Source organism: Pantoea sp. BAV 3049, assembly GCF_009765445.1.
Lineage (GTDB): Bacteria > Pseudomonadota > Gammaproteobacteria > Enterobacterales > Enterobacteriaceae > Erwinia.
Genome location: NZ_WHOY01000031.1, coordinates 3,108,721 through 3,166,391, shown reverse-complemented (window position 1 = coordinate 3,166,391; position 57,671 = coordinate 3,108,721). Strand labels below are relative to the sequence as shown.

Sequence of the window (57,671 nt, the reverse complement as noted above, 5' to 3'; positions counted from 1 at the left end):
GTCCTGGCTTTTTCATGCAGCCACTCAATCACGCGGGCTTCCGGCAGTGAACTTTCAGCCGCTTCCATCGCAAAGCCGGTAGTGAACATCTCCGGCAGAATGATCAGATCGCGGCCGGATAGCCCGGCAATCAGCTGGTCGAAAAAGCTCAGGTTTGCTTCGCCGTCCATCCAGACCAGCGGCTGTTGTAAGACGCTGAGATTTAAATTTTGCACAGGCGCTCCGCAGCAGCAATCAACGTGGCTTCCTGTTTGGCGAAGCACAGGCGGATCAGTTTATGGGGAAAGGCATCGGCGCAGAATACCGACAGCGGAATAGCCGCCACGCCGACTTCTCTGGTCAGCCACTGGCAGAACGCCACGTCATCCAGATCGGAGATGGCGCTGTAATCGGCCAGCAGGAAATAGGTTCCCTCGCACGGCAGCACTTCCAGGCGGCTTTTCGACAACGCCTGTACAAAACGATCGCGACGGGCACGGTAGAAGTCAGGCAGCTCGCGGTAATGTTCCGGTTCGGCATTCAGCATATCAGCCAGCGCCAGCTGAGCCGGCGTGTTAACGGAGAAGGTCAGATACTGATGCACTTTTCGGACTTCTGCTGTCAGGGCCACCGGAGCTACACAGTAACCCACTTTCCAGCCGGTCATATGGTAAGTCTTGCCAAAGGAGGAGACGGCAATGGCCCGTTCACGCAACTGCGGATGAGCCAGCACGCTGGCGTGGCCTTCTTTCGTAAAGCAGATGTGCTCGTAAACCTCATCACTCAGCACATAAATTTCCTGCTCCTTCACAGCCTGCCACAGCGACTCAAAGTCGCTCTTCTGCCAGACGGTGGCTGAAGGGTTGTGCGGGGTATTGAGGATTACCAGGCGAGTGCGTGGTGAAAGCAGAGCCGCAAATTCCTGCCAGTCAACACGGAAAGCAGGCGGCTGCAGCGCGATGCGTTTCATCACGCCGCCAGCCAGCGTCACTGCCGGGGCGTAGCTGTCATAGCTTGGATCGAAGCAGATCACCTCGTCGCCCGGACGGACCAGCGCGGTCATGGCCGCATACAGTGCTTCGGTCGCCCCGGCGGTGATGGTCACTTCGCTATTGCTGTCCGGCTTGTAGCCATATAGCTCAGCAGTTTTCGCGGCAATAGCATCCCGCAGCGGCTGCACGCCGGTCATTGGTGCATACTGATTCGCCCCTTCGCTGACGTGGTGCGCGAGACGGGCTTTCAGGTAATCCGGGCCGTCAAAATCCGGGAAGCCCTGTGACAGGTTGATGGCGTTGTGCTGTGCTGCCAGTGCGCTCATTTGCGTGAAGATGGTGGTGCCCAGCGCGGGCAGTTTGCTCTCGGGAGTGATTGACGTCTGGCTCATGAATGTAACCCTTTTATCACGCGGCTTTTATGATGTGTTAACTCGTTGCCGCCACTATAACGTCGATGCTACTATTTGGCAATCGAGACGCTTAGACGTCTAAACCCGAATGTTATGCCGGTCCGGACTGGCTGAGAGCAGAAAGAAAATGAGCATCATTTCACAGTTGGATCAGCTGGTGGCGGCCTGCCACTGGATTGGGGCCAGAGGCTGGGCCCCGGCGACGGGCGGTAACATGTCTGTGCGTCAGGACAGCGAGTTTTGCCTGTTAAGCGAGTCCGGTAAGGATAAGGGCGCGCTGACCCGTAATGACTTTATTCAGGTGGAGATTGCCAGCAATAAAGTACCTTCGGGCCGTAAGCCTTCGGCTGAGACCGGGCTGCATACTATGATTTATCGTCTGTTTCCACAAGCCGGTGCGGTGCTGCATACCCACACCGTCAACTCCACGGTTCTTTCCCGTGTTGAGAAGGGGACCGCATTGGAACTGCAAGGCTATGAAATGCAGAAAACTTTAGCCGGGCAAAGCTCGCATCTGGATTCTGTACCCATTGCGCTGTTTGATAACGATCAGGATATTGACGCTCTGGCCGCGAGGATCGAGCAGTTTGCCGCTCAGACCCCGCTGCGATATGGTTTTTTGCTGCGAGGCCACGGACTGACTTGCTGGGGTAAAGACGTTAATGAGGCGAAGCGCCACCTTGAAGGGCTGGAATTCCTGTTCCAGTGTGAACTGCAACGTCGTGTGCTGGAGGCCAAATGATCCGCGCGATTGTGACCGATATTGAAGGGACGACCAGCGATATTCGCTTTGTCCACAACGTGCTGTTCCCGTTCGCGCGGGAAAACATGGCGGCCTTTATTGTCGCTTTCCAGCACCGGGAAGATGTGGCTGGGCGGCTTAGTGATCTGCGTGATGAAATTGCCCGGCCACAGGCGACGGTTGAAGATCTGATCGCCGTGCTGTTCGGCTTTATGGATGAGGATCGCAAATCAACCGCGCTGAAAGCGCTGCAGGGAATGATCTGGCGTGATGGCTACGTCAACGGCAGCTTCACCGGCCATCTTTATCCGGATGTGCTGCCCGCTTTTAAAACATGGAAGGAGCAGGGGATTGATCTGTATGTTTATTCCTCTGGCTCAGTCGCAGCGCAGAAATTGTTATTTGGCTACAGCGATGCGGGTGATATTACTCCGTTGTTCAGTGGGTATTTTGATACTCATGTCGGCGCGAAGCGTGAGACGCCGTCCTACCGTAACATTGCCGGAAAAATAGCGCTGCCAGCGGGCGAGCTGCTGTTTTTATCGGATATTCATCAGGAGCTGGATGCCGCACAGGAAGCGGGCTGGAACACCGTGCAGTTACTACGCGGCGAAGCGGATGCAGAAAGCCGTCATCGTCAGGTAAACCGTTTTGATCAGATTAACCTGGAGCTGTTTTCCTCATGAGTGCACTGACTATTTTTACCGACAGTGAAGCCACCACGCCAGTGTGGCACAGTACCGATGCTGAAGAAATCCGCCAGCAGCTGAACGCCAAAGGGGTGCGTTTCGAACGCTGGGAAGCCGATCGCGATCTGGGTGCTAACCCGGAGCCGGAAACGGTGATCAAAGCCTACCAGCATGCCATTGATAAGCTGGTGGCCGAGAAAGGCTATCAGAGCTGGGATGTGATCAGTATGCGTGCGGATAATCCGCAGAAAGAGGCGCTGCGCGGCAAATTCCTCTCTGAACATACCCACGGCGAAGACGAGGTGCGTTTCTTTGTGGAAGGGGCAGGGCTGTTCTGCCTCCACCTGGACGGGCACATTTATCAGATCCTGTGTGAGAAGAACGATCTGATCTCTGTTCCGGCAGGCACGCCGCACTGGTTCGATATGGGATCTGCTCCGCACTTCACGGCGATCCGTATTTTCGATAATCAGGAAGGCTGGATCGCTAATTTTACCGGCGACAAGATCGCAGATGCTTATCCGCGTTTACCTTAGCCGCTCGAGTGGTGAAAGTCCTGCTGAATCGGATATCTGCTGGAGGGTTATCCGGAACGTGGTTAGTGGTGAAAGTCGCTGTTTAATCGGATGTTTGCTGGAGGGGTTATCCGGAACACGGACACGCCGTGAAATCATCCCTGATGGCTTGATTCGCGCGTCCATGCGCTCAACAGTCCGCTTATCCGGATAACCCCTCCGCCATACAGCATTTAGTTGCTGTGAAGAGGAGATGCTGTCTGGTCTGGTTTCCATCTCACCAACAGCTCTGAGATTAGTAGTGGGCAGCTGGGGTTTTTGACCTGTGTGACCCTGGGCTGGCTTACAACTCAGATGTTTGTAGCGGGCCGCAGTGGCCTTTGACCTGTGTGAGCCCAGGCTAACCTGCCCCAGCTGGCGCCAGGCTCCGAACCCGGATTTGACCTTAAGCCCCAGCAGACACCAGACCGCCGAAGTACCAGAGCCGGTTTTGACCTCCCGCTTCCGACCTCAAACCCTTACGCTTGTGAAGGCTGGAAAATCCCGTTATTCACCTGGGTGGGCGTCACCACCCCGGTATCCAGCACCCAGCCGCTGATCAAGGCCGCTGGCGTCACATCAAAGGCCGGGTTGTACACCCTGGCTTCTTCCGGTGCCCACTGCACCTCGCCAAAGCTTCCCGCCACTCCCGTCACTTCACTGGCGGCACGCTGCTCAATCGGTATTGCACTGCCATCCGGACAGGCCGGATCGAGCGTGGTGTGCGGAGCCGCAACGTAAAACGGAATGTGGTGATAGTGTGCCAGCACCGCCAGACTGTAAGTGCCAATTTTATTGGCAACGTCACCATTGGCCGCAATCCGGTCAGCGCCGACCCAGATGGCATCAACCTGCTTTTGCGCCATCAGGCTGGCTGCCATGCTGTCGCAAATCAGCCGGTAGGGCACGCCAAGCTCACCCAGTTCCCAGGCCGTCAGGCGACCGCCCTGCAGCAGCGGACGGGTCTCATCGACCCAGACATTCTCCACCTTGCCTTCCTGCCAGCCACGGGTAATCACTCCCAGTGCGGTGCCGACGCCTGCAGTCGCCAGACCACCGGTATTGCAGTGCGTCAGCAAACGGCTGCCCGGTTTAATCAGCTGTACTCCTGCTGCTGCAATGTTGTCACACAGCGCTTTATCTTCCTCAACCAGACGCAGCGCCTCAAAGGTCAACGCGGTCACAAAGCGATCCTGCGCCAGCGCCAGTTTCATCCGGTCAAGATTGTTCATCAGGTTAACGGCGGTCGGACGTGAAGCCCGTAAAACTTCCAGTGCCGCGGCCAGCTCAGGTTTCGGCATGCCATTCTCCGCCAGCAATGCCAGCAGCAGGCTGGCAGAAAGCCCAATCAGCGGCGCGCCACGTACCCGCAGCGCTTTAATATGGCCGACCAGCTCCGCCACCCCGGGCGTCGGGCACCAGATCTTTTTCTGGGGAAGAGCCTGCTGATCGAGGATCCACAGCTGGTTGTCACGAACTTGTAAGCTGGTTGTGCTCAGTGTCTGCATGGAAGTTAAATCCTGGTTGCGTTATCAGGGCGTATTGTGCCAACATGCTTTGCGGATGTATAGACGTCTGAACGGCTTACTCGTAATAAAAAGCGCAATAACAGCGCGCCAAAAAACCACCGCAGCGCCTGTGGCCGCGCAGACCAGAAAGTTTTGATGAGGGTGAATTAATGTCGCAATACCGTACATTCACTGCAGCGGATGCCGTGGAATATGCACGCCAGTTTGGCGGCGTTGAAAATCCGGAAAACCTGGTCACCTCGCAGGAAGTGGGCGACGGTAACCTGAATCTGGTGTTCAAGATTTTCGACCGTGAAGGTCACAGCCGCGTTGTCGTCAAGCAGGCCCTGCCTTATGTGCGCTGCGTCGGCGAGTCCTGGCCTCTGACCCTGGATCGCGCCCGTATCGAAGCGGAAGTACTGCAAGTTCACAGTGAGTTCTGCCCTGAACATACGGTTAAAATCCTGCACTACGATCCGCAGTTGGCAGTGATGGTGATGGAAGATCTCTCCAGCCACGCTATCTGGCGCGGCGAGCAGGTTAAGGGCGTTGATTATCCGCAGGCCGCCGCGCAGCTGGGCTCCTGGCTGGCACAAACGCTGTTCCACACCTCTGATTTTTATCAGCATCCCCATCAGAAAAAAGCGGATGTTATTCGCTTCACTAACCCTGAACTCTGTGACATCACCGAAGAACTGTTCTTCAACGAGCCCTATGAAGAGCACGAACGCAATGGCTATCCACGTGCGTTAGAACCGCTGATTGCCTCACTGCGCACTGACGCTGAACTTCGCCATAAAGTGGCGGTTCTCAAGCATCGTTTCCTGTCTAATGCCGAAGCGCTGTTGCATGGCGATGTTCACAGCGGATCGATCTTCGTTGCACAAGGCAGCCTGAAGGTGATCGATGCCGAATTTGGCTTTTACGGCCCGCTGGGCTTTGACGTTGGCAGTGCGCTCGGCAATTTGCTGATCAACTACTGTGCGCTGCCAGGCTTGCTGTCTCCGCGTGAAGCAGCCGATGCCCGCGAGAAACGTCTGAATGACGTGCGGGCAACCTGGCAGAGCTTTGCCGAAGGTTTCCTCGCGCTGGCCGCAGAGAAGACCCGCGATCGCGCACTCGCTTATCCGGGGTATGCGGCTGAGTTCCTGCGGAAGGTCTGGGTCGACACGCTGGGTTATTGCGGTACCGAGCTGATCCGCCGTACCGTTGGTATGTCTCAGGTCGCCGATATCAAAACCATCGGTGATGACGCCATGCGCATTGAATGTGTTCGTCAGGCGGTAACGCTGGGCCGCACGTTAATCCTGGCTGCTGACCATATTGAAGATATCGACGCGCTGATCGCCCGCGTGCGACAGAACGGCTGACGATTAATCCGGCTGGCTGATGGGCACTATTGGCCATCAGCCAACTTGTTTTTCCCCTTTTGAGTATTCCCCCGGTTCGTATTCTAATTTTTACCCCTCAATGTGTAATTATTGCAATTGCCTGTTATTTCCTTCTGATTAATAATTTCACGGTGAGTGAAACGTGATTAATGTTTTATTTACAATAATGAAATCTTAATCTCAGGGATATTACAAAGAAAGCATTTTATTGGCTGAAGCAACCAGGCGCCGGAACAGGGGCGGCAAAGGCTGTACACAGCAAACTTACGGGATGGTCAACCTCGTTTTGAGGATGCCATTCCGTTTTTTTAAACAAAGAAAAATAGCATTCATTTTTTTAGTTATTGCCACCGTATCCTGGCAGATAAGACTACCAGTGATGCCTTTAATTTATTTATCTGAGGGGGTAAAATGCCTCGTAAACCTTTTTTTTCTGATTTTTTTCTCCATGAGAAAAAACACCGCCGATATCTTAAAAATAATTCACCAGCTAAAATGACTTACTCATTACTGGCTGTCATGCTCGTACTGACTCCAGTCCTCAGCCAGGCACAAACCCACAAACTGACACAGTCACAACCCAGCCTGACGCCAGAAATGCTGTCGCAGCAGAATGATACTGTCCTTTCGCTGTTTGCCAGCACGAGTGAAGAATCTGAAGGACAGTATGGCACCATCAAAAACGTTGCTCTGGGCAGCGACAGCTGTCTGACTTTGCAGGCAGATAACAGCAGCGTAGCCTTTGAAAGCTGCCAGGACACAGCGCGTCAGCACTGGAAATTGTCGCAAATCATGACCGGCTACCTGAAAATCACCAGTCAGGCGCTGGCCGGAGAGGCTGAAGAGTCTTGCCTGGCGGTGAATACCAGCGCCGCATCGCCAGAACCGAAAATGATTGCCTGTGTCGGCAGTGGTTACACATCTATGCGTTCCTGGAAGGCGGTGATTAATGCGACCTCCGGCGCGGCGGGCATTGTCTATACCCTGGCAAACAAATATCGCGGCGATCTGGGAAGAGCGGAGGTGCTTGGCTATAACGTCAACCGCCTGCAAATGGTGGCTGCTGCTTCGTCAGACGATGTCACCTGGCAGCTTACCGTTCCGGATATCACTCAGAAACGGGAGGTTATGGGGGCGAAGAAAATCCTGTTATTGCACACCCATTACAGCGATGCGCCCGCTAACGATCTCGCCCCCATACAGACAGCGTTATTCGGCTCCGGTACGGACTACAGCTCACTTGCGGGCGCAGTCAGGGTAGCTTCCTATGGCAAAGTGACGCTGACAGGCGATACCCTCAGCGATATCAATCTGGGGCCGCGACCGGAGGCTTGTTCAAGCAGCGTGGTGGCACAGGCGAAAGCCCTGGCCCGTGAAAAAGGCGTTGAGCCGGATAACTATGATTACACATTTATCGAAATTCCCGCCACTTCCTGCAACTGGAGTGGTCTGGCGCAAACGCCAGGGAACTGGATCATCGGTAATGCTTCCGGCTATAAACCCTGGATGTGGCAGCATGAATTCGGCCACAATCTGGGGGCGAAACATGCCACCTCGCTGGAGAACTGTACGGTGAACAGCGACGGGATTACTCAGCTTGACCAACAGTGCAAAAGCACCACCGCAAGCGATCCTTCCGATACCATGAATGGCGGGGGCAGCCGTCTCTATCCGGCTCCCTATTTGTTCTATACCGGATGGTTAACGAACCGGCAGATGCCGCTGGTCAGCCAACCGGGTAACTATACTCTGACGCCTCTGTTTACCGCCCCGAAAGACGATGAGCTGAAAGGCATTCGCATTCTGCGCCGTGACGGGACTTACCTGACGCTGGAATATCGTCAGCCGTTAAAAGGCTTCGAAACATGGGCAAGTGATGATCCCTTTGTAAATGGCGTGATTGTCAGGGTTATTTCCTTTGGTGGCACCATCCTCAATACGCTGGTGGATACCACGCCAGGCAGCGCAAATGGCATGAAAGATGCGCCGCTGATGCCGGGTAAATCCATCGATGATGTGCTGTCCGGCAAACGTATTACGCTGATCGGTGTGAATGCCGAAGGCGCGCATGTGCACATCGATAATATTCCTGGTAGCAATGAGCAATATGTTGTGCCGGAAGCAGTGATACCGGATAACTTCAGCATTGTTGCCCGCCACAGTGATACAACAGTCCGCATTCTTGACGGCAGTAAAAGTACCGGCAGTGAGTTCGTCTGGCGAAGCCTGGGCGGTGCAAAACCGTTCGGGCTGCAGGAAGCTGCCGGAGGCTCGCCAATCGCAGAGGTCAGGACCAGCGCTGCCCGCGCGACTTTCCTGGGCGGCTATACGGGGGAGGCGAAATATCAGCTAACGGTGACGGGTTCGCATGGTATGACGGACAGTAAAATCGTCACGGTCACCGTGCTTCCTGCCAAAGTAGAAATTTCCGCACCGGATACCCTCGCTCAGGGGCATGTGCATACGATTAACGCCCAGGCGAATTTTGAGGCGGCAATCTGGCACTGGAGCCTGAAAAGTGGCGAAACGGTGGTGGCAGAGAGTACCCAGCCGGCATTTGAAGTTGAAAGCCAGCGCTATGCTGTCGGCACCTATCAGATTGAGCTGGAAGCTTCCTCTGCAGACGGGAAATATCTGGCTTCGGCAACCAAACCGGTCAGCATCGCAGAGGCAGGAACACCGGAATATCCGGGCTATGTAGAGGGAACGAACTATGCGGCCGGAGACAGGGTTACCGTTGCTGGGATGAATTACAGCTGTAAACCCGCTCCGTTTACCGCCTGGTGCGCCGGTGCTGCCTGGGCCTATGCGCCGGGCACGGGTTCTCACTGGGAAGAAGCCTGGGATGTGGTTGACCGATCTGCGCTTGCGTTAACTGAGTGAGAGGTCTGGACGGTTTTCAGCAGGCCGTAATAAAAAATGCTCAGTCGGGGAAAAGCTCCCTGACTGAGCATCACTCTTTTTTAAGCCCGACGTGTTAAGCCGCTTCAATCTTCCGTGGTCGTTCGGTCGCTCTCACCGGCTGAGTTGCCAGCGCATCCGCCTCAAACTCATCAACGTTAATCGAGCGCAGGCGGCTTGCTTCGGCACGAGTCAGTACGGCCGCTTCCTCAGCAGTGATCCAGCTCTCCTGCAGACCGCGTTTTGCCAGTTCATCCAGGCGGGTGAAGGACAGATGTTTTTTCTGCTGTTTGCACAGGCGATCGTGGATCGCTTCCGCAGCCATCACGTCCTGCAGAGCTTCTTCCAGCTGGCCTGCCGGGTTATGTTCGCCTGGCGTAAGGTACTGACCACGGCCTAAACGTGTACGGGTAGCTGACGGGATCTGCAGAATACGCGCCAGCTGATGATCCAGACGATCGGAAGGAGCACGGCAGTGACGACCCAGCGGGAAGATCGTCAGGCGCAGTACGCCTGCCACCATCCGGTTCGGGAAGTTGCGCAGCAGATCGTCAATGGCGATTTCCGCCTGATTCAGCGCATCCTGCACGCCCCAGTGTACCAGCGGCAGGTCAGCTTCATTACGGCCTTCATCCTCATAGCGTTTCAGCGCCGCTGAGGCCAGATACAGCTGGCTCAGCACATCGCCCAGCCGCGCTGAAATGCGTTCGCGGCGCTTCAGGCTGCCGCCCAATACGGACATGGAAATATCCGACAGCAGCGCCAGGTTGGCACTCAGGCGGTTCAGATGCTGGTAGTAGCGGCGGGTGGCATCGCGGGCTGGCGTTTTACTGGTGCGGCCGCCGGTCAGACCCAGCCACAGGCTGCGCATCTTGTTGCTGCCAACGTGTCCGACATGGCTGAACAGCGCCCGATCAAAGGCGGCCACGTCATTATTCTGTGCCGCCGCCATCTCTGTCAGCACGTAAGGATGGCAGCGAATCGCTCCCTGACCGAAGATGATCATGCTGCGGGTCAGAATGTTCGCGCCTTCCACCGTAATGGCAATGGGTGCGCCCTGATAAGCGCGGGCGAGGAAGTTGCTGGTGCCGAGCATAATGCCTTTACCGCCTGCGATATCCATCGCATCAACAATCGCCCGCTGACCGCGATGGGTACAGTGATATTTGACGATGGCGGAGAGCACCGCCGGTTTCTCACCCATCACGATACCGTAGGTGATCAGTGACGCAGCGGCATCCATCACGTAAGCATTCCCCGCGATACGTGCCAGCGGCTCTTCAATCCCTTCCATCTTACCGATAGGCAGGCGGAACTGACGACGGATATGCGCATATGCACCAATCGCCAGCGCAATGCTTTTCAGGCTGCCTGTGGAGTTGGAAGGCAGGGTAATACCGCGTCCTACAGACAGGCACTCAACCAGCATCCGCCAGCCCTGACCGGCCATTTTAGGGCCGCCAATGATGTAATCAATCGGCACGAAAATATCTTTACCGCGAGTTGGCCCGTTCTGGAATGGTACGTTGAGCGGGAAGTGTCGTTTGCCGATTTCCACGCCTGCCGTCTGGGTCGGGATCAGCGCACAGGTAATCCCCAGCTCTTCAGTTTCACCCAGCAGGTGCTCAGGATCGGAGAGCTTGAAGGCCAGACCCAGCACGGTGGCAATAGGGGCCAGCGTGATATAGCGTTTGTTCCAGGTCAGGCGCATGCCCAGCACCTGTTTGCCCTGCCAGTCGCCCATGCACACCACGCCGGTGTCCGGAATGGCTCCGGCATCGGAACCGGCTTCCGGGCTGGTCAGCGCAAAGCAGGGGATCTCCTGGCCGCGAGCCAGGCGCGGCAGATAATGATCTTTCTGCTCAGTCGTGCCGTAATGCTGCAGCAGTTCACCCGGGCCCAGTGAGTTAGGCACGCCCACAGTGATGGCCAGAATACCCGATACACCGGCCAGTTTTTGCAGCACGCGGGCCTGCGCATAGGCTGAGAACTCCAGTCCGCCGTACTCTTTCTTGATGATCATCGCGAAGAAGCGATGCTCTTTCAGATAAGCCCAAAGCTCTGGCGGCAGATCGGCCATTTCATGCGTGATCTGGAAGTCGTTTGCCAGGCGGCAGGCTTCCTCAACCGGCCCCTCCAGGAAGGCCTGTTCATCAGCAGTCAGGCGCGGCTGCGGGTAATTGTGCAGTTTCTGCCAGTCCGGCGTACCGCGGAACAGATCGCCTTCCCACCAGGTGGTCCCGGCATCGATAGCTTCTTTTTCTGTCCGCGACATCGGCGGCATCACCTTCTGGAAGGTACGCAGCATCGGTTTTGAAAACAATGCCCGGCGCAGCGGCAGCAAATTAAAGGGCAGCAGGATAATCGCCAGCGGGATCAGCAGCCAGGGAGTCCAGACGTGCGCCATGGCCCATGCAGCCGTCCATACCAGCATAATCAGGCTGCTCAGCAGCAGATTTACGCGGTGATAAAACAGTGCGCCAATCAGCACAATTGTCGCAATGCAACTGAGAACCATCATAAACAACGCTCCGTAAGTAGTAAGAGGTCTGACCTGTTAGGTACAGGTTTAGATGAGATGCATTTTGTTAGCAACGTGTTTACATGATAATTACAACCTGAGTCACAATCCGGTCGCATCAAAAGTCAAAGTCTCCGCCAGGCGGGAAGGGCGCTTTTCGCCTAACCTGCAACTTGATAAACTGATTCAGACCTCACCTAAAAGGACTCCCCTATGTATCAGGACATCATTCGCGCCGAACTCAACGAAGCAGCAGACACGCTCAATAAATTCCTCAGCGACGAAGCCAACATCCATGCCATCCAGCGCGCAGCCGTACTGTTGGCTGACTCCTTTAAAGCCGGTGGCAAGGTGCTCTCCTGCGGCAATGGCGGATCGCATTGTGATGCGATGCATTTTGCCGAAGAGCTGACCGGTCGCTACCGTGACAACCGTCCGGGTTATCCGGGAATGGCTATTTCCGACGTCAGCCACCTTTCCTGCGTGAGCAACGACTTCGGATATGACTATGTGTTCTCCCGCTACCTTGAAGCCGTGGGTAAACCGGGCGACGTGCTGCTGGGTATCTCCACCTCTGGCAACTCGGCTAACGTGATCAAAGCCATCGAAGCTGCCCGCGCTCAGGGTATTAAAGTGATTACGCTGACCGGGAAAGATGGCGGAAAAATGGATGGCATGGCCGATGTGGAAATTCGCGTTCCGCACTTTGGCTATGCCGACCGCATTCAGGAAATTCACATCAAAGTGATCCACATCCTGATTCTGCTGATCGAAAAAGAGATGGTTAAATAATTCTTCCGGCCATGTGCGCATGGCCATCAAGCGAGGGTTTTTTATGTGTGAACTGCTCGGGATGAGCGCGAATGTCCCTACGGACATCTGTTTCAGCTTTACCGGGTTGGTGCAGCGGGGCGGAGGAACCGGCCCGCACAAAGATGGCTGGGGTATTACCTTTTACGAAGGGAAAGGCTGTCGCACATTTAAAGATCCGCAGCCCAGCTTCAACTCACCTGTTGCCCGGCTGGTGCAGGAGTACCCGATCAAATCCTGCTCGGTCGTGGCGCATATCCGCCAGGCAAACCGTGGCGAAGTGTCGCTGGAAAATACTCACCCGTTCACCCGGGAAGTCTGGGGACGTAACTGGACCTATGCGCATAACGGGCAGTTGAAGGGCTATCGTAGTCTGGAAACCGGGCCGTTTCGTCCGGTTGGCGAGACGGACAGCGAGCAGGCATTCTGCTGGCTGCTGCATAAACTGACCACGCGCTATCCGCGTACGCCGGGTAACTGGCCTGCGGTGTTTCGGTATATTGCGGAACTGGCGGCGGAGCTGCGTGAGAAGGGCGTGTTTAATATGCTGTTGTCTGACGGGCGCTATCTGATGGCGTTCTGTTCGACCAATCTGTTCTGGATCACCCGCCGTGCGCCATTTGGTAAAGCCACGCTGTTGGATCAGGACGTTGAGATTGATTTTCAGAAGCAGACCACGCCAGACGACGTGGTCACCGTGATTGCCACCCAACCTTTGACCGGCAATGAAACCTGGCACAAGATTGAGCCAGGTGACTGGGCGCTATTTTGCCTCGGAGAGCGCGAGCGCTGATCCGCTGGCAGGCGTGCTGTTCAGGACCGGACTGCCCAGCACGTAGCGACCGTCGCTGACGCTGATGGCTGGTGGCCGCTTGTTCTGGACAAACTCAGCATAGCCGGGTTGCAACTGCTGCCAGAAGCTGTAATACACCGAGTAACGGTGGCGCTGCAGGTTGCTGTCGGTCATGCGGAACGGATAAATGCTCACTTCCACTCGCGGCTGACCATTGCGCAGTGCGGCTTCCACATAGTGATAAATATCGTCAATGCCGGCATCGGTCATGGCGTAGCATCCAACAGACACGCAGTTGCCGTGGATCATCAGGTATTTACCTTCATAACCCTGCTGGCGATCGTATTCGTTGGGGAACCCGACGTTGATGGCGCGATAGAAGCGGCTGTCCGGCTTCAGCTGGGAAAGGCCCACGCTGTAAAACCCTTCCGGACTTTTAAAATCACCCTGGCGGCGTTTAGGGCCAAGGCCACCAGAAAAATTACAGATGCGGTAACTGTCGAGTAAGCGATACTCGGTGCCGATTTTGCCATATAGCTCCAGCGTGCGTTCTTCTTTAAAGATCTGAATATACACGGGAGTGCCGAGTAACTGCTTTTTTAACTCTTTGCTTACCGGTGCCAGTGGAGTGACCTGTGCGACAGGTGCGCTGGCGAAAACGACGGCTGGCAGAAAAAACATCGCAAACAGCAGTGCGATTTTGCCCATTCTGGTTCCCTTGATAGTAGGGGTGGATGCTACGTCCGGGGACGCTGTAACTTGCAATCTCGGAAAATTCCGCTATCGCAGCGTCACATTAGCATTGTCTGTTTTTTTATCAAGAGAGCGCCTCCGAAAAAACGCATAAAATATTGTGCCAGCCCGCTACCGCTGCGCTTTGCAGAGAAATTGCAGGTTGAAATCAACTTCTTTGCCTGTATACTTATCCAGTGTTTCTGGGGGGCATATGCGTAAGATCATTCACGTTGATATGGACTGCTTTTTTGCCGCAGTGGAAATGCGCGACAATCCCACTCTTCGTGATATTCCGATTGCGATTGGCGGCAGCCATCTGAAACGCGGAGTGATCAGTACCGCTAACTATCCGGCCAGGAAATTTGGTGTGCACAGTGCCATGTCCACGGCGATGGCGCTGAAGTTGTGCCCGCACCTGAAAGTGATCCCCGGCCGCTTTGAGGCTTATAAAGAAGCCAGCAGCCATATTCGCGAGATCTTCTCCCGCTATACCTCCCTGATTGAGCCGCTGTCGCTGGATGAAGCCTATCTGGACGTCACTGACAGCCAGCACTGCCACGGCTCTGCCACCCTGATCGCGCGTGAAATCCGCCAGACCATTGCCCGCGAACTGAACCTCACCGCGTCAGCGGGAATTGCGCCGATTAAATTTCTCGCCAAAATTGCTTCCGATATGAATAAGCCTGATGGCCAGTTCGTGATTACGCCTGGGGAGATGCATGGCTTTCTGCTGACTTTGCCGCTGGCGAAGATCCCCGGCGTGGGCAAGGTGACGGCAAAAAAACTGGAGGAGCTGGGGCTGCTGACCTGCGCTGACGTGCAGAAAACCGATCTGGCGGCGCTGCTTAAACGCTTTGGCAAGTTTGGCCGGGTGCTGTGGGAACGTTGCAACGGCATTGATGAGCGTGAAGTGGTGACCGAGCGGCTGAGAAAGTCGCTGGGGGTGGAGCGCACGCTGTCAGAGGATATTCACAGCTGGGAAGCCTGCCTGGAGATTATCGATCTCCTTTATGAAGAACTGGAGCGCCGGTTAACGAAAATCAAACCGGACCTGCAGATCGCCCGCCAGGGAGTGAAGCTGAAGTTTGCTGATTTTCAGCAGACTACGCAGGAGCATGTCTGGCCGGTATTAAATAAGGATGATTTTATTGCGGTGGCGAAGAAGACCTGGGAAGAGCGCCGCAGCGGGCGAGGGGTCAGGCTGGTGGGGCTGCATGTGATGCTGCTGGATCCGCAGCTGGAGCGGCAATTATTGCTTGGGTTGTAGCGCGGGGCTGATAAATCCTTCGGGTCGGATAAATTCGGCCTCTGCATTTGATTGGGTGCAGGGGCCGAATTTGTTGTGCCCGGGCCGATGGCTTGCCTGAACGGTGTTCACTGCGCCCGGACCAGTGAGATGCCCGGACGTAAGCACTTATTTCGCCGGAATTGCCTTCAGCAGTGCGGTCAGCAGTTTCCAGTACAGGCCAACGCTTTCGATATGCACCTGCTCATCCGGCGAGTGTGGGCCGGTAATGGTCGGGCCGATCGACACCATATCCATCTGCGGATAAGGTTTCTTGAACAGGCCACATTCCAGACCAGCGTGGATCACCTGGATATTCGGCGTTTTGTTAAACAGCTTTTTGTATGTCTCGCCCACAATCGCCATTACCGGTGAAGAGGCATCCGGCTGCCAGCCTGGATAGCTGCCTTTTGCTACGGTTTTGGCTCCGGCCAGCTCGCCCAGCGCGGTCAGCGACTCCACCAGATAGTCTTTGCCGCTGTCGAGCAGCGAGCGGACCAGGCAGTTAATCTTCGCTTCTTCCTGCGTCATTGCCACCACGCCAACGTTCAGCGAGGTTTCAACCACGCCTTTCATCACGTCAGAGTTGCGGATCACGCCGTTTGGCATGCTGTTCAGCAGCGCAATAAAAGCATCACGGCTCTTCGCGGTCAGGGCTTGCTGGCCCGCAGCCACGTTTTCCACCACCACGTTGATGTTCTTCTCTTTCAGGCCCAGCTCGTTTTGCAGTGTTTCCAGATAGCTCAGCGCCAGGCTTTTCAGTTCATCGACTTTAGCGGCAGGAACGGCCAGCGTGGCAATGGCTTCACGCGGGATGGCATTGCGCAGCGTGCCGCCGGTGAAGTCCACCAGGCGCAGATCCAACGCTTTAGCATGGGCAAACAGGAAGCGTGCCAGCAGTTTGTTGGCATTGCCCAGACCGACATGAATATCCGCGCCGGAGTGGCCGCCTTTCAGGCCTTTCAGGATCAGCTGCAGATGCTCAAAACCGGCCGGAACGGCTTCACGGCTCAGAGGCAGCGTGGAGGTGAAATCAATCCCACCCGCGCAACCCATGTAAATCTCACCCTCTTCTTCAGAGTCGGTGTTGATCAGAATATCTGCCTGCAGCCAGTCAGGTTGCAGACCAAAAGCGCCCACCATGCCGGTTTCTTCGGTCATGGTCAGCAGCACTTCCAGCGGGCCGTGTTGCACGGTCTTATCCGCCAGTACGGCCAGCGCAGAGGCCATGCCGATGCCGTTATCCGCACCCAGTGTGGTGCCACGAGCTTTCACCCATTCGCCATCAACCCACGGCTGAATAGGATCTTTAGTAAAATCATGTGCGGTGTCGTTGTTTTTCTGCGGCACCATATCAAGGTGCGCCTGCAGGGCAACCGGCTTGAGATTTTCCAGACCTGGCGTGGCAGGTTTACGGATCAGGATATTGCCCACTTCATCGCGGTCGGTTGAAAAGCCCTGCTCTGCAGCCCAGGAGAGAATGTACTGTGCCAGTTCTTCTTCATGATAAGAGGGATGCGGAATAGAGCAGATTTTGGCAAAAATGTCCCACAGCGGCTGTGGTGACAGTTGAGACAATTCAGACACGATAAATCTCCTGTGTCGGCACCATCGCGCCAGCTGTGGCGGTGGATGGTGAACATTTGCGAGTAAGTTGGCTCCCGTCAGAACACCTGACGTGATAGGGAAAGAATATCACCGTTTACTGGGCGATGCTTACTTCGCAGGAGGAAAAAAGGCTTCCACAGGCCACCTGGTGCTGGTTTTTAGCGGCTCAGATCTCTATAATTCCGCGCAACCCATCCCATTGTACATTTTTAAGCCAGAAAGCCTGGCCGGGACACCTTTATGAGCGAAAAATACGTCGTCACCTGGGACATGTTGCAGATCCATGCCCGTAAACTGGCTCAGCGCCTGCTTCCTGTTGAACAGTGGAAAGGTATCATTGCAGTCAGTCGCGGGGGGCTGGTTCCGGCTTCTTTGCTGGCTCGCGAACTGTGTATCCGCTATGTCGATACCGTGTGTATCTCCAGCTATGACCATGACAATCAGCGCGAAATGAAAGTGCTGAAGCGTGCAGAAGGCGATGGCGAAGGCTTTATCGTGATTGACGATTTAGTGGACACCGGCGGAACAGCGCAGGCGATCCGTGAGATGTATCCAAAGGCGCATTTCGTCACCATTTTTGCCAAGCCGGCCGGTCGCCCGCTGGTGGATGATTATGTGGTTGATATCCCGCAGAATACCTGGATCGAACAGCCGTGGGACATGGGCGTGGTGTATGTCCCGCCTATCGTCAAAGGCTGATTGATCGATATCATTGCAACGCCCGGTTCTGCCGGGCGTTGTCGTTTTTACGGTTAGCGCAGCGGAGCGCGCTACGATAGACTGGAACGATGCCCTGTGCGCCGGAGGAGTCTCACGCCATGACAGAAAAAAACCTGAGCGAGGAGCTATTTAAACCCCGCTTCAAGCACCCTGAAACCTCATCCCTGATCCGCCGTCTCCATCATCACACACCGTTGCCGATTCATTCCGCGCTGGAAGGAGAGAGTCATGCTGGCTGGTACCGCATGATTAACCGCCTGCTGTGGACCTGGCGTGGCCTGCCACCGCAGGAAATCGGTGAGGTACTGGCGCGAATAGCCTGCAGCAGCGTTGAACATACTGATGACCAGTTGCTGGACACGGTGGTGGGTTATCGGGGCGGCAACTGGGTTTATGAATGGTCAAAACAAGGCGCGCTCTGGCAGGAAAAAGCGGCCAGCGCAGAAAATAATGAGGAAGCCGGTCATTGCTGGCTGCACGCTGCCAATCTGTACAGCATCGCGGCTTATCCTCATCTGAAAGGCGACGAGCTGGCCGAGCAGGCTCAGATGATGGCCACTCGTGCCTATGAAGAAGCCACGCCGCGGCTCTCAGGCGAGCTGAAGGAGCTGGAATTCCCCATCCCCGGCGGCAGCCCGATCTCCGGCTTCCTGCATATGCCTTCTGAGGTGAGCGCGCCTTATCCCACCGTGCTGGTGTGTGGCAGCCTGGATGCGTTGCAGACCGATCACTATCGCCTGTTCCATGACTACCTGGCCCCGCTCGGCATCGCGATGCTGACCATTGATATGCCTTCCGTCGGTTTATCTTCCAAATGGAAACTGACCCAGGACACCAGCTTCCTGCATCAGCAGGTGCTGAAGCATCTGGAAAATGTTCCGTGGGTCGATCACAACCGCGTGGCGGCATTTGGCTTTCGCTTTGGTGCCAACGTGGCAGTGCGGCTGGCTTATCTGGAGTCCCATCGCCTGCGGGCGGTGGCTTGCCTGGGGCCGGTGGTGCACAGCCTGCTGAGCGACCAGTCGCTGCAGGATCGGGTGCCGGAAATGTATATGGACGTGCTGGCCAGCCGGCTGGGTATGGCAAGCGCTGCGGATTCGGCGCTGCGAGTGGAGCTGGGGCGCTATTCGCTGAAAACTCAGGGTCTGCTGGGCAGACGCTGTCCTACACCGATGCTCTCCGGCTACTGGCCGAACGATCCGTTCAGCCCGGAAGAGGAGTCCCGCATGATCGTGCAATCCTCCGCCGACGGCAAACTGCTGCCGATCACGCTCACCCCTGCATTGAGCAACTTTGATAAAGCATTACGTGATATTGTCGACTGGTTAGCGAAACGACTGACCCGCTGACTGGCGAAACTGCCGGAATTTGCTATAACCATCAGGTTTCAGGCCGCCGTTGCGCTGCCTGATTGCCTGGGGAAATAAAGGCGCAATAAAGGAGGTTTTACGATGGCATTACCGAGTGGGCTTCCCAAAAGCCGCTTAATGAAGCGTTTCGGTTCTCTGGGACCGTACATCCGCGAAGCCAAATGCGTGGACGATCGCTTTTTCTTTGACTGTCTGGCCGTTTGCGTCAATGTGAAACCTGCACCGGAGCTGCGTGAGTTCTGGGGCTGGTGGATGGAACTGGAAGCGCAGGACGACCATTTCACCTATGAATATCACTTCGGGTTGTTCGATAAAGAGGGCAACTGGAAGGCTTCTGCGGTCAAAGGAAAGGAAAACAACGAGCGGCTGGAAGAGACGCTGCGTAACTTCCATGTGCGCCTTAAAGCGCTGCTGGAAGAGAATAAACTGGGGCTGAAACCGGCCGCAGATTTCGCCGATGAACCGGTAAAACTGACAGCCTGAGTGCAATGTGGGCAATAAAAAAGGCTGGCAATTGCCAGCCTTTGTTTTAGACACATAACGAGGGGTGGAACAGGGTACAAACTTAGAACTGGTACACCAGGCCAACGGCCACAACGTCGTCGTTGTTCAGAGCGAGTTTGTTGTCGTCATCCAGCTGGTTGATTTTGTAATCAACATAGGTGTTCATGTTCTTGTTGAAGTAGTAAGTCGCGCCAACGTCAATGTATTTAACCAGGTCAACGTCGCCGATACCTTCGATGTCTTTACCTTTGGTCTGCACGTAGCCCAGAGATGGACGCAGGCCGAAGTCAAACTGATACTGTGCAACCAGTTCGATGTTCTGTGCTTTGTTGGCAGCGCCAGCAACCGAAGTGGATACGTTGTTGATCACTGCAGTGCCGCTGATTGGCGTCATGTTGCGGGTTTCAGTGTAGATAGCGGCCAGGTAAACGCTGTTCGCGTCATATTTCAGACCAGTACCCCATGAATCGGCTTTATCGCCATGGCCCCAGCCCTGTGCCTGCTGAGCATCAGTACGGTCGGAGCTGGTGTAGGCACCGCTGATGCTCACGCCGCTGTCACCCAGCGCATAGACTGCTGACATACCATAACCGTCGCCGTTACCTTTATTGGCAGAAGTACGGCCAGTATCGTCATCGTTTTTACCCTGGTATTGCAGGGCAAACTTCAGGCCGTCAACCAGACCGAAGAAGTTGGTGTTGCGGTAAGTTGCCACGCCGGTAGTACGCTGGGTCATGAAGTTATCTGAACGAGCGGTACCGTCACCTCCAAATTCAGGGAACATATCGGTCCAGGCTTCCACGTCGTACAGCACGCCATAGTTACGGCCGTAGTCTACAGAACCATAATTGCCAAATTTCAGACCGGCAAAACCGAGACGAGTTTTGTTACCAGTGTTTGAATCGCTTTCAGAGTTATTGGTATTGAACTGATATTCCCACTGGCCATAACCGGTCATCAGGTCGTTGATCTGCGTCTGACCTTTAAAGCCCATACGCATGTATGACTTGTCACCGTCGTTCCCAGCGCTGTCGCTGAAATAGTGCAGGCCTTTGATTTTACCGTACAGATCCAGCTTGTTGTCGTCCTTGTTGTAAACTTCTGCGGCCTGAGCAGCGGTGGTCAGAGCCAGTGCGGCGGTTAAAATGGCCAGTGCGCTTTTCTTCATTTTGCTATCAATCCCGAATGAGTAAGTTTTATTGTGGTCTTAGGACTTCTCTTAAGACGTGGGATGTTTTACCTTGCAAAGATTAAAAATTTATTACAATTTCACGCATTTCTTGTTATTTGCGAACTTTTGGTCTACTCCACTGCCAGGGGTTTTTCCTTCTTTTCCCGCGCCGCCTGTTGGCTTACGCAGGCACACCTGATACAAAGACTTCCTCACCATCATTTTATTGTTACGGCAGGATATAATGAGCAGCAGCCAGACCCTGGTAGTGAAACTGGGGACCAGCGTATTAACCGGCGGATCGCGTCGGCTGAACCGGGCACATATTGTCGAGTTGGTGCGCCAGTGCGCGCAGCAACATGCGGCAGGCCATCGTATTGTGATCGTCACCTCAGGCGCGATGGCTGCCGGACGTGAGCACCTTGGCTACCCGGAACTGCCGCCGACCATCGCTTCAAAGCAGCTGCTGGCTGCGGTGGGGCAGAGCCGGTTAATTCAGCTGTGGGAGCAGCTGTTCTCTATCTACGGTATTCATATCGGTCAGATGCTGCTGACCCGCGCGGACCTGGAAGATCGTGAACGCTTCCTGAACGCGCGGGACACGCTGCGGGCGCTGCTGGATAACCACATCGTGCCGGTGATCAACGAAAACGATGCGGTGGCCACGGCGGAAATTAAAGTCGGCGATAATGACAACCTGTCAGCGCTGGCGGCGATCCTGGCCGGAGCGGATAAACTGCTGCTGCTGACCGATCAGGCAGGTCTGTTTACCGCCGATCCGCGTAATAACCCGGAAGCGGAACTGATCCGTGATGTGCATGGCATCGATGACGCTCTGCGTGCACTGGCCGGAGACAGCGTCTCCGGGCTGGGAACAGGCGGAATGGCTACCAAGCTGCAGGCCGCCGACGTTGCCTGCCGGGCGGGAATTGATACCATCATTGCTGCGGGCAGCCGTGCAGGGGTGATTGGCGATGTGATTGACAGCAACCCGGTGGGAACCCGTTTCCATGCCATGCAGTCTCCGCTGGAAAACCGCAAGCGCTGGATCTTTGGTGCACCACCTGCGGGTGAAATTACCGTGGATGACGGTGCGCTTTCCGCCATTCTGGAGCGCGGCAGCTCGTTGCTGCCAAAAGGTATCCGTGAAGTGAGTGGTAACTTCTCGCGCGGTGAAGTCATTCGTATCCGCAGTTTGCTGGGGCGCGATGTGGCGCACGGCGTGAGCCGCTACAACAGCGACGCGATGCGCATGATTGCCGGGCATCACTCCCAGCAGATCAGTGACATTCTGGGCTACGAATATGGCCCGGTTGCCGTTCACCGCGACGATATGATTGTCAGTTAAGGAGCCGTGCATGAGCATGCTTGAAGAAATGGGCAAAGCCGCGAAAGCCGCGTCTTACCAGCTGTCGGTGCTCTCCACCGCGCAAAAAAATCAGGTTCTGATGACCCTTGCCGACCGTCTGGAAGCGCAGAGCGCCGACATCCTCGCGGCCAATGAGCTGGACCTGGCGGATGCCCGTAAAAATGGGTTGAGCGAAGCCTTGCTTGACCGCCTGATGCTGAACCCGGCACGGCTGAAAGGCATTGCCGATGACGTGCGTCAGGTCTGCCATCTGGCCGATCCGGTCGGCGTGGTGATTGACGGGGGTCTGCTGGACAGCGGCCTGCGTATTGAACGTCGTCGCGTGCCGCTGGGCGTTGTCGGTGTGATCTACGAAGCGCGGCCAAACGTGACCGTGGATGTGGCTTCGCTGTGTCTGAAAACCGGCAATGCGGTGATCCTGCGCGGCGGTAAAGAAACTTACCGTACCAATGGCGCGACCGTGCGCGTTATTCAGGATGCGTTAAAGCAGCACGGCCTGCCAGCCGGTGCCGTTCAGGCCATTGAAAGCCCGGAACGCGAGCTGGTCGCGCAGCTGCTGAAGCTGGATCGCTACGTTGATATGTTGATCCCACGCGGCGGTGCTGGTCTGCACAAGCTGTGCCGTGAACAGTCGACTATCCCGGTGATCACTGGCGGTATCGGCGTTTGCCATATTTTTGTCGATCGCGATATTGAGCTGGAACCGGCGATGAAGGTTATCATCAACGCCAAGAAACAGCGCCCAAGCGCCTGCAACTCACTGGAAACCCTGCTGGTGCATTCCGCCATTGCCGACACTTTCCTGCCTGCCTTGAGCAGCCGGATGAAACAGGAAGGCATTAAGCTGCATGCCGATCCCCGTTCATTGCCGCTGCTGCAAAATGGCCCGGCTGAAGTGAGCGCCGTGACGGAAGAGCAGTACCGCGACGAGTGGCTGGCGCTGGATCTCAACGTGAAGCTGGTGGACAACCTCGACGAAGGGATTGCTCATATCCGTGAATACGGTACGCAGCACTCAGATGCCATCCTCACCCGCAGCATCCATAACTCGGAGCGCTTTGTGAACGAGGTGGATTCATCGGCGGTGTATGTCAACGCCAGCACCCGCTTTACCGATGGTGCCCAGTTTGGCCTGGGGGCGGAAGTGGCGGTCAGCACGCAAAAGCTGCATGCCCGTGGCCCGATGGGGCTGGAGGCGCTGACCACCTACAAATGGGTGGCCTTCGGCAACGATACCGTGCGCCGCTGAGGGGGACAGGGGGGGCAGTGAGAATGGTCTTTGACGGACGGAAATAATAAACGGGCGCATTAAGCGCCCGCTGTTTTATCACCGGATTGTGTTACTTCAGGCAGCTTGCACACTGACCGCTGATCTGCTGGAAGAAGTCATTCCCCTTGTCATCCACCAGAATAAACGCCGGGAAATTCTCCACCTCGATTTTCCAGATCGCTTCCATCCCCAGCTCGGGGTATTCCACGCACTCCAGGCTCTTGATGCTCTGCTGCGCCAGCACCGCTGCCGGGCCGCCGATACTGCCAAGGTAGAAGCCGCCGTGTTTTTTGCAGGCGTCCGTCACCTGCTGGCTGCGGTTGCCTTTTGCCAGCATGATCATACTGCCGCCGTGGGATTGCAGCAGATCGACATAGGAGTCCATGCGTCCTGCCGTGGTCGGGCCGAGTGAGCCGGAAGCATAACCTTCCGGCGTTTTGGCCGGTCCCGCGTAGTAGATCGGATGGTCCTTGATGTACTGCGGCAGGCCTTCGCCGTTATCGATACGCTCTTTCAGCCTGGCGTGGGCAATATCACGGCCAACGATGATAGTGCCGCTCAACGACAGGCGGGTTGAGACCGGGAAGTCGGAAAGCTGGGCCAGAATCTCTTTCATCGGACGGTTAAGGTCAACCTTCACCGCTTCGCCTTCACCTGCCTGACGCTGGCTTTCCGGGATGAATTTGCCCGGGTTATCTTCCAGTTTTTCAATCCAGATGCCTTTACGGTTGATCTTCGCTTTGATATTACGGTCGGCGGAACAGGAAACGCCCATGCCCACCGGGCAGGAAGCACCGTGACGCGGCAAGCGGATCACGCGGATATCGTGGGCGAAGTATTTGCCGCCGAACTGCGCGCCAAGGCCAAGGTTCTGCGCTTCTTTCAGCAGTTCCTGCTCCAGTTGCACATCGCGGAATGCCACGCCGTGTTCGTTGCCTTCGGTTGGCAGGCCGTCATAGTAGTGCGTGGACGCCAGTTTGACCGCTTTTAGCGTCGCTTCCGCCGAGGTGCCACCGATCACAAACGCCACATGATAAGGAGGGCAGGCTGCCGTGCCGAGAGTCCGCATTTTATCGACCAGATACGCCTGCAATTTTCCCGGGGCCAGCAGCGCTTTGGTTTCCTGGTAAAGATAGGTTTTGTTGGCTGAACCGCCGCCTTTAGCCACGCAGAGGAACTTGTATTCGTCGCCATCCACGCTGTACAGGTCGATCTGGGCTGGCAGGTTGGTGCCGGTATTCACCTCTTTGTACATATCCAGCGCAGCGTTTTGAGAGTAGCGCAGGTTATTTTCGATAAAGGTGTCATAGACGCCTTTGGACAGTGCGGCCTCGTCGCCGCCCCCAGTCCACACGCGCTGGCCTTTTTTGCCCATGATGATGGCGGTACCGGTATCCTGGCAGGTTGGCAGGATGCCTTTGGCGGCAATTTCGGAGTTGCGCAGGAACTGCAGCGCAACATACTTATCGTTTTCACTCGCTTCCGGGTCATCCAGGATATCGGCAACCTGTTGCTGATGGTCCGGACGGAGCATAAAGGAGGCGTCGTGGAAGGCCTGTTTTGCCAGCAGAGTCAGCGCTTCCGGCTCCACTTTCAGCACCGGCTGGCCGTCAAATTCCGCCTCAGAGACGTGATCGGCGGTCAGCAGGTAATATTCGGTCTCATCATGCTTCAGTGGGAAAGGGTTCTGGTAATAAAACGGTTTGTTCGACATCGCTTTTTTACTCCTAAAATTTAACCGCCGGGGGGGCTCTCCCCGACGGTTGTTAATCAGAACATCATTGCCATCCACGGATAACCAATCACCAGCAGGGCGACAAGGAAAATGGCACCGAAGATTGTACCCAACCGCCAGTAATCTTTCGTCGGCAGATAACCACTCCCGTAGTATATAGGGCTTGGACCGGTCCCGTATGGGGTAATGATCCCCATAATACCCAGCGAGGTCACTGTCAGCAGACAGAACACTTCCATATTCATGCCTGGAATGGTAGAAGCGATGGTCAGAACAGCAGGCAGCAGCGCGGTGGTATGCGCGGTGGTGCTGGCAAACAGATAGTGCAGCAGGTAGAACGCCAGCAGCAGAACAATGGTTGCCACGCCCGGAGAGATACCGCCCATCAGCGCGCCGCCTTCTTTACCCAGCCAGCCGATAAAGCCGGTGGAAGAGAGGCCGTCAGCCAGCGCCACCAGTGTTGCAAACCAGGCGAAAGTGTTCCACGCCGCTTTGTTACCGGTGATGTCGTTCCACTCCAGCACGCCGGTCCACAGCATCAGCACAATCACCAGCAGGGCAGCCAGAGCCGGTTCGATAAAGCTGGCGGCGAAGATCCACATTATCAACGCACAGCAGACGAACACCAGCAGCAGGATTTCATTGCGGGACATTCTGCCCAGTTTTTCCAGCTCGCGACTGGCCCACAGCGGCACCTCGTCGTTCACTTTCACTTCCGGCGGATAGAACCAGTAGGCCAGCAGCGGCATGGTCAGGATCAGCAGTACGCCCAGCGGCAGGAAGGCAATAAACCACATGCCCCAGGAGATGTTGATGCCCACGATGCTTTTCACCAGCGCCAGCGCCAGCAGGTTCGGTGCCAGTGCGGAAAGGAACATTGAGCTGGTGATACAGGCTGCAGTAATGGCAACCCACATCAGGTAAGAACCAATTTTACGGGCGCTTGGATCGTTTGGTTTGGAACCGTACAGCGGCGGCAGGTTAGAGATAATCGGGAAAATTGTCCCGCCGCTGCGCGCGGTGTTGGATGGGGTGAACGGGGCCAGCAACAGGTCGGCGAGGGTGATGGCGTAACCCAACGTCAGGCTGCGACGGCCAAGATATTTCACCAGGATCAGCGCCAGGCGGCGGCCGAACTGGGTTTTATCGTAACCGGCGGCAAACATGAAGGCACCGAAAATCAGCCACACGGTGGAGTTACCGAAGCCGCTGACCGCCCATTTAAACGACTGACCTGCCAGTTTGAATTTCGGATCGGCCAGCTGTTCCGGGCTGAATAACAGCCACTGACTGCCCAGCGCGATAACCACCACCCCGGTCAGGCCAACCACGGCCCCCGGCAGCGGCTCGAAAATCAGGCCAACGATAACGCCAACGAAGATCGCGAAGAAGTGCCACGCATAAGGCGGAAGCCCATCCGGAACCGGCACTAACAGCAACAGCAAAGCCACGATAACGGGCAGCGCCATCATTACCAGACGGTTTTTCTTACCCGCCTTTGCATTGCCTGCTTTATTTTGCGGTAGAGAGAGTGATTTATCAGTCATAGTACACTTCTGCTAGTAGTTTAAGATTCGTTTTCGCTATCCGGCTGGCCTTCACTTTTTTTAGTTTCAAAAGATACTTTGCTTATTTAAAGTGAAATTTGCCGTTGTATTAAATAGCCATTCATCGCTTAAACCGGCGGTGAATTAAAATAAGATGATATTTATATTCTGCGCTTTTCAGGGGGGTGACATTTGATCAGGATCAAGAAATTACGCTCATCAGACCACAATTTGTTTATTTTAAATACCTGACAGGTTTATTGGGTTAAATAGCCTCAGAGGAACATGATAAAGAGGTAAAGAATATTCTTATATCAACCTAAAGAGGTAGGGGTAGAGATCGGATCTCGCTGCAGGCTACGTCCTTAGCAGGTTGGGAGGTTTCAGTCTGGAAGTAACATAAAAGTTATCTTTATTTAATGGAATGTGAACATTTTATTTTTAAATGATTTATCCGATAGGGGTATTCCTGTTACCGAAACACTTTAATAGTTTTATAACTAACGTAAATGCTTTAGTAACTAAAAAAAGGATTATATTGATTCCATGCAAACGACAAACAATCAGAACTAAAAATAGTGTCGGCAACCTGATTTTGAATTTAAATTTTATAAAATTTGGAGTAGACAATAATGAGCAGCAAATCGCTTATGTTTAGCCCATTCACTTTACCGAATGGCACAGAACTGAAAAATCGCCTGCTGATGGCACCGATGACCACCTGTACCGGCTATTTTGACGGGACGGTAAGCAGCGAACTGGTGGAATATTACCGGGCGCGTGCAGGCAGCATTGGCACCATCGTGGTGGAATGCTGTTTTATTGATGATCTTGGGCTGGCTTTCCCTGGCGCAATCGGCATCGATAACGATGAAAAAATCGCGGGTCTGGCAAAAATTGCGGAAGCAATCAAAGCCAAAGGGTCCAAAGCGATCCTGCAGATTTACCACGGCGGTCGCATGGTCGAGCCAAAGCTGATTGGTGGCCGTACTCCGGTGGCACCGAGTGCAGTGGCAGCTCCGCGTGATGGCGCTGCCACGCCCACAGCCTTAACCACGGAAGAAGTGGTGGGCATGGTGAACAAGTTTGGTGAAGGCGTACGCCGTGCCATTCAGGCGGGCTTCGACGGTGTCGAAATTCACGGGGCCAACACCTATCTGATTCAGCAGTTCTACTCTCCTCATTCCAACCGGCGTGATGACGAATGGGGCGGCAGCCGCGATAACCGCGCAAAATTCCCTCTGGCGGTGCTGGAAATCACGCACCAGATGGTGCGCCAGCACGCTGACGACGCCTTCATCATTGGCTATCGCTTCTCGCCAGAAGAGATGGAAGTTCCCGGCATCCGCTTTGATGACACTCTGTATCTGCTGGAAAAACTGGCGGCCCGCGGTCTGGACTATCTCCATTTTTCTGTCGGCTACTCACTGCGTTCCTCCATCGTTGAGACAACTGACCCGACGCCGCTGATCGATAAATACGTCGCGATGCGTTCCGACACGCTGGCGCAAATCCCGGTGATGGGCGTGGGCGGCGTGGCCAATGCTGCCGATGTTGAACAGGCGATGGAGCACGGCTATGACCTGGTGGCCGTTGGTCGTGCCTGCATTGCCTATCCCGACTGGAGTGACCGTATCGCCAGCGGTGAAAACCTGGAACTGTTTATCGACAGCACCCAGCGGGAAGAGAAGAACATTCCGGAACCGCTGTGGCGTTTTTCGCTGGTTGAAGCGATGATCCGCGACATGAGCATGGCCGCTGCGAAATTTAAACCCGGTACCTTTATCGAGAAAGTACAGGATGAAGACAATGAGCTGGTGATTAGCGTCAGCCTGGAGACTGACCGCATTGCGGCGATTGAACTGACTGACGGGCCGGAAGACGATGTCAGCTTCGTGACCAGCTTTCAAGAGATACGTGGCCGTATTCTGGATGCCAACAGTCCGCACGTGGATGCGATTTCCGGTGCAACATCACAAAGTGAGGCGGTGAAAAAAGCGGTCTCCAAAGCGATGGTGAAATCCAGCAAGGCGCTGGTGGTGGAAGAGGGCGGCAATCCCGCTGTTCCGCAGGATTTCGATGTGGTGGTTATCGGCAGTGGTGGCGCAGGCCTGACCGCAGCCATTCAGGCTCATGATGAAGGGGCCCGCGTGCTGATCGTGGAGAAAATGCCTTCCATCGGGGGCAATACCATCAAAGCGTCCGCCGGGATGAACGCCGCCGAAACGCGCTTCCAGCGGGTGAAAGGCATCAATGACAGTAAAGAACTGTTCTATGCCGAAACGCTGAAGGGCGGCAGAAACAAAAATAACGCTGCGCTGCTGCACCGCTTTGTTGAGAATGCGCCGATGGCTATCGAATGGCTTGCCGACCGCGGCATTATGCTTAACGATATCACCACCACTGGCGGTATGAGTATTGACCGAACCCACCGTCCGAGAGATGGATCGGCCGTCGGCGGCTACCTGATCAGCGGGCTGGTGCGTAACATAGCCAAACGTGAAATCGGGGTGATGCTGGACACTTCCGTGACCGGGATTTTGATGGAGCAGGGTGAAGTTTGCGGCGTCAGCGTGCTGAATGATGAAAACGAACAGCAGACTATCCGCACCAAAAGCATTATCGTGGCGACCGGCGGCTTCAGCGCCAACAGCCAGATGGTGGTGAAATATCGTCCCGACCTGGCAGGCTTTGTCACCACCAACCATAAAGGCGCAACCGGCGGCGGTATTGCGTTGCTGGAGCAGATTGGTGCGGGTACGGTGGATATGGGCGAAATCCAGATCCACCCAACGGTGGAGCAGAAGACCTCCTACCTGATTTCTGAATCCATTCGTGGCGGTGGCGCTATTCTGGTGAATCAGCAGGGCAACCGCTTCTACAATGAGATGGAAACCCGCGATAAAGTGTCGGCGCAGATTATCGCGTTGCCGGAGAAATACGCTTACATCGTGTTCGATGAAAATGTGCGGACGAAAAATAAAGCTGCCGATGAGTACATCGCCAAAGGCTTTGTGGTCAGTGCGGCTTCGCCTCGCGAACTGGCGGATAAGCTGGGAATGGATCGTCATCACTTCCTGGCGACGCTGGAGCGCTACAATGGTTTTGTTGAGCAGCAGCACGACGAAGAGTTTGGCCGTAAGACTGCTATGCGCAACCCGGTAAAAGAAGGCCCGTTTTACGCGATCCAAATCGCACCGGGCGTTCACCACACCATGGGCGGCGTGACTGTGAATACCGAAACAGCCGTGCTGGATAACCAGCGCCAGATCATCCCGGGTGCTTACGCCGCTGGCGAAGTGGTTGGTGGTATCCACGGCGGTAACCGTATTGGCGGAAATGCCGTAGCCGATATTATTATCTTTGGCACCCTTGCGGGCCATCAGGCGGCCAGCCGCGCAAAACGTTAAGTCCTCAACGCCCCGGACTCATCTTGCCGGGGCGTCAATTCAAAGGAGCCCGTTATGTCTTCCGGCAGTCATGTTTATGGGTATTCCGCCGTCTTAATGGGTTCGCCCATCCTGTTGAAATTGTTCGATAACAATCAGGCGCTTGCCTCTCAGGTATTCCGTTTAATCAAACAGTATGAAGATCTGCTGACCGTCAACCGCGCTCAGTCCGAAGTGATGAATATTAATCACGCGGCGGGCCGTGCGCCGGTTACGGTGAGTGCGCCAGTTTTTGAATTGATCCGCTGTGCGCTGGCAGCCAGCCTCGTGAAGGACAGCTGTTTCAACCTGACCATCGGGCCACTGGTGAAGCGCTGGCGGATTGGTTTTAAGGGAGACAGCGTGCCACCTGCCGGAGAGATTGCCACTTTACTGCCCCGCACCCGGCCAGAGCAGGTGATACTGGATGACGAAGCAGGAACGGTTTTTCTGACTCAGCCCGATATGGAGATCGACCTTGGCGCGATAGCCAAAGGTTTTATTGCCGACAGGGTGCGAGACTATCTTAAGTTGCAGGGCGTTGAGCAGGCGCTGATCAATCTTGGTGGCAACGTTCAGACGCTGGGTTCACCACCCGGAGGCTGGACGGTAGGGCTGAAGAAACCGTTCGGCGAGGCGGATGCGCTGGTGGGAGCTATCACCGTGGAGAACAAATCGGTGGTGACCTCGGGCGTTTATGAACGGTATTTTGAGCAGGATGGCCGACGATATCACCATATCCTCGATCCGCGAACCGGCTACCCGCTGGATAACGAGCTGGACAGCGTGACCATTATTTCCACCGACTCACTGGATGGCGATATCTGGACCACGTTGATTTACGGCATGGGCGTGGAGAAGGGCTGTGCGTTGCTCAGGCATCAGCCCGGTATTGAGGCGATTTTTGTCACTAAGCAACGCGAGGTGATCTTCTCCTCCGCCAGCCAGTTCAGCTTTACCCTGCGGGATTTTGACTACCGTTTGGTCACTGGCAGTACTGCTTAAGCAGGTCGTGGTGCTCCGCCTGCAGGCGATAATGATAGACCGGTCTTCCGGTCAGGCCATAGTGCACGCTGGTGAACAGAATGTTGATCTGCGCAAGCCAGATCAGGTACTTACGGCAGGATACCCGCGAGATATTCACCGAGTTTGCCAGCTCATCGGTTGAAAATTCCGTCGCCGGATGCGCATCAATCCACTGGCAAAGGGTGCGCAGCGTTTGCGGAGTCAGTCCTTTTGGCAGCCGACGGGCATCGGCCACCACGGGTGCGCCTCCGTGCATCAGACGATCGACATCAGCCTGTTCGTAATACTGATGCGATCCTTTCAGGTTTTTCTTCTCACGCCAGCTGGTCAGCGCCTCTTCAAAGCGGGGGAACTGGAACGGTTTGATCAGGTAATCGACCACGCCGTAATGCATCGATTTCTGCACGGTTGCGGCATCAGAGGCGGAAGAGATCACAATCACGTCAATGGTACTGGCTGCGGCCCGCAGGATCGGCAGCAGATCCAGACCGTTATCCTGTTGCAGATAGACATCCAGCAGGATCAGATCGATGCTCATCGACGGATCGTTAATCATCGTTTCAGCCTGCAGGAGAGTGGCGGCATGCCCACAGCAGCTAAAACCCGGGATCTGACTGACATAGACGCGGTTTAGCTCGGCGACCATGGCATCATCATCAACTATTAATACATTAATCACGCACTCTTCCTTTCACTGTCCCAGGGTAACTGGACAAAAAATTGGGTAAACACACCCGGCTCGGATTCCACCGCGATACTGCCGCCGAGATCCTCCGCTTGCTGCCTCGCCAGCGTCAGGCCAACGCCGTGTTCGCCGCCTTTGGTGGTAAAGCCTTTGTCAAAAATAGTCCGGATATGCTCAGGCGCAATGCCTGGCCCGTCATCGCTGACTTCGCAGCCCAGCCAGCCGTTATGATAATGCAGCAGCACACTGACTTCGCCATCAGACTGGGCCGCCATCGCCTCCAGCGCATTCTCAATCAGGTTACCCAGCACGGTGATCAGCACCGCAACCTGCTGCTCGTTGGGGTTATCGGGTACCAGGCACTCCTCGGCCAGCGTCAACAGATGACCAGTCTCCTTTGCGCGGTTCATTTTGCCCAGCAGGAAACCGGCAATCACCGGCGATCTGATTTTGTGCTGCAGCGCGCCGATCTCTTCCTGATAGTTATTGGCAGTCTGCAGGATGTAATCCTCCAGCTTGGGATAATTTTTCATGTGCAGCAGGCCAAGGATGACGTGCAGCTTATTCATAAATTCGTGAGAGCGCTCGCGCAATGCATCCACATAGCTGACCATCCCATCAAGCCGCTGCATCAGCAGGCGGATCTCAGTCTTGTCGCGGAAAGTACTGATGGCACCAATCACCTGGTTATTACTGCGGACCGGCAGGATATTGCACAAAAACAGTCGGCCATAGCTGCTGATTTCCCGATCCTGCACCGGTTTGCCGGTACGCACCACTTCACCCAGTGTGGCAACCAGCGGCCCCGGTTCCACCCGTTTTCCTGCCAGCAGGTCATCAGGGGAGAGCAGCATCTTGCGGGCAGCATGGTTTATCAGGGTCACATGCCCGTCACGATCTACCGCAATCACGCCTTCTTTCAGTGATTGCAGCATCGCCTGGCGTTGCTCAAACAGGGAGGAGATTTCATAGGGTTCAAAGCCGAACAGAATGCGCTTCAGCACCCGGACCAGCGCCCAGATGCCCAACGTGCCGACCAGTGCGCTGAAAAGCACTATCCACAGCACGTTCCAGCGGCTGCGGTTAATCTGCTCAGCCACTTTGTTCAGGGAAATGCCGACCGAGACCACGCCGATTTGCTGTTGCCGATCGTTATAGACCGGCGTGAACACGCGCATCGCCTCATCCAGCGTGCCGCGGTTAACGGAAACATTCTCTGAGCCCGCCAGCGCGGGGTTGATATCGTCGCCAATGAAATGAGCGCCGATAATACCGGAATCAGGGTGGGAGTAACGGATGCCGTCCATATTGGTCACCACCACAAACAGCAGGTTGTTACGCTGCTGTATGCGGCTGGCTACTGGCTGGATAAGATTTCTGTCGGGAGGGTAAACCAGGCCCTGCTTCACCATGGGGTCGTCGGCCAGCGTTCTGGCCACGGCGAAAGCGGCTGCCTTCACCCCATCGCGGGTGGCATGGCTGATCTGCACAAAGAACAGCGCGCAGACCACCACCAGTACCGAAACAATTACGCTGCTGACCATCAGCGTGACCGAGGTACTGAGTTTCATCGGCCGCTTGCGGGCGTGCCTGCGTTGTTGCAAGTCGCTCATTCTTTTCCCAGTGAAAAAGCAAACCGCAATTATCGCTGATGATGAAAGAAAACTTCAACGAATTGCCGATCTTTCCTCGGGAAGCCCGCAAGCCAACTTAAGTGTCAACGACCCACGCGAGCCTGTAAAGATGCCGGATAACGATCGCCGACGATTTTCACTGTTTCAAGCGCCTGGCTACCGCAAATAAGGCTATTATCCAGCCCATTGTCCACGGCGTGCCATCGCTGAGGAGGGCCAGTAACAACGAAGAGATAATGCCGCTGCCATACTGCAGCGATCCCACCAGCGCCGAAGCAGAACCGGCGACGTCTGGCGCAGCGTCAAGTGCGCAAGCCGTTGAGGTTGCAGCATTGATCCCGTTCATTGAAAAGAAAATGAACACCGGGACGATAATGAACAGCACGCCGCCGTAATTCAGTTTTGCGGCAACAGCGAGAACGACTGCGGCTGATGCTGCGGTAAGCACGGCGTATTTAAGCAATGTTTCCAGCGGATATCGCTGAACCAGACGTCTGTTGACCAGGCTCATCCCCATCAGCCCAATGATATTGAGGGCAAACAGCCAGCCGTAATATTGCGGCCCGATACCAAAATAAGTGATATAGACAAAAGGCGAACCGGTAATAAATGCGTAAGCCGCGACGTAATAAAACGCCAGACATAACGTGAAGCGTATAAATCTGGTGTGAGTCAGCAACCGGTAATAATTCCGGAAAGCACTGGATAAAGAGGCCTTTACTCGTTTGTCTTCGGGTAATGTTTCAGGTAGCCAGAACAAAGAAATAAACATCAACGTGCCGATGAGCGCCAGCAACCAGAAAATGGTATGCCACGACAGGATTTTGATTATTTGTCCGCCAATCAGCGGTCCGGCGATGGGGGCGATGGCCATTATTATTATCAGTGTCGAAAGCATTTGCGCTGCACGGGTGCGGCTAAAAAGATCGCGGATCATCGCTCGTGCCAGCATCGGGCCGGTGCATGCTCCTAAAGCCTGAAAAACACGCCAGAACACGATTTGCACGATATCGGTTGATAAGGCATACCCCACCGCGCCCACCACGAACAAAACCATGCCAATAAACAGCGGCAGGCGTCGCCCCAAGTGATCGCTGATCGGTCCCCAAATCAGTTGAGCAATGCAAAAGCCGATCAAAAAGCCGGTGATTGTCAGTTCCGCATCGCCCTGTAAATCTTTTGCCATAGCCGGCATGGCAGGCAGATAGATATCGGTAGAGAGGGAGGTGACTGCCATTAATGCGCTCAGGATGACAATAAAAGGCAGTCCTGAGGTTTTCGCTGACCGGAGAGGGATATTGAGCATAGCTGTCCGTAAAAATCGAAGTGACAGGGCGAATTTTATCGGTTTACTCGCTACTGATAATGATCATAAACAGGATAGGCTTGATGAATCATGTTCATAAATCTAAGTAATGATTTTGATTAGCAGGTTAATAATAACAAGAGCAATTAATGTTAAGAATTATCTCAGGGTATCCGGCACTATTGTTTTCGCCCCCTTCAAGAGCTAAGCCAATGAGAGTGCCGGAGATAAGCGCCGGGTGGGGACAGTATTTTAAGAGGCCGCCTTCGGGCGGCCTCGAACTTTTCGGCTGCACCCATTACTCCCGAATTTCTTCACCCGTTCAATATTGAAAATAGTTATGTTATAACGTAACATTAAATTTCAATCTGTACAGGAGGATCTTATTTTGTCTGGTCATTATGGAAAGTGGGTATTGGCGTTGGGGATGGTGATGGTTAGCGGGCAAGCGCTCGCCCATGGGCATCACTCTCATGGTCAACCCCTGACGGAAACAGAACAGAAGGCCGCTGATGGGGAATTTGCCGATCGGCAAGTTAAAGACAGGAGCCTGACTGATTGGGATGGGATGTGGGAGTCGGTGTATCCTCTACTCATAAACGGCGATCTTGACCCCGTTTTCAAAAAGAAAGCGAAAATGGATAAGAGCAAAACGTTTGAAGAAATCAAAGAGTATTACCGCAAAGGGTATAAGACAGAGATTAATGCCATTGGTATCGAAAACGGCGTGATGGAATTTTACGTAGGGAATCGCATCAGTTCCTGTAAATATAAGTACGCCGGACGCAAAATTCTTACCTACCTGTCTGGTAAAAAAGGGGTTCGATACCTTTTTGAATGTCAGGATCCTGGCAGTAAAGCGCCTAAATATGTCCAGTTCAGCGATCACACCATTGCCCCACGCAAATCTGCTCACTTCCATCTCTTTATGGGAAACAGCTCTCAGGAAGACTTGCTAAAGGAAATGGATAACTGGCCGACCTGGTACCCTTATCAGTTAACGAAAGCTCAGGTTGTCGATGAAATGCTGCATCATTAACTGAGGTAGATAAGCAGGGAATACGGCTTCCCGGTTCTCCATTTTAAAAAGGGAAAAAAGGGACGCCAGTGCGTCCCTGTTCAAAACTCACAACCCATTTATTGCAAAGAAATGCGGGCAATACTGTCCGGGCCTTTGGTTGAGTTGTCCTTGTTGAAGTCCTGCTTCACGGTGACATACAGCGTCTGGCCGTCGTCTGACACCAGCAGGCTGTTCGGGTGACTGTCGAAGGACCAGCTGTTTTTCACCGCGTAGGTGGTGGCGTCCAGCTGCAAGACTTTCTTTGACTCACGCTGGCTGATGTACAGCTCGTGGCGTCTGGCGTTGAACTTGATGCCCAGCGCGTCACCCGGCAGGCGTTTGACCACTTTGCCGCTGCGTTCATCGAAGACCAGCGTGGTTTTCGCTTTAGAATCATCGGTCACGAACAAACGGCCGGTTTCCGGGTCTTCCGCCAGATTCAGGAACAGGTAAGCTTTGCCATCATCCGGGGTCCAGCGCTTCTCAATACGGTGACTGCGCGGATTGATAGCCAGAATTTCTCCGCCGCCATTGGCCGCATAAATACGGTCAGTCACCTGAGAATAAATGATCCCCGTTACCCACTTTCCGGCGTTTTTAATGGTCTTTTTCAATTTCAGGGTTTTCGCATCCACCACCCAGATAATCGCCGGGTCGCCCACGCCGCCGATATACAGCTGGCCCTGATGCAGGAAGATTTCACGTGCGCCTAACGGATCGCCATCTTTGCCTTTCTCTGTGAACATCAGGCGCTGCAGCACCTTGCCGCTTTTAGCATCCACTTTCGAGATGCCGCCATCGAGTGTGTTGGTAGTGTAAAACACGCTGCCATCCGGATCGGTTGCCATCGCGAAGTTTTTCAGGTCGGTATGCGTTTCGCCCAGAGTCTCCAGCGTGGTGGGATTGAGGCGATAAAGCATACCGCCATTTACGTCTTTGAACCCCTGTGCGCTGGCAACATACAGCGCTTTGGCTTCGGGTGAATAGGCCATCTCATACAGCCCGTCACCTAACTCCCGTTGGGAAACCTGAGTTTCAACCGGCTTCTGAACAGCGGCAGGAGCCTGCGCTTTTGTCGCCGGAGCCTGACACGCCGTCAGGCTGAAGGCCGCCACTACCGCGAGAGCAACCGCGGCTTTGCGCGGACTGAAAGATTTCATTCTGTACCCCATCAATAATTAAACGTGTAAACACAGGTTGTTACATATGTATTGCAGAATCTTTTGGAGTTATTAAAAAGCAAATGAGTATTATTAACATTCTCATTCAATAAAAACAATGATTCTTCAGGGGAAGTGTTAATGCCTTCTTATCGCAGGGAAAATGGCGCGGTTAATTGTGCGTCATGGGGCCAGAAAACGTTTACTGTTTCCGTGCTGGCGTGGGTGATTCATGTTGCTGTTACTCCTTTTCCCGCGCTGGCTGCGGAAGCCAGTTCTGACAGCAAAACGCCGACGTTACAGCAGGAGCTGGTGGTCGATGCCACGACTGATGATGCCTTCACGACGCAGCAGGATTACGCCGTCAAAATAACCCGTGCTGGCACGAAAATGTTGATGACACCTCGTGATGTTCCGCAATCGCTGAGCGTGGTCACCAAACAGCGAATGCAGGATCAAAACCTGCAATCGGTAGGAGACGTGCTGGATAACACCACCGGGATCGGAACCGAGCTTGTTGACAGCGAACGCTCCTCGTATTTCGCCAGGGGTTTCCAGATCAGCAGTTTCACCTATGACGACATTCCCAGTTCGGTCAGCGATACCTGGAACTACGGTGATGCCGCAGAGGACACGGCGATTTACGACCGCATTGAAGTGGTGCGTGGCGCGACCGGCCTGATGACCGGTGCAGGCAGCCCGGCAGCTTCGGTGAATATGGTGCGCAAACATGCCGACAGCCGTGAGTTCACCGGCAACGTCAGTGCGGAATATGGCAGCTGGAACCATCAACGCTATATGGCTGATGTCTCCGGACCGCTGAATGAATCTGGCACCGTGCGCGGCAGGGTGGTGGCTGGTTATCAGGATCAGGATGGTTCGCTGGATCGTTACCACAAAACCAAAAAATTCCTTTACGGCGTGCTGGATGCCGACGTGACGGATAACACCACGCTGTCGCTGGGCTATGACTATCAGGATAACCAGACCAGCAACCCGACGTGGGGCGGCTTACCCACCTGGTACAGTAACGGCCTTCGCACTCACTATGGGCGCGGTACCAACGAATCGGCAGACTGGACCCGTTACAGCACCAATTCACGAAAAGTGTTTGCCAACATCACGCATAACTTCACTAACGGCTGGGTATTCCGCATGAATGGCACTCATGCGGAGGAGACTTTTAATGACAAGCTTCTTTATCTGGAAGGTTTTCCGGATGTTGTCACCGGAGAAGGCATCACCGGCATTGGCAGTCTGGACCGGGGTAAACGGAAGCTGGATTCGATTGATAGCTACGCCAGCGGTCCGTTTGAACTCTTTGGACGCCAGCACGAGCTGATGGCCGGGGTCAGTTACAGCCGCCAGCATAACGCCACTTACAGTTCCGATGGGGCTTATAACGACGATGAGACATTGAGTTTCAACGACTGGAAGGGGGATGTGGCAGAGCCTGGCTGGGGGGACTGGTATCTGAACGCGGATGATGTGGTGCGGCAGAAATCTGCCTACACGGCAGCACGTCTGTCGTTGGCCGATCCGCTGTCGCTGATTTTGGGTGCCCGTTATACGCAGTGGAGCACTATTGGCAGCAGCGGTGATATGGCCAAAAATAACATCACCCCTTATGGCGGGTTAGTGTATGACATCAATGAAGCCTGGTCTGCCTACGCCAGTTACACCTCCATCTTCCAACCGCAAACTGAACGCGATCGTAACGGAGGCTATCTTGCGCCGATCACCGGGAAAAACTACGAAAGCGGCCTGAAGTCGGACTGGATGGATGGACGGCTGACGGCAACCTTTGCCGTGTTCCGTATTGAGCAGGATAACGTCGGGCAGGAGGATGGCGATAACTTTGTTAACGGCTCCAGTGAACAGGCTTATTACGCGGCAAAAGGCGCAGTCAGCAGAGGGGCTGAGTTTGAGCTGAACGGCGCGGTTACCGATAACTGGCAGATGACATTCGGTGCAACACGCTATGTGGCGAAGGATTCCACTGGCCGCTTCAACAGCAACATGCCGCAAACCTCACTGAAATTCTTCACCCGCTATCAACTACCGATGCTGCCACAACTGACGCTGGGCGGTGGCGTGAACTGGCAGAACCGGACCTTCCAGGATGCAATCGGGCCGGATGGCGAAACGCATCGCGTTTATCAGGGTAGCTACCCGATGGCAAACCTGTTTGGTCGTTATCAGGTGACGAAACAGCTGGCAGTGCAGGCTAATATTAACAACCTGTTTGACCGCGACTATTACGCTTATGCCAGCGACTATGTCGTTTATGGCGAACCCCGTAATTACTCGGTCAACGTTTCGTACCAGTTCTGAATCCTCCCATAACCCCGGCTTTCTGCCGGGGTTTACTCCAGACCAACAGGCCTTAGCCCCTCCTCGCGAAGGCACTGAGACCTGACTTTACTGAGTGTTCGGCAGGGCGTAAGCCAGTACGTAATCGCCCGGAGGCGTTTCCATAAAGTGATGTCCGGCTGCGACAATCACCAGATACTCCCGTCCATTCTGGGTGTAGATCATTGGGTTAGCCTGGCCGCCAGCGGGTAACGGTGTGCTCCATACCGTTTTACCGGTTTTGATATCAATCGCCCGGATCAGATCATCCGTGGCGGCTGCCACAAAGATCAGCCCGCCTGAAGTGACCACCGATCCGCCGTTGTTCGGTGTGCCAATATTGATCGGCAGGCCGGTCGGGATACCGAAAGGCCCGTTGCGACGAGCGGTCCCCAAAGGACGATCCCACAGCGTCCGGCCATCCCGTACATCAATAGCGCGGATACCACCGTAAGGCGGTTCCTTACACAGCATGCCGGTGTATTTCAGTCGCCAGCCCGCATTCACGTTAACGGCATAAGGGACACCGAATTGAGGATCGCCAGCCCCTTCAGCATGGCCGGTATCGTGCGGGTTGTAGGGGATCAGATCGCGCGGCTTCCAGCCCATGGCGTCCGCTTTGGCGCGGGGAACCAGGATGTTGTAGTTGGGCATATCATTGTAGTTAGCAATAATGATTCCCCGGGTTGGATCGAATGACACGCTGCCCCAGTCGGAGCCGCCGTTATAGCCCGGATATTCAATGGTATGCCGTTCAGCCAGCGGTGGCGTGTATTGCCCCTTGTAGCTCGCCTTCTGGAACTGAATGCGACAGACCAACTGGTCGATTGGCGTCAGGCCCCACATATCCTTCGGCGTCAGATCGGGCTTGCTGAGGTGGTGGAAGGCTGAATAAGGTTGGGTAGGTGAACGGGACTCTGGCTCCATGCCACCGCCCGGTACTGGTCTCTCTTCCACACCAAACAGGGATTTGCCGGTACGGCGATCCAGGATGTAAATTTCCCCCTGCTTGGTCGGCACGATCATTGCGGGCGTTTTGCTGCCGTCTTTATCCGGATAATCGAACAGAGTAGGCTGCGAGCCCTGATCGTAATCCCAGACATCCTTATGCGCTGTCTGGAATGACCATGCAGGCAAACCGGTTTCGATATTTAGCGCGGTCAGCGTCACGGCGTATTTATTTTCCGCATCGGTACGGGTTCTGCTCCAGTAATCCCCGGAGGCGTTACCGAACGGCAGGTACACCAGACCCAGCTTGTCGTCTCCGGTGAAAGAGGTCCAGACGTCAGGAGAGCCTTTTTTCCAGGCATCCGGACCTTTCTTCGGCGCGCTGGTGTCCGGTGACGCTGCATCCCAGGCCCATTTCAGCTGGCCGGTGCGGACATCGTAAGCTTTGATCACCCCTGGCGGCCCAAAAGCACGCTGGCCGTCAATCACCTGATGGGCAACCACCAGCGTATCGCGAATAACCACTGGTGCGGAGTTAATCGCCACATAGCCCTCGTAAACTTCGCCCATATCATCGGTGATTTTAACCGTGCCCCGATCGCCAAAGTTCTGGCAGATTTCCCCGGTTTTGGCATTCAGTTCAATCACGCGACCATCCAGTGTGCCCAAGATAATCCGCTGGTTGCAGTCAGCATTATTGTCCTGTGAACGGCTGGTCGCCACGACATTGCTGTTGTCCTGTCCGGTTGAGACGTGGCTGTTGGTCTGCGCATCAAACCAGGTCAGCCCGCGGCAGGCAGCGGTATAGGGAATGGATTTGTCGCTGACTTTCGGATCAAAATGCCACTTCTCTTTGCCGGTGGCGGCATCGAGGGCAAAAACCTGGTTATGCGGGGTACAGGTATAAAGCGTATCGCCAATTTTGATGGGGGTATTCTCGCCGCCCCAGCGCGCTTTCGGGATATCTCCCGTGCGGAATTGCCAGGCGAGTTTCAGATCTTTTACGTTCTCTGGCGTAATCTGTGAGGCCTGAGCAAAGCGCTGTGAAGCCAGCGATCCTCCGTAGGTATACCAGTCGCCTCGATCGGGCGTGGAGGCTTTACCACTGCCGGTGTCTGTGGCAAATGTGGCTTCGCCTGCGGCGGGCACATTGTTTGCTGGCGTAACGTTGAGCGGGGCAAACGGTAGCGCGGCAGCGACGATAAAGGCCAGGATAAATACGCTGCCCAGCAAGCGGGAAGCTTTGCGGCTTGTGCCCGGACGCAGAGTTGGTAGCTGGAAGGCAAACACCACACCCAGCAGCAGCATCACGTCGAAGCGGGGAACCCAGCGCCAGTAATCAAGGCCGGATTCCTGAATTGTCCAGATCAGGGTGCCAATAAACACCAGCGCAAACCAGTAAACGCCGCTGGTGCGCTTCATCAGGATCAGCGCACCGGCAATCAGGCAGCCTGCTCCGGCGAGCACGTAATATCAGTTTCCTCCCAGTGCGGCCAGCCAGCCGCCGCCAATTGCCATCGCCAGCCCGAACAGCAGCAATGCTAAGGCAAAGAGGATGTTCCAGATCGAAAGTCTGGTGATCTTCTTCAGATTATCCAAAATAGTTTTCCTTCAGCCATAAGTGAACAAATTGTCCGTTTAAAATGTAGCAACAAAAGTGCAATTACCGGATATTAGAGCTGAAACAAAGGCACTGAAGAATAATTTTTTATACTGATGTCTCAGTTTTGACATTAATAACTTAATGGTTATCGTCAGTTTACGATTATTAACTCTCTTTTGTTGTTGATAATATTTGCTGGCGATCGCAAGCTGCAGCGATCAACTTATTCTGCCAGGCAATCAGGAGGCTAAATGGCATCGGAGTATTTTATACGGCGTCAGTTGGATGCACTGATGGAAGAACCCACTAATCGTGACGACGGGTTATGGGTCAGGACAGAACAGGATCCGGTGAAGAAACTTGAGCAGCTCACCCGTCATCATAATGGCCGGATCCGCCAGCGTGCAGTGCTTTGTCTGGGGCTGATGCATGAAGTCAGCACCTTGCCTTCTTTTTTTAACACAAGCAGAAAACCGGGACGCGCTGTTTACTGGCTTAAATTCACATAATAAGCATGTGGCTAAAATCACGCTTCAGGTACTGCAGGAACAACAGCTTTACACGCCAGAAATTATCTGGCATCAGGTGAAAATCAGCAAAATGCGGCGATCAGATTTTTAGCGGCAGAGGCGATAATTACCCATACAGAGGGGATCAGCCAGGATATCCTGACCGAATTATTCAGAGAGAGCTATGCACCCGTTAAGCAATTAGCTTTGCAGTATATTATTGACCATAAACGCGCTGTCCCGCCGCAGTTAATTGTGCCGTTACTGACCGACAAAAACGAACTGGTGCGAATACGGGCTGCCAGGTTGCTTCTGGCTGACGGGATTTCGCCAACCGGGTACTTTCTCACCGTTTTCAACAATCCTTCCTGCAGGATTGCAGAAAGGTGCACCGCATTGCAGGTGGTTGTCCGCAATTTGCAGGAAGGATCCCGTGAATATCTGATGGGCGCGCTGACCAACCCGTCATATTCCATTGCGAGACTGGCGTGCAGACAGATAGTGAAGTTAAAACTTTACCTTACGCAGAACAATTTACAGCACTGTATTGCGGTCTTACCTTCTGTACCACACAGCATGATTTATTTTTCTCTGGCCCAACGTTTGAGCCTCTGGGATTGCCTTATATTCCTGCTGACTAATGTGGCCGTGGATAATGGGAGGTTTACACAGGAGGGGCTGATTCGCTGTAATGCCAGAGTTAATCGTTATTATGAAACGCCGTCAGAGTCGCAACATGTACAGTTGGCTGGCTGGCTGGCTGGCTGGCTGGCTGGATGAAAAAGGAAAAACCTTGTTGAAGCATCAGGAAATACTGACGCAGCGGCTGGGCGAATATTTTGATCTCGCATAATCATGGTCTGAATGGCTGCTCCATATTGAGAAAGACCGCCTCAGCCGGGTGCCGGGCGCTATCAGACCGGATGTGGCGAGCTTCCCTCATCACACTGTAGAAACTCTTTCACCAGTAAATTTGTTTTAATCGTGTTTGCGTCATTAATTTCTGCAATCCACAGGAGAAAATGAAGATGAAGCACAACGCGACACGACGTAAAACAGTGCTGGTCACTGGAGCAAATGGCTATATTGGCAACGCAGTGGCAAACGCTTTTAACCGGGCCGGATGGAAAACTTACGGGCTGTGCCGTCGGGAAGCTGATGCTGCCGGGCTGGCGCGTAATGAAATCCATCCGCTGATCGGTTCACCGGAAGAGCTCTCTTTTCTGAAGCAGACTGAGGAAGCCGTTTTCGATGTGGTTGTGTCTAACACAGAAGACTTCACCGCGATGGCGTCACACCTCAGTAAGGTTAAGCAGATGATGGCAGCTATCGGGGAGCACGGCGCAAAAGCAGGTATCCGGCCGCTGCTGATGTTTACCAGCGGCTGCAAAGATTACGGTGGGATGGATCTGAAAGATGGCGATGCAGGGCTGGCACCTCATACCGAAAGCAGCCCGATGAAAGCGCCTGACCTGCTGTTGCCGCGCGAGCAGTTCGGTTCTGCGCTGCTGGTGGCGGAGGGGGCACCTTACGATGCGACGGTGCTGCGCCCGACCATCGTTTATGGCCTCTCTTCCAGTCACTATGGCCCGCTGTTCGATCTTGCTTCAGGCAGTGAGGGCGTGCTGGAGCTGCTGGCTGATCCTGCCGCCATCATGCACTCGCTGCACGTGGATGACTGTGCAGAGGCGTATGTCATGCTGGCAGAACATCCACAGCGTCGTGAGGTGGCTCAGCAGGCATTCAACATCTCCAGTCAGCATTATGAAACGGCGCAGCAGATTGGTGAGGCCCTGGCTCACTCTTACGGCCTGCAGCTGAAGTTATCTGCACCGATCGGAACTGTGCCGATCGAGACGGTACACGGGTTGGCTAACTTCTGGCAATGGGTAGGATCTGACAAACTGCGTGCGTTGACCGGCTGGCATGAACGTCGTGCGACATTCACTACCGGGCTGGAGGAGTACCGCCTGGCTTATGAAACCAGAAGCCGTCATCAGGCCTGACTGGCTTCGGGCTAATGCGTCCCCTCAAACAGACTGTCGATAAATAAGCGGACTCTGGGAGCAAGATATTTACGGGTCGGGTAGAGCACTACAATGGGGATTCGCTCGGGCTCGTATTTCTCCATGATCCGTACCAGACGGCCTTTTTCTGCTTCCTGCTCTGCCAGAAAATCAGGGAGCTGCACGATGCCCAGTCCGGCAACGGCGGCATCCCTGAGCGCCTCACCATCATCAAAGCGCACCCGGCTGACCGGCTCCAGCCTGCTGGATTTGCCATTCTCATCACTCAGTCGCCAGGCCAGCGTGCGGCCATGCTGCACAAACAGCAGACCGGCGTGTTTTTTCAGTTCATCAGGTGTGCGGGGTATACCGTTGCGGCGAAGATAATCGGGCGAGGCGCAAATACTCAGGCGCTGTCGGTCCACCACTCGTGAAACCAGATCCTCGCTGATATTCTGAGCGCCAATGCGGATCGCCAGATCGTAGCCTTCGGTAATCAAATCAACCGTCCGGTCGCTGAAACTGACCTCCGCTTCCACCCGTGGCCAGGCCGCCAGATAGCGGGCCAGAACCGGCATCACCTGCCTGCGGCCATACGCATCCGGTATGCTCATGCGTAGCAAGCCCTGTGGCTCGTTCCCGCGTGAGGACATGGCCTGAATGGCCTCTTCCAGCTCGGCAATTGTCACAGTGCAGCGTTGACAGAGCGTGCGCCCTTCATCGGTCAGGGTGATCACTCTGGTGGTGCGGTGAAACAGACGGGTGCCGGTACGCTCTTCAAGGCGGCCAATGGCTTTTGCCACTGCCGATCTTGTCAGTCCCAGCTTGCGGGCTGCCAGTGCAAAATTACCGGCCTCAGCGGCGGCAATAAAAATCTTCAGTACGTTCAGATCGTTCATGCTGTTCCTGCGGGCAGCAGGCGGGACAAAATGGCGAGCCTGCTTCGTCAATAGATCTGAACTGAGTGTATTGGGATAATCAGAATTAGCAATTTTTCCGCGGTCACGGCGCGCAGTCTACCAGAACCATGATGACATGGCGCAGCAGTAAACAATTGTAATTGATAACAATATCAGTTCGAGGGGTTTGATCAGTGGCATAATCGTGGCTGACGGTTCTGGTTAAGTATTTATTACATCGGTCTGATTTCGGGAAACTTTAGTAAAAGGTTGAATGCGAGGATTTACTGGCCGGTAAACAGACCGGATTGTGCTATTTTTCCTCCGGCAGACTGGATTGAGGAGAGTGAAGTGTAAAGGCTGGCCCGCGCCGACTACGATCTTTATCCGGCCGGGTTACAGGAAGAGATTGATGCGCTGAACGAGGAGATCTACCCGCAGCTGAACAATGGCGTGTATCGCGCCGGGTTTGCCACCACTCAGTCGAGCTCTCCGCAGCTGAACAGCTACACATTAAGAATGCTGGACGTGCCGTGCGTAAAAGGGTGAGTATCGATCATATCAGTCAGGGCTACGACTCCATTAAGCCGTTGAACCCAAATGGTATTGTCCCACTTGGGGCGGATTTGAGCGAATCTGGGTTGCGGTAAGTGGTAACGCCATTGTTGGCAGATTAAAGGCGATCGATAAAACCGATCAATAAACTTTAATCGATCGGTGATAACCATTATTTATTCAGGGTTGTTACGCGGTATTGTTGTCATCCCACAAACAAAAGGACAATGGGATGAGGCTCGCAGGGAAATTTTGTCAGGAGTGCGGCAGGCGAAGGCGATTGATTGAGCGACTTTTTGCTGAAGATTTGGCGTTATGCGACGACTGTTTCTACCGGCTGATACAGAAACAGCGTGACCGGCGTTAACCGCTTTCGGTGTGAGAATCGTCCGCAAGCCAGCCGGGAACCTTGCCCGGTTGGGGGAAGTACGACTACAGTTCAGATTCATACCCTTTTTCCGGATTGAAGACGACAGGGAGCCGTAATTGAAAAGAGTCCTCGGCACTTTTTTACCGCTGTACACCACCACACTCCTGATGCTGCTTGGCTCCGGCCTGCTGACCACTTATGTCTCTCTGCGCCTGGCCCATGAGCAGGTAAGCGGCGGGGTGATTGGGGGGATCACCGCAGCTAACTATATTGGCCTGGTGATTGGTGGCAAGGTGGGGCATAACCTGATTGCCCGCGTGGGGCATATTCGTGCTTATGTTTCCTGTGCCGGTATTATCACTGCTTCCGTTTTGGGCCACGGTATTACGGAATATCTGCCGATGTGGATCTTCCTGCGGCTGATTATCGGCCTGTGCATGATGTGTCAGTATATGGTGCTGGAAAGCTGGCTGAATGACCAGGCGGAGGTGGGGCAGCGTGGCCTGATTTTCGGCTTCTATATGGTGGCAACCTATCTTGGCCTGTCGTCCGGCCAGATCATCCTGATGACGCAGATCGGATCCGGCAGTACCAGCCTGCTGATCGTCGCGCTGTGCTTTGCGCTTTGCCTGGTGCCGATAGCGCTGACCACGCGAACCAATGCGCATCCGATGACGCCCGCCCCGATGGAGCTGGGGTACTTCTTCCGTACCATCCCTAAGATTCTGGTGATCACGCTTGCAACGGGCATGGCCGTGGGGGCGTTCTACGGTATGGCACCGGTGTATACCAGCCTGCTTGGCTTCAGCACTCAGCAAACCGGCCTGTTTATGGGCATCACTATTTTCGCCGGGCTGATCTCCCAGTTTCCGCTGAGCTGGCTGTCGGACCGGGTTGACCGCCATCGCCTGCTTTTTTATACCGCGCTACTTTATGCGCTTGCCGCGCTGCCGCTGACGTTGCCTCTTCACTTTGGCTTTCTGTGGGTGGTGGTGGCCGCGTTTATCGCCAGCATGATGCAGTTCTCCCTTTATCCGCTGGTGGTGGCGATAGCCAATGACAGCGTGGTGCCGGAGCGCCGTGTCTCGCTGACCGCCTGCCTGCTGATGGCATTTGGCGTCGGAGCCTGTATTGGCCCACTGGTGACCGGGGCAATCATGCAGCCGCTGGGTGGCAATATGCTCTATGCATTTTTCTGTCTGTGTGGTGCCGGGGTTGCAGCGATGAGCGGATTCCGTGGCCGGACGCCGCAGGAGAGCCATGACGCTCCGGTCCCACACGTGGCGATGCCGGATAGCCTGGCCAGTTCACCACTGGCCGCTGCGCTGAACCCGACTATCACGGAAGAGGAGATCCAGGCGACCATGGTGAATACCGAAGAGGAGCAGGAAAGCCCACCGGCCGCTCCTCCGGGAAATTAATCTCAGAAATGATTCAATACAGGCCGTATTTTCAACGTTGATTGAAATACGGCCTATTTCTTTTAAGGCTGAACACGGAACAGCAATAATTTCCAGATTTTTTCAGTAAGGATAATCTGAAATTTGATCGTTGCCTGTGGTAGTTTATACTGCCACTTACGATTAACTATGATAAGGAAAGTCAATGAAATGTCGGTTGTCGACCCGGGGAAGGGTCATGATTGCAGTTCTGGTGGGATGCATGGCCTTCTGGGCGCTCATTCTGCTCTGGGGGTTTGGTTGATGGTTGACTCCCCTGGCAAGACGGATAAAAACAGAGGCCATGAAAAGAAGAATCGCTTCGAAAGGTGGCTAATTACTGAAGAACAAAGACGATTTATCGAGTATTTACTGCCTGAGAAAAAAATAAAACTGCCTGAAGCGGAAGAATAAGACTACAGCACAGAAAAAATCTTACCCTTGTACCCCATTGCTGCACCTTCATGCCACCTGCTCCTGCCATGTTATCAATCAGCGCTGAGTCTGAGCTGTCATCTTCTTTCCACGAATCTGTCATCTCGCTGTGCCAGATTAAACTAACCCCGTGTTGATTGCCGGTTTCCAGCCCGGTGAGCGGCACTCATCCAGACATCCGACATGGAGGCCAACATGCCCGTGATTGAACTGCACCAGCCAAAGCTTGCCGAAACCTTTATTGATGACAGCGTGACGCTGCGGGAAGCCGAAGTGGGGCGCTGCTGTGAAATCCTGGCGCACAGCCATATGGAATACGCCACGCTGGGGGACTACTCCTATCTTGGGCCTTACTGCACCGTAGCCGATTCGGAAATCGGCAAGTTTACGGCTATCGCTTCAAACGTGCGGCTGGGCGCGCCGAACCATCCCGTTGACCGCCCATCACAGCACCGTTTCACCTACTGCGCGGAGTATTACAGTTCGACTGCGGAGCGTGACCGGGAATTTTTTGCCGCCCGCCGTGCCGATCGTGTTGTGATTGGTCATGATGTCTGGATTGGACACGGGGTGACCGTTTTGCCCGGTGTGACAGTAGGTGATGGTGCGGTGCTGGCGGCTGGTGCGGTAGTGACCAAAGACGTGGCACCATACACCATTGTGGGTGGTGTCCCGGCACGGGTGATCAAAGAGCGGTTCGTGCGTGAGATTGCTGAGCGCATGGTGCGGATCGCCTGGTGGCACTGGCCAATGAACGAGATCATGGCGCATCTTGCTGACTTCAAATCAACGGATATGCGGGCCTTCTGTGAGCGCTGGGATCCGCAAACCCGCTGCCCTGCGAAATAACCTTCTTCGCGTCGACTCTTTAAGGCCTGGCTTTTGATAAGCTTGCAAAAAACGACGTGGCTGATTACGCTAGCGCTTCAAGGTGATGGTGCTCCACCTTTCCCAACCGCCCTGCCCGTAAGGGGCTGATGACGCCTGATACTGCCATCTTTTCATTAAGAAGAGGGTTGTGTATCAGGCGTTCCGGAACCTGCCCGATCATCAATCCTCGTAAAAATCTTTGAGGACATAATGCTTAAACCGTTACTCGCCGTCATTATTGGTGGCTCTGCTGGCTGTGTGATCCGCTGGCTGCTGGCCGTCCGGCTGAACTCGCTGTTTCCTAATCTACCGCCTGGTACGCTGGTGGTTAACCTGGTTGGCGGCTTTATTATTGGCGCGGCAATGGCATGGTTCCTGCGCAATCCCCAGCTCGATCCTGCCTGGAAACTGCTGATCACCACTGGCCTGTGTGGCGGGATGACGACTTTTTCCACGTTCTCGCTGGAAATTGTCACTCTGATGCAGGCAGGCAATTATCTCTGGGCGATGATCTCGGTGATGACCCACGTGCTGGGTTCGCTGCTGATGACCTTTGCCGGTTTCTGGCTGGTTACTCTGCTGGTGGGCTGAATACTGCCTGCTGACTCAGAACCCACAAGCGGGGAACTCTGCGTCAGCAGGACTTCAGGCGAGTTTTTCTTCAGCGTCCAGTGCCAGCGCACTGGCGCTGGCTGCATCAAACAACGACAAGCTTTCAATCTGATCCAGCATAATCACCTTGCGAAAAGCCATCGCTGATTTCGGCTCAGAGTTCAGCGTGATGTTGTGTTCTGCGTACCATTTTGCATAGTTATGTTCGATGGACAGGTTCAGGGTCTTGCCGTCACGGTAGCCGCTGAGCATCGGGATCAGCACCAGATTGGACGTTGACGTATTTTCATAAGACGCGGTGTGGATCATACCAATGTAGATGCGCCGCGATTTCAACGTCACCCATGCCAGTTCGCCTTCGTCCATACACTGGAACAGCAAGCCTTCCACGCCGTTCGCGCGGGAAAGTTTTTTGTACAACTTCTTGCGATTACTACTGTTCAGCCGTGCACTACCCGACCAGTTGGAGCGGTAGATGCAAAATACCACGGCGAAGGAGAGCATGATCACCACCGGAGCCTGTATCCCCAGAAAGCTCCAGGTCATAAATTCCATCTGCCAGTGATGATACAGGCCACCATCAACCTGCGGCAGGGCATTCATTAACGCAGAAAAGCCTAACAGCAGCAGCCAGATCAGTCCGGTCGCAATCAAGCCCTGCAGAACGAAGATGCAGCCGTAGAGCGCCACCAGAAAGTAGACGTCCCAACCAAAAGAGCGTTTGATTTTGAAGCGGGTGGTCAGGTCACGGCTGGTATACCAGTAACCGCAGACCATCAGAACCATAAATATTGCCGTTCCCATCTCAGGCCCTTTTCAGCGCATTGACGTGACGGGAGAAGTCTTCATGCACTTCGTTGCTGGAAATGTTTACGGCGGCGCTGCCATCCTCATCAATGATGATACGCTCGCCCTCTTCAATCGACTCTTCGACGTCGCTTTGGCTCATTACCTGCAACAGTGATTCCGGACTGGAAAACAGCGCGAACAGAAATTTGAACATAGACTTTCCTTTCGAATAGCAAACGGTAAGCCTGGCAGCCTTTGGCCGATCGCTCTATAAGATGATGATTAAAGAAAGAGGTAAAGGGTGCCGTCCCTGGCACGCGGTGATCCTCAGCTGCTGGTTTGCGGCGCCGGATCGTCCTGCAGGTGCTTTTTGAAGTGTTTTTCAATCTGCTCGAGCGTTTTGCCCTGGGTTTCCGGCGCAAAAATCACCGCGAAAATCCCACCTGCAACGCCAATCGCGGCGAACGCGAAGAAGGTCATCGTCAGGCCAAAGGCTTCCAGCAGGATCGGAAACATAAAGGCAATTGAGAAGTTAGTCATCTGCATGGCAAAGACCGAAATGCCGTTGGCCATGCCGCGAATGCGCATCGGGAACATTTCCGACAGCAGCAGCCAGGTGACCGGCGACAGCGCGCCCTGCTGGAAGCACAGGAACACCAGCATGCCTGCCAGCACCAGATAGCTGCGCAATACGTCGGGATGGCCGTTAACGGTCTCCGGCATCAGCCACGTCAGCAGGCCAATAGTCAGCAGCGTACAGGTACAGCCAATCTGTCCGACCAGCAGCAGCGGACGGCGGCCGAAGCGGCTGAGCAGCATGATGCCGACAAAGGTCATGATCACCGAGATCACGCCGTTGGCAATGGTCGCCAGCAGCGAGGCGTTGGTACCCAGCCCGGTAGCCTGCAGCATGGTTGGCGCGTAAAACATGATGGTGTTCACGCCAGAAAGCTGCTGCAGCATGGCGATACCGATGCCCAGCGCCACCAGACGCTTCATCCAGACCGAGATAGTTTTTTGACGGCGGGCGTTCTTCTGGCTTTTTGAGTCCATCGATTGACGGATCTCGCCCATTTCACGCTCGACTATCCGTGAGTGGCGGGTACGCTCCAGCACGTCACGCGCTTCACGGTAGCGGCCATGCATGGCGTACCAGCGCGGTGTATCCGGCAGGAACAGCATTCCTACCCATAAAATCACCGCAGGCACACAGGCGACGCCCAGCATCCAGCGCCAGGTGGTTTCACCACCCCAGATTTCGTTAATCGCTGCGTTACTGGTGTAAGCAATCAACTGGCCGGAAACGATCATCAATTCCTGCAGCGTGACAAACTGCCAGCGGCGGTTGGCGGGAACGATTTCGGCAATATAGATTGGCACGATCGCAGCTGCGCCACCCACGGCCAGGCCGAGGATAAAGCGGAAGAGGATCATAATAACCACGTTGGGTGCCATAGCGCAGCCCAGCGAGCCGATCATAAAGATTACCGCCATGACCAGGATGATTTTTTTGCGGCCAAAGCGGTCAGCCACGCGCCCGGCAAAGATGGCTCCGATGGCGGAACCGAGGATCAGGAAGCTGGTCACCATGCCGGTGGTCAGCGAAGTCAGATGCAAATCATGCTTCATGAAAAGCAGAGCGCCGGCAATCACTCCGGTGTCATAGCCAAACAGCAATCCCCCAAGTGTGGCAATAAACGCAATTACTTTTACCAGCGGTTCGGTCGACTGCGGCGAGCTTGCCGCGGTGCCGGATTGCCCGCTGTTCGATGTATCAGTCACAAGTTACTCCCTGCTATCTAATTATTGTGGTTGTGGTGTGATGCAAGTCACACTAGTAATAAATTTACTCTACGCTGGTCATTTTGGTAGGAAAACGACGAAATTAAATTTCAGGGAGAGGGGAAATGGAGAAGCTGAGGGGGAAATAACTGCCGGAGAGATCCCGGCAGTGAATCGGTTAACTTTGCGCATTTTGCCTAACGCTGTACTCGCTCAGCCAGCCAAGGTACTGCTCCATCACCAGTACCGAATTTTCGTCGGGCTGGGTAGTGCGGATATACAACTGCGCGGACAGGCGAGTGTTATCCTGGATGTAAATTTCGTACTTTTTGTTCCATGCTGGTGTGTCGGGACGTTCACGTAACACAACGTCATTGAAGCGCAGGTGCTGCCAGCGCATCAGCCGCTCATAAAAATGTGCTTTATCCATGACGGATTTACCTCTCCGTTTTTTTAGTGATTTTGAGTTTTTTAAAGTTTACCTGCGCCATTGCTGTGGGACGCTGGCTTAGTAAATCTAGCTGAAAACAGGGGCTTCGCCAGCCGGTCGACTTTTTTCAGAAAAATCTTCACAGGCTTTTACTGATGCGCCATCTAACAAGCTGAAAGTATTGAGTTATTTTTTGTAAATATTAAAAAGTCTGAATGCGTTTTACGCTATAAACTGTTTGCTCACTACCGGGCATGATGGTAATTTCAGTGACAAACATTAAGGGGCGGAATATGAAGCAATTAGTGATCGATATTTTAATGAAATTGGCAAAAATGGATGTGGATGCTAAAGAGCTGACGGCGCAAGTTGAAGCACAGTCTTTGCTGCTGGCAGCGCTGTTGCTCACCGCCGGAAAAGAGGGGCCGAATAATATTTCTGAGAACATCCAGAATGCTATCGTGGCCGCTTCCAGCAATGGTCAGACTTTCCTGCAGTCCGACATCGATTTGTTGCTGACGCACGTTAATCGTCTGCTGGCGGTCACCCGCTACGTTGATGAGAAGGCCGGTTCAGATGCGGAAGAGCAGCATTAATCAGAGGTCATAAACCGCTACTGGCTGTTCAGAATTTTCAGCATCCGGTGCTCATTTATTCCTGCCGGTCAGTTTACCTTCGTCTGCTCACTACCCTGATTACGGTAAACCTCACCGCACATCAGCACCGCATTGGGACGCCGTTCATGGATACGATCGGCGATACGCTGGCATGCCACGCGGGTGGGAAAAATATGCTCGGACACTGGCAGAGCGTCACAGGCATCATGACCACAGGCGCTGACGAGTAATACGAAGCCAATCAACATAGCTCACTCCTTTGACGTACCAGACCAGCGTTAAGTATAGGTCAGGAGCGAGGCGGATGTAGTGGCACTGGACGGGGGGATCTCGGGTTCAGTGTGCCGGCAGGATTACTGCTGCAACAGATGCTGGTCCGGCTAAACGTACAGTGACAGCGAACAGAAAAAGCAGCCCAGGGCTGCTTTTATATTGCCACTGCTTTAACTCAGAGGGTTCGTCTGGTCGGTGAAATAAATCAGTGAGCCAGGGTAGAGGTGGTGGTAGTGGTGGTGCCGGTGGAGGTTGAACCATCGCTGCCGTCGCCACCGCCGCCGCCCATGGTGGCGAGAGCAATACCCAGTACAGCGGCCACTGCGCCTACACCCACGGCATTTGAGTTGCCGTCAGACATGGCTGTCGCGGCACTGCCTGCGGCTTCACCGGTGGTTGTTGCGGCATAAACGCTGCTGCTGCCGGTGACCATTAATAACAGAAAGATCGCGGTGATTTTTTTCATTTTTATTTACCCTCTGGGCCTGTGTGTTGTAACAATAGCGAGAGGATAATTTTAAATTTCAGGCTTGGAAACAGGGCCAGAAAGGCATTATTACCTGGTATCTGATAACCTGGTAACATAAACAGATCCGTTTATATCCTGACCCAATAATATCCCTTTTCCGGTATCTGAATTGACTGGCTACAGCCAGGCGGCTGCAGAGGGACAGACAGTTCGCTCAGATACAGAATTACCTTAGCGGTACAGCTGTGGGGGCTGGAAGGATACTGACTGATGTCTGGCTGCAAATAAGCACCATTAGTTAGTAAAATGTTGCGTCATTTTTAAGAATAAACACTTGAGTTATTTTTTATCATGTTTAGTAACGCGCGGCGTTTTTTGAAGCAAAGTGGAGTGTGTGGCGATATTGTCAGCTGTTGCGGAATATGAATGAGATTAAAACCAGGATTGCGATTCGATGCGATTAATCTTAGTTTTCACTCTGTAGAGCAGGTTTTAAGAACTCATTAAGTTTCTTGTGGCCTACTGGGAGGATTCAATTTTGCCAGAGGCTACCCTATGTTGTTATCTGCATTTTCCTATATCAAAGATAAAACCGGTTATTTGCAGGAATTCCTCTCCGATCCGCGTAAAACGGGCACCATTGCGCCGTCCTCTCTGTCGCTGTGTAAGACCATGTCTGACGCGGTGGACTGGAACCGCTGCGAACGCATCGCTGAGCTGGGTGCCGGTGACGGTGTGCTGACCCGCCATCTTCTCACCCGCATGAGGCCGGATGCAGCGCTGCTGGCTTTTGAGACCAATCCCCGCTTTCATCCCAAGCTGGCAGCAATCGACGATTCGCGCCTGCGGGTGACGGGGGCCTCGGCTGAGACGCTGAGTGGTGAATATGACGCGATTTTCTCCGGTCTGCCGTTGCTGTCGCTGCCGCAGCCGGTCAGGCACGGCATTCTTGAGCGGGCAGCCTCCCTGCTCAGCCCTGAAGGGGTGTTTGTGCAGTTCCAGTACACTTCGCTGTCCGAGCCTCTGCTCTCAGGCTACTTCGCCTGGAACCGTACCCGAGTGCTGCGTAATCTGCCACCGGCCTGGGTCTACAGCTGTCACTCTCTCGATAATCTTCCTCACGCACGCACAGGCACAGCAATATGACCGCAGGATGACTTTGAGATGGCAATCTCCGCAAGGTCTGCCAGGCTTACTGTTTACCCACAACAGGAGGAGAGAATGAGCACTGACACTGAGTTACCGATCTCAAATGAGGACGAAGTTTGTAACATCATTGGCAAAGCGGTGGTTGACCTGAGTATCACGGGACAGCCTGTTAATAAAGCCACGCTGGCGCTCAAGCTGTTAGCGATGGCAGATCAGGACTACGATGAAGAGAGAATTCTGCTTTACTGGATTGCCCGGAAAGCAATCAATCAGCCACACAGGTTTGCCTCCGCAGCTTACTGAAGGCACGTGGCAACCCGGCAAACTGCCGGAAGAACGGCCGCTCCGGTGAGTGGCCGTTTCTGTTTCTGCTCAGGTAATCCGGCGTACCCAGGGAATATGGCGCAGCAGCCAGACGATCAGCGCAGAGATGATAAAGCAGACCAGCGATACCAGCGGGATGGTCAGCGTTGAGTAGTACCCTTCGAAATTGATGCTCAGTACCCGCAGCAGCGTTTCCAGCACAATGATATGGACAAAGAAGATCCCGAGGCTCAGCCGTGACAGCGCGCGGATAATATTGAATGCCCGTTTGCTATAGGTGAACCCGGCATTCAGCAGCATAAAGAACAAGGCCAGCGAAACCACGACCAGCGTGGGGGCAGAATAAAACAGGAAGACTTTGCTGGGAGAGAAGGTGCTGATGGACAGGGAGTAGGTCATCACCGCGGTTAATACTGCAGAAAGCACGAAGATAATCGCCGCAATAGTTGTTTTCGGGTTAATTTTAAAACGCCTGGCCACGCCGCCGATTATGTAGAAACCAGACAGATAAACCACCATATCAATATTGCTCGGGGCGGGAATGGCATGGCCTTCCAGCAGGTTTACCTTAACGTTATCGAACAGCATATAAACCGAAGCAAGAACAAACCAGACGGTGACGGTATAATTGACCCTTTGCTGGCTGCCGTTCTGAATGAATGTATTCAGCAGGGGAGTCACCAGGTACAGCAGGATCAGAGTATAGATAAACCACAAATGCGGATAGGCAGGGCTGCTTAACAGTTCAAGAATACTGACCGGTGCTCTGCTGGCGTTGACCTGCTCATTATAAACCAGATAAATAATCGACCAGGCGATCAGCGGGATCACCAGGTTCAGCACCCGTTTTTTTAACGTGCTCAGCAGCGATTCATTTTTATTTAACGACGAGTAACCTGCAATCAGCAGAAACAGGGGAAAAGCGGTGCGCCCAAGCACTTCGTACATGACCGAAACCGACCATGCCAGATGAAAATAGCTGAAGGGAATCGCTGCGGTATGCAGCAGAATCACCAGAAATGTCGCCACCACGGTCAGCAGCTTAAGATTGATCGTTTTCAACGCCTGAGTCCTTGTCACTAATCACGCTCTGACGTGGCCAGTCAGAATATCGCCAGTGGGCTAAAGGTACCATATTTCCGCCGTCCTGACGTGTTTGCAGACAAGAAAAAGCGCTGATAAAGGCGTTCAGGTGCGGGAGGCGGAAGCGTCCAGCGTCACGCTGGACGGGCAGATCTCATCTGGTTTCACCAGCCGGTATTCTGCTTTTCCCTGATGGACATACAGACAGGCACGACCCGCTGACCCACCATCCTGTTCTTCAGAAAGCGATACGGTGATTTTTTCCGCCTGTGCCTGCAGGCTGATAAAAATCGCTGCGGCAATCAGAGTATTCACTACGCTTAATCCATTCATATCAATACTGCCAGAAGTTAAGAGGGGGAGGAAATCTGGCTCTCCTTTTCATCGGCAATGCCAGTCAGTCATGATGACGGTAGCGTCAGGTTGAGGCAGCCTGCAAGCGTCCAGCAGCAATATCGGACGAAGCCTGGGGATATACCAGAGGAATGTTCTTAATTAGCATGGTCTTAATTAATTGGCGTTAATCATAAGCTGATTTCATTGCGTCCTGCCTGACAGCAGGAAGTGATGTCGCCCGATAGCTGAGTGTATGGAGGATTTTTAGTGCCGGTTAATGAGTAGAGTTTAAGAGGGTGTCGGTTCGTTTGATTTAAGAGAAGGTTCCGGGGTAAAAGCGGTTTAACCACCGCAGAACCCGACAGGTTCTGCGGCGTGCTGTCAGGCGATCAGATCGTCTTCAGTCTGGTGAACTACCATCTCCAGCACCGAACGATGCACATCCAGAGAAATAACATCGCTGGTGCCTTCCATACGCTGCAGCAGTCGGGCAATAAGAGCTTTATTGGTAACGGGCATTCCACTCTGCAGGATTTCCACCACCACGGAACCGAGAATTTCCACTTCGGTATGGGCTTCCTGAATTTCGGCTTTAAAATAGCGGGTCAGTTCATGGCTGATCTGGGATGACTCTTGCATGTGTTTCTCCAAAAATCCGGACCGGGCCAGCGGTCTGGCGTGCAGGTAAGCAGCTTATTTCCGGGCGCACTGGCCCGATTTTTATAATTTTGCAGCGAAAAAAATTGCCTCGGGAAGTGGGAAACCCAGCAACACTTCCTGAGGCCATGCAAATGCATAATTTCGTTACGCACAGAAAGGTAGACGGTTTTTGAGATTTGTACAAGTTTATTTTAAAGCTGTACAACTTTAGGGAGGTGCATAGTTATGCACTTTTCGGGGCGGGCTTCCCTTCGC

52 protein-coding genes, 1 pseudogene and 1 riboswitch (1 of these 54 running past the window's edge) are annotated in these 57,671 nt (G+C 54.2%); of the genes and pseudogenes, 28 read left to right on the top strand and 25 right to left on the bottom strand.

Translation table 11 applies throughout. From position 1 onward, the window contains the following. Together GSQ70_RS15815 and GSQ70_RS15810 are read right to left on the bottom strand one after the other, a co-directional pair. Window positions 1-215, bottom strand: the 5' portion of a protein-coding gene (locus GSQ70_RS15815) for an amidohydrolase (RefSeq protein ID WP_158783432.1). The gene continues 553 nt to the left of window position 1, outside the view; the window shows 215 of its 768 coding nt (coding positions 1-215); the start codon lies at window positions 213-215; its stop codon lies beyond the left edge, outside the window. Then, window positions 203-1,363, bottom strand: a complete 1,161-nt coding sequence (locus GSQ70_RS15810; RefSeq protein WP_158783431.1) for a pyridoxal phosphate-dependent aminotransferase — start codon at window positions 1,361-1,363, stop codon at window positions 203-205. Before GSQ70_RS15810 ends, GSQ70_RS15815 begins: the two co-directional genes overlap by 13 nt. Window positions 1,364-1,511: 148 nt before the next feature. Here GSQ70_RS15810 and GSQ70_RS15805 point away from each other — a divergent pair, with 148 nt between their 5' ends. From GSQ70_RS15805 to GSQ70_RS15795, 3 genes are read left to right on the top strand one after another with little or no spacing between them, the layout of a single operon-like run. Continuing rightward, a complete protein-coding gene (locus tag GSQ70_RS15805; protein WP_158783430.1) occupies window positions 1,512-2,126 on the top strand; it encodes a methylthioribulose 1-phosphate dehydratase in 615 nt (204 codons plus the stop codon). Next, window positions 2,123-2,812, top strand: coding sequence for an acireductone synthase (gene mtnC / locus GSQ70_RS15800; RefSeq protein ID WP_158783429.1), 690 nt, complete (start codon window positions 2,123-2,125; stop codon window positions 2,810-2,812). Before GSQ70_RS15805 ends, mtnC begins: the two co-directional genes overlap by 4 nt. Continuing rightward, a complete protein-coding gene (locus tag GSQ70_RS15795) occupies window positions 2,809-3,351 on the top strand; it encodes an acireductone dioxygenase (protein WP_158783428.1) in 543 nt (180 codons plus the stop codon). The genes mtnC and GSQ70_RS15795 overlap by 4 nt, the downstream gene beginning before the upstream one ends. Before the next feature lie 497 nt (window positions 3,352-3,848). On the opposite strand, the gene mtnA is transcribed toward GSQ70_RS15795, so the two are convergent. After that, window positions 3,849-4,877 (bottom strand): S-methyl-5-thioribose-1-phosphate isomerase, encoded by a 1,029-nt coding sequence (gene mtnA, locus GSQ70_RS15790; protein ID WP_158783427.1) that lies wholly within the window; start codon window positions 4,875-4,877, stop codon window positions 3,849-3,851. 170 nt (window positions 4,878-5,047) lie between these two features. Here mtnA and mtnK point away from each other — a divergent pair, with 170 nt between their 5' ends. Both mtnK and GSQ70_RS15780 read left to right on the top strand, forming a co-directional pair. After that, on the top strand, window positions 5,048-6,247 hold the full coding sequence (gene mtnK / locus GSQ70_RS15785; protein WP_158783426.1) for an S-methyl-5-thioribose kinase: 1,200 nt from the start codon (window positions 5,048-5,050) through the stop codon (window positions 6,245-6,247). A gap of 516 nt (window positions 6,248-6,763) precedes the next feature. After that, window positions 6,764-9,151, top strand: a complete 2,388-nt coding sequence (locus tag GSQ70_RS15780) for a hypothetical protein (protein ID WP_158783425.1) — start codon at window positions 6,764-6,766, stop codon at window positions 9,149-9,151. Window positions 9,152-9,245: 94 nt separating this feature from the next. Here the strand turns inward: GSQ70_RS15780 and fadE are convergent, their stop codons facing one another. Continuing rightward, on the bottom strand, window positions 9,246-11,690 hold the full coding sequence (gene fadE / locus GSQ70_RS15775; RefSeq protein WP_158783424.1) for an acyl-CoA dehydrogenase FadE: 2,445 nt from the start codon (window positions 11,688-11,690) through the stop codon (window positions 9,246-9,248). A 213-nt stretch (window positions 11,691-11,903) separates the two neighbouring features. Between fadE and lpcA the strand changes: the two genes are divergently transcribed. Beyond that, window positions 11,904-12,482 (top strand): D-sedoheptulose 7-phosphate isomerase, encoded by a 579-nt coding sequence (lpcA, locus tag GSQ70_RS15770; protein ID WP_158783423.1) that lies wholly within the window; start codon window positions 11,904-11,906, stop codon window positions 12,480-12,482. Window positions 12,483-12,525: 43 nt separating this feature from the next. Beyond that, window positions 12,526-13,293 (top strand): class II glutamine amidotransferase, encoded by a 768-nt coding sequence (locus GSQ70_RS15765; protein ID WP_158783422.1) that lies wholly within the window; start codon window positions 12,526-12,528, stop codon window positions 13,291-13,293. Here the strand turns inward: GSQ70_RS15765 and dpaA are convergent. After that, the gene (dpaA, locus tag GSQ70_RS15760; RefSeq protein WP_158783421.1) at window positions 13,264-14,001 is read right to left on the bottom strand and encodes a peptidoglycan meso-diaminopimelic acid protein amidase; all 738 of its coding nucleotides are present in this window, start codon (window positions 13,999-14,001) and stop codon (window positions 13,264-13,266) included. The two genes, GSQ70_RS15765 and dpaA, sit on opposite strands and share 30 nt — an antisense overlap. 238 nt (window positions 14,002-14,239) lie before the next feature. On the opposite strand from dpaA, the gene dinB reads away from it, so the two are divergent. After that, window positions 14,240-15,295: a DNA polymerase IV gene (dinB, locus tag GSQ70_RS15755; RefSeq protein WP_158783420.1), complete on the top strand. Its 1,056-nt coding sequence runs from the start codon at window positions 14,240-14,242 to the stop codon at window positions 15,293-15,295. 147 nt (window positions 15,296-15,442) lie between these two features. On the opposite strand, the gene pepD is transcribed toward dinB, so the two are convergent. After that, window positions 15,443-16,900 (bottom strand): beta-Ala-His dipeptidase, encoded by a 1,458-nt coding sequence (gene pepD, locus GSQ70_RS15750; protein WP_158783419.1) that lies wholly within the window; start codon window positions 16,898-16,900, stop codon window positions 15,443-15,445. Between the two features lie 261 nt (window positions 16,901-17,161). Here pepD and gpt point away from each other — a divergent pair, with 261 nt between their 5' ends. The 3 genes from gpt (at window position 17,162) to crl (ending at window position 19,494) form a co-directional block, all read left to right on the top strand. Beyond that, window positions 17,162-17,620: a xanthine phosphoribosyltransferase gene (gene gpt, locus GSQ70_RS15745; protein WP_158783418.1), complete on the top strand. Its 459-nt coding sequence runs from the start codon at window positions 17,162-17,164 to the stop codon at window positions 17,618-17,620. Between the two features lie 119 nt (window positions 17,621-17,739). Next, window positions 17,740-18,990, top strand: coding sequence for an esterase FrsA (gene frsA / locus GSQ70_RS15740; RefSeq protein WP_158783417.1), 1,251 nt, complete (start codon window positions 17,740-17,742; stop codon window positions 18,988-18,990). Between the two features lie 102 nt (window positions 18,991-19,092). Then, window positions 19,093-19,494: a sigma factor-binding protein Crl gene (gene crl / locus GSQ70_RS15735; protein ID WP_158783416.1), complete on the top strand. Its 402-nt coding sequence runs from the start codon at window positions 19,093-19,095 to the stop codon at window positions 19,492-19,494. Between the two features lie 82 nt (window positions 19,495-19,576). On the opposite strand, the gene ompC is transcribed toward crl, so the two are convergent. Next, window positions 19,577-20,683, bottom strand: a complete 1,107-nt coding sequence (gene ompC, locus GSQ70_RS15730; protein ID WP_158783415.1) for a porin OmpC — start codon at window positions 20,681-20,683, stop codon at window positions 19,577-19,579. Window positions 20,684-20,930: 247 nt separating this feature from the next. Between ompC and proB the strand changes: the two genes are divergently transcribed. Together proB and proA are read left to right on the top strand one after the other, a co-directional pair. Beyond that, window positions 20,931-22,034: a glutamate 5-kinase gene (gene proB, locus GSQ70_RS15725; protein ID WP_158783414.1), complete on the top strand. Its 1,104-nt coding sequence runs from the start codon at window positions 20,931-20,933 to the stop codon at window positions 22,032-22,034. A 16-nt stretch (window positions 22,035-22,050) separates the two neighbouring features. Continuing rightward, complete coding sequence (gene proA / locus GSQ70_RS15720; protein WP_158785336.1) at window positions 22,051-23,304, top strand: glutamate-5-semialdehyde dehydrogenase; 1,254 nt, start codon at window positions 22,051-22,053, stop codon at window positions 23,302-23,304. A gap of 91 nt (window positions 23,305-23,395) precedes the next feature. Here the strand turns inward: proA and fumA are convergent, their stop codons facing one another. Beyond that, window positions 23,396-25,039, bottom strand: coding sequence for a class I fumarate hydratase FumA (fumA, locus tag GSQ70_RS15715; RefSeq protein WP_158783413.1), 1,644 nt, complete (start codon window positions 25,037-25,039; stop codon window positions 23,396-23,398). Window positions 25,040-25,095: 56 nt separating this feature from the next. Continuing rightward, window positions 25,096-26,607: an anion permease gene (locus GSQ70_RS15710; RefSeq protein WP_158783412.1), complete on the bottom strand. Its 1,512-nt coding sequence runs from the start codon at window positions 26,605-26,607 to the stop codon at window positions 25,096-25,098. Window positions 26,608-27,257: 650 nt separating this feature from the next. Here GSQ70_RS15710 and GSQ70_RS15705 point away from each other — a divergent pair. Then, window positions 27,258-30,017: a flavocytochrome c gene (locus tag GSQ70_RS15705; RefSeq protein ID WP_370521067.1), complete on the top strand. Its 2,760-nt coding sequence runs from the start codon at window positions 27,258-27,260 to the stop codon at window positions 30,015-30,017. 54 nt (window positions 30,018-30,071) lie between these two features. Continuing rightward, window positions 30,072-31,040, top strand: coding sequence for an FAD:protein FMN transferase (locus tag GSQ70_RS15700; protein ID WP_158783410.1), 969 nt, complete (start codon window positions 30,072-30,074; stop codon window positions 31,038-31,040). Here GSQ70_RS15700 and dcuR read toward each other — a convergent pair. The 3 genes from dcuR to GSQ70_RS15685 all read right to left on the bottom strand — a co-directional run bounded on the left by dcuR (window position 31,021) and on the right by GSQ70_RS15685 (window position 34,686). Beyond that, window positions 31,021-31,740: a two-component system response regulator DcuR gene (dcuR, locus tag GSQ70_RS15695; protein WP_158783409.1), complete on the bottom strand. Its 720-nt coding sequence runs from the start codon at window positions 31,738-31,740 to the stop codon at window positions 31,021-31,023. The genes GSQ70_RS15700 and dcuR overlap by 20 nt on opposite strands. Then, window positions 31,737-33,359, bottom strand: coding sequence for a sensor histidine kinase (locus GSQ70_RS15690; RefSeq protein WP_158783408.1), 1,623 nt, complete (start codon window positions 33,357-33,359; stop codon window positions 31,737-31,739). The genes dcuR and GSQ70_RS15690 overlap by 4 nt, the downstream gene beginning before the upstream one ends. 157 nt (window positions 33,360-33,516) lie before the next feature. Then, window positions 33,517-34,686 carry a multidrug effflux MFS transporter gene (locus tag GSQ70_RS15685; RefSeq protein WP_158783407.1) on the bottom strand — a complete coding sequence of 390 codons (1,170 nt, stop codon included), beginning with the start codon at window positions 34,684-34,686 and terminating at the stop codon, window positions 33,517-33,519. Window positions 34,687-35,074: 388 nt separating this feature from the next. Here GSQ70_RS15685 and zinT point away from each other — a divergent pair, with 388 nt between their 5' ends. Beyond that, complete coding sequence (gene zinT / locus GSQ70_RS15680; protein WP_158783406.1) at window positions 35,075-35,725, top strand: metal-binding protein ZinT; 651 nt, start codon at window positions 35,075-35,077, stop codon at window positions 35,723-35,725. Between the two features lie 98 nt (window positions 35,726-35,823). Here zinT and GSQ70_RS15675 read toward each other — a convergent pair whose 3' ends face one another. After that, window positions 35,824-36,906, bottom strand: coding sequence for a YncE family protein (locus GSQ70_RS15675; RefSeq protein ID WP_158783405.1), 1,083 nt, complete (start codon window positions 36,904-36,906; stop codon window positions 35,824-35,826). 141 nt (window positions 36,907-37,047) lie between these two features. On the opposite strand from GSQ70_RS15675, the gene fhuE reads away from it, so the two are divergent. After that, entirely contained in the window at window positions 37,048-39,240 is a 2,193-nt protein-coding gene (fhuE, locus tag GSQ70_RS15670) for a ferric-rhodotorulic acid/ferric-coprogen receptor FhuE (RefSeq protein ID WP_158783404.1), read from the top strand. 87 nt (window positions 39,241-39,327) lie between these two features. Here fhuE and GSQ70_RS15665 read toward each other — a convergent pair whose 3' ends face one another. Both GSQ70_RS15665 and GSQ70_RS26250 read right to left on the bottom strand, forming a co-directional pair. Further along, a complete protein-coding gene (locus tag GSQ70_RS15665) occupies window positions 39,328-41,673 on the bottom strand; it encodes a membrane-bound PQQ-dependent dehydrogenase, glucose/quinate/shikimate family (protein WP_199257269.1) in 2,346 nt (781 codons plus the stop codon). Window positions 41,674-41,679: 6 nt separating this feature from the next. Next, window positions 41,680-41,805, bottom strand: coding sequence for a hypothetical protein (locus tag GSQ70_RS26250; protein ID WP_255455422.1), 126 nt, complete (start codon window positions 41,803-41,805; stop codon window positions 41,680-41,682). Between the two features lie 255 nt (window positions 41,806-42,060). Here GSQ70_RS26250 and GSQ70_RS15660 point away from each other — a divergent pair, with 255 nt between their 5' ends. From GSQ70_RS15660 to GSQ70_RS15650, 3 genes are all read left to right on the top strand, one after another. Continuing rightward, on the top strand, window positions 42,061-42,318 hold the full coding sequence (locus tag GSQ70_RS15660) for a hypothetical protein (protein ID WP_158783403.1): 258 nt from the start codon (window positions 42,061-42,063) through the stop codon (window positions 42,316-42,318). 207 nt (window positions 42,319-42,525) lie between these two features. Next, window positions 42,526-43,098 (top strand): hypothetical protein, encoded by a 573-nt coding sequence (locus GSQ70_RS15655; RefSeq protein ID WP_158783402.1) that lies wholly within the window; start codon window positions 42,526-42,528, stop codon window positions 43,096-43,098. A 248-nt stretch (window positions 43,099-43,346) separates the two neighbouring features. After that, complete coding sequence (locus tag GSQ70_RS15650) at window positions 43,347-44,324, top strand: NAD(P)-dependent oxidoreductase (protein WP_158783401.1); 978 nt, start codon at window positions 43,347-43,349, stop codon at window positions 44,322-44,324. An 11-nt stretch (window positions 44,325-44,335) separates the two neighbouring features. Here GSQ70_RS15650 and GSQ70_RS15645 read toward each other — a convergent pair whose 3' ends face one another. Further along, window positions 44,336-45,223 carry a LysR family transcriptional regulator gene (locus GSQ70_RS15645; protein WP_158783400.1) on the bottom strand — a complete coding sequence of 296 codons (888 nt, stop codon included), beginning with the start codon at window positions 45,221-45,223 and terminating at the stop codon, window positions 44,336-44,338. Window positions 45,224-45,583: 360 nt separating this feature from the next. Between GSQ70_RS15645 and GSQ70_RS26040 the strand changes: the two are divergent. From GSQ70_RS26040 to crcB, 5 genes and pseudogenes are all read left to right on the top strand, one after another. Further along, window positions 45,584-45,873, top strand: a pseudogene (locus tag GSQ70_RS26040) (glutathione S-transferase family protein); the annotation flags it as partial. Window positions 45,874-46,264: 391 nt separating this feature from the next. Further along, on the top strand, window positions 46,265-47,569 hold the full coding sequence (locus tag GSQ70_RS15640; protein ID WP_158783399.1) for an MFS transporter: 1,305 nt from the start codon (window positions 46,265-46,267) through the stop codon (window positions 47,567-47,569). Window positions 47,570-47,758: 189 nt separating this feature from the next. Beyond that, window positions 47,759-48,001: a hypothetical protein gene (locus tag GSQ70_RS15635; RefSeq protein ID WP_158783398.1), complete on the top strand. Its 243-nt coding sequence runs from the start codon at window positions 47,759-47,761 to the stop codon at window positions 47,999-48,001. A 216-nt stretch (window positions 48,002-48,217) separates the two neighbouring features. Next, entirely contained in the window at window positions 48,218-48,871 is a 654-nt protein-coding gene (locus tag GSQ70_RS15630) for a DapH/DapD/GlmU-related protein (protein WP_158783397.1), read from the top strand. A gap of 72 nt (window positions 48,872-48,943) precedes the next feature. Further along, window positions 48,944-49,016: riboswitch (Fluoride riboswitch) on the top strand. 86 nt (window positions 49,017-49,102) lie between these two features. Next, entirely contained in the window at window positions 49,103-49,483 is a 381-nt protein-coding gene (crcB, locus tag GSQ70_RS15625; RefSeq protein WP_158783396.1) for a fluoride efflux transporter CrcB, read from the top strand. 54 nt (window positions 49,484-49,537) lie between these two features. Here crcB and GSQ70_RS15620 read toward each other — a convergent pair whose 3' ends face one another. From GSQ70_RS15620 to GSQ70_RS15605, 4 genes are all read right to left on the bottom strand, one after another. Continuing rightward, a complete protein-coding gene (locus GSQ70_RS15620; RefSeq protein WP_158783395.1) occupies window positions 49,538-50,308 on the bottom strand; it encodes a hypothetical protein in 771 nt (256 codons plus the stop codon). Window position 50,309: 1 nt separating this feature from the next. Then, window positions 50,310-50,507, bottom strand: coding sequence for a hypothetical protein (locus GSQ70_RS15615; RefSeq protein WP_158783394.1), 198 nt, complete (start codon window positions 50,505-50,507; stop codon window positions 50,310-50,312). Window positions 50,508-50,620: 113 nt separating this feature from the next. Beyond that, the gene (locus GSQ70_RS15610) at window positions 50,621-52,075 is read right to left on the bottom strand and encodes a sugar porter family MFS transporter (RefSeq protein WP_158783393.1); all 1,455 of its coding nucleotides are present in this window, start codon (window positions 52,073-52,075) and stop codon (window positions 50,621-50,623) included. Window positions 52,076-52,253: 178 nt separating this feature from the next. After that, entirely contained in the window at window positions 52,254-52,505 is a 252-nt protein-coding gene (locus GSQ70_RS15605; RefSeq protein ID WP_233268320.1) for a hypothetical protein, read from the bottom strand. 293 nt (window positions 52,506-52,798) lie between these two features. Between GSQ70_RS15605 and iraP the strand changes: the two genes are divergently transcribed. Continuing rightward, window positions 52,799-53,101 (top strand): anti-adapter protein IraP, encoded by a 303-nt coding sequence (iraP, locus tag GSQ70_RS15600; RefSeq protein WP_158783392.1) that lies wholly within the window; start codon window positions 52,799-52,801, stop codon window positions 53,099-53,101. Between the two features lie 68 nt (window positions 53,102-53,169). On the opposite strand, the gene GSQ70_RS15595 is transcribed toward iraP, so the two are convergent. After that, window positions 53,170-53,370 (bottom strand): hypothetical protein, encoded by a 201-nt coding sequence (locus GSQ70_RS15595; protein ID WP_158783391.1) that lies wholly within the window; start codon window positions 53,368-53,370, stop codon window positions 53,170-53,172. A gap of 230 nt (window positions 53,371-53,600) precedes the next feature. Continuing rightward, the gene (yjbE, locus tag GSQ70_RS15590) at window positions 53,601-53,861 is read right to left on the bottom strand and encodes an exopolysaccharide production protein YjbE (RefSeq protein WP_158783390.1); all 261 of its coding nucleotides are present in this window, start codon (window positions 53,859-53,861) and stop codon (window positions 53,601-53,603) included. Between the two features lie 558 nt (window positions 53,862-54,419). Between yjbE and GSQ70_RS15585 the strand changes: the two genes are divergently transcribed. Continuing rightward, on the top strand, window positions 54,420-55,010 hold the full coding sequence (locus GSQ70_RS15585) for a class I SAM-dependent methyltransferase (protein WP_199257268.1): 591 nt from the start codon (window positions 54,420-54,422) through the stop codon (window positions 55,008-55,010). A 75-nt stretch (window positions 55,011-55,085) separates the two neighbouring features. Beyond that, window positions 55,086-55,316, top strand: a complete 231-nt coding sequence (locus GSQ70_RS15580) for a hypothetical protein (protein WP_158783389.1) — start codon at window positions 55,086-55,088, stop codon at window positions 55,314-55,316. 69 nt (window positions 55,317-55,385) lie between these two features. On the opposite strand, the gene GSQ70_RS15575 is transcribed toward GSQ70_RS15580, so the two are convergent. From GSQ70_RS15575 to GSQ70_RS15565, 3 genes are all read right to left on the bottom strand, one after another. Beyond that, window positions 55,386-56,399 (bottom strand): acyltransferase, encoded by a 1,014-nt coding sequence (locus tag GSQ70_RS15575; RefSeq protein ID WP_158783388.1) that lies wholly within the window; start codon window positions 56,397-56,399, stop codon window positions 55,386-55,388. Between the two features lie 126 nt (window positions 56,400-56,525). Continuing rightward, on the bottom strand, window positions 56,526-56,753 hold the full coding sequence (locus GSQ70_RS15570; RefSeq protein ID WP_158783387.1) for a hypothetical protein: 228 nt from the start codon (window positions 56,751-56,753) through the stop codon (window positions 56,526-56,528). A 384-nt stretch (window positions 56,754-57,137) separates the two neighbouring features. Further along, window positions 57,138-57,395: a biofilm development regulator YmgB/AriR family protein gene (locus tag GSQ70_RS15565; protein ID WP_158783386.1), complete on the bottom strand. Its 258-nt coding sequence runs from the start codon at window positions 57,393-57,395 to the stop codon at window positions 57,138-57,140. Window positions 57,396-57,671: the final 276 nt, after the last annotated feature.

Bases quoted from the DNA above. Each gene is read 5' to 3' on its own strand.
- GSQ70_RS15810 (WP_158783431.1), bottom strand. From the start codon at position 1,363: ATGAGCCAGACGTCAATCACTCCCGAGAGCAAACTGCCCGCGCTGGGC.
- GSQ70_RS15805 (WP_158783430.1), top strand. From the start codon at position 1,512: ATGAGCATCATTTCACAGTTGGATCAGCTGGTGGCGGCCTGCCACTGG.
- mtnC (WP_158783429.1), top strand. From the start codon at position 2,123: ATGATCCGCGCGATTGTGACCGATATTGAAGGGACGACCAGCGATATT.
- GSQ70_RS15795 (WP_158783428.1), top strand. From the start codon at position 2,809: ATGAGTGCACTGACTATTTTTACCGACAGTGAAGCCACCACGCCAGTG.
- mtnA (WP_158783427.1), bottom strand. From the start codon at position 4,877: ATGCAGACACTGAGCACAACCAGCTTACAAGTTCGTGACAACCAGCTG.
- mtnK (WP_158783426.1), top strand. From the start codon at position 5,048: ATGTCGCAATACCGTACATTCACTGCAGCGGATGCCGTGGAATATGCA.
- GSQ70_RS15780 (WP_158783425.1), top strand. From the start codon at position 6,764: ATGACTTACTCATTACTGGCTGTCATGCTCGTACTGACTCCAGTCCTC.
- fadE (WP_158783424.1), bottom strand. From the start codon at position 11,690: ATGATGGTTCTCAGTTGCATTGCGACAATTGTGCTGATTGGCGCACTG.
- lpcA (WP_158783423.1), top strand. From the start codon at position 11,904: ATGTATCAGGACATCATTCGCGCCGAACTCAACGAAGCAGCAGACACG.
- GSQ70_RS15765 (WP_158783422.1), top strand. From the start codon at position 12,526: ATGTGTGAACTGCTCGGGATGAGCGCGAATGTCCCTACGGACATCTGT.
- dpaA (WP_158783421.1), bottom strand. From the start codon at position 14,001: ATGGGCAAAATCGCACTGCTGTTTGCGATGTTTTTTCTGCCAGCCGTC.
- dinB (WP_158783420.1), top strand. From the start codon at position 14,240: ATGCGTAAGATCATTCACGTTGATATGGACTGCTTTTTTGCCGCAGTG.
- gpt (WP_158783418.1), top strand. From the start codon at position 17,162: ATGAGCGAAAAATACGTCGTCACCTGGGACATGTTGCAGATCCATGCC.
- frsA (WP_158783417.1), top strand. From the start codon at position 17,740: ATGACAGAAAAAAACCTGAGCGAGGAGCTATTTAAACCCCGCTTCAAG.
- crl (WP_158783416.1), top strand. From the start codon at position 19,093: ATGGCATTACCGAGTGGGCTTCCCAAAAGCCGCTTAATGAAGCGTTTC.
- ompC (WP_158783415.1), bottom strand. From the start codon at position 20,683: ATGAAGAAAAGCGCACTGGCCATTTTAACCGCCGCACTGGCTCTGACC.
- proB (WP_158783414.1), top strand. From the start codon at position 20,931: ATGAGCAGCAGCCAGACCCTGGTAGTGAAACTGGGGACCAGCGTATTA.
- proA (WP_158785336.1), top strand. From the start codon at position 22,051: ATGCTTGAAGAAATGGGCAAAGCCGCGAAAGCCGCGTCTTACCAGCTG.
- fumA (WP_158783413.1), bottom strand. From the start codon at position 25,039: ATGTCGAACAAACCGTTTTATTACCAGAACCCTTTCCCACTGAAGCAT.
- GSQ70_RS15710 (WP_158783412.1), bottom strand. From the start codon at position 26,607: ATGACTGATAAATCACTCTCTCTACCGCAAAATAAAGCAGGCAATGCA.
- GSQ70_RS15705 (WP_370521067.1), top strand. From the start codon at position 27,258: ATGTTTAGCCCATTCACTTTACCGAATGGCACAGAACTGAAAAATCGC.
- GSQ70_RS15700 (WP_158783410.1), top strand. From the start codon at position 30,072: ATGTCTTCCGGCAGTCATGTTTATGGGTATTCCGCCGTCTTAATGGGT.
- GSQ70_RS15690 (WP_158783408.1), bottom strand. From the start codon at position 33,359: ATGAGCGACTTGCAACAACGCAGGCACGCCCGCAAGCGGCCGATGAAA.
- GSQ70_RS15685 (WP_158783407.1), bottom strand. From the start codon at position 34,686: ATGCTCAATATCCCTCTCCGGTCAGCGAAAACCTCAGGACTGCCTTTT.
- GSQ70_RS15675 (WP_158783405.1), bottom strand. From the start codon at position 36,906: ATGAAATCTTTCAGTCCGCGCAAAGCCGCGGTTGCTCTCGCGGTAGTG.
- fhuE (WP_158783404.1), top strand. From the start codon at position 37,048: ATGCCTTCTTATCGCAGGGAAAATGGCGCGGTTAATTGTGCGTCATGG.
- GSQ70_RS15660 (WP_158783403.1), top strand. From the start codon at position 42,061: ATGGCATCGGAGTATTTTATACGGCGTCAGTTGGATGCACTGATGGAA.
- GSQ70_RS15650 (WP_158783401.1), top strand. From the start codon at position 43,347: ATGAAGCACAACGCGACACGACGTAAAACAGTGCTGGTCACTGGAGCA.
- GSQ70_RS15645 (WP_158783400.1), bottom strand. From the start codon at position 45,223: ATGAACGATCTGAACGTACTGAAGATTTTTATTGCCGCCGCTGAGGCC.
- GSQ70_RS15635 (WP_158783398.1), top strand. From the start codon at position 47,759: ATGTCGGTTGTCGACCCGGGGAAGGGTCATGATTGCAGTTCTGGTGGG.
- GSQ70_RS15630 (WP_158783397.1), top strand. From the start codon at position 48,218: ATGCCCGTGATTGAACTGCACCAGCCAAAGCTTGCCGAAACCTTTATT.
- crcB (WP_158783396.1), top strand. From the start codon at position 49,103: ATGCTTAAACCGTTACTCGCCGTCATTATTGGTGGCTCTGCTGGCTGT.
- GSQ70_RS15620 (WP_158783395.1), bottom strand. From the start codon at position 50,308: ATGGGAACGGCAATATTTATGGTTCTGATGGTCTGCGGTTACTGGTAT.
- GSQ70_RS15615 (WP_158783394.1), bottom strand. From the start codon at position 50,507: ATGTTCAAATTTCTGTTCGCGCTGTTTTCCAGTCCGGAATCACTGTTG.
- GSQ70_RS15605 (WP_233268320.1), bottom strand. From the start codon at position 52,505: ATGGATAAAGCACATTTTTATGAGCGGCTGATGCGCTGGCAGCACCTG.
- iraP (WP_158783392.1), top strand. From the start codon at position 52,799: ATGAAGCAATTAGTGATCGATATTTTAATGAAATTGGCAAAAATGGAT.
- GSQ70_RS15595 (WP_158783391.1), bottom strand. From the start codon at position 53,370: ATGTTGATTGGCTTCGTATTACTCGTCAGCGCCTGTGGTCATGATGCC.
- yjbE (WP_158783390.1), bottom strand. From the start codon at position 53,861: ATGAAAAAAATCACCGCGATCTTTCTGTTATTAATGGTCACCGGCAGC.
- GSQ70_RS15585 (WP_199257268.1), top strand. From the start codon at position 54,420: ATGTTGTTATCTGCATTTTCCTATATCAAAGATAAAACCGGTTATTTG.
- GSQ70_RS15580 (WP_158783389.1), top strand. From the start codon at position 55,086: ATGAGCACTGACACTGAGTTACCGATCTCAAATGAGGACGAAGTTTGT.
- GSQ70_RS15570 (WP_158783387.1), bottom strand. From the start codon at position 56,753: ATGAATGGATTAAGCGTAGTGAATACTCTGATTGCCGCAGCGATTTTT.
- GSQ70_RS15565 (WP_158783386.1), bottom strand. From the start codon at position 57,395: ATGCAAGAGTCATCCCAGATCAGCCATGAACTGACCCGCTATTTTAAA.